The 57,671-nt window shown below is 42.3% G+C and carries 56 protein-coding genes, 1 pseudogene and 2 riboswitches (1 of these 59 running past the window's edge); of the genes and pseudogenes, 7 read left to right on the top strand and 50 right to left on the bottom strand.

The window, feature by feature from the left end:
- Positions 1–548, bottom strand: the start of a protein-coding gene (gyrA, locus tag BMI76_RS08330) for a DNA gyrase subunit A (protein ID WP_219335331.1). Its footprint begins 1,915 nt before the window's first position; only the first 548 of its 2,463 coding nucleotides appear in the window; the start codon lies at positions 546–548; its stop codon lies beyond the left edge, outside the window.
- Positions 549–733: 185 nt separating this feature from the next.
- Between gyrA and BMI76_RS08325 the strand changes: the two genes are divergently transcribed.
- Entirely contained in the window at positions 734–1,723 is a 990-nt protein-coding gene (locus BMI76_RS08325; protein ID WP_003088401.1) for an L-lactate dehydrogenase, read from the top strand.
- Positions 1,724–2,010: 287 nt separating this feature from the next.
- On the opposite strand, the gene BMI76_RS08320 is transcribed toward BMI76_RS08325, so the two are convergent.
- The 10 genes from BMI76_RS08320 to BMI76_RS08275 form a co-directional block, all read right to left on the bottom strand.
- Positions 2,011–3,147, bottom strand: a complete 1,137-nt coding sequence (locus BMI76_RS08320) for a hypothetical protein (RefSeq protein WP_075347116.1) — start codon at positions 3,145–3,147, stop codon at positions 2,011–2,013.
- A 342-nt stretch (positions 3,148–3,489) separates the two neighbouring features.
- Positions 3,490–4,863, bottom strand: a complete 1,374-nt coding sequence (nox, locus tag BMI76_RS08315) for a H2O-forming NADH oxidase (RefSeq protein ID WP_075347115.1) — start codon at positions 4,861–4,863, stop codon at positions 3,490–3,492.
- Positions 4,864–4,994: 131 nt separating this feature from the next.
- On the bottom strand, positions 4,995–5,951 hold the full coding sequence (locus BMI76_RS08310; RefSeq protein ID WP_075347114.1) for an ABC transporter permease: 957 nt from the start codon (positions 5,949–5,951) through the stop codon (positions 4,995–4,997).
- A 1-nt stretch (position 5,952) separates the two neighbouring features.
- A complete protein-coding gene (locus BMI76_RS08305; protein ID WP_075347113.1) occupies positions 5,953–7,029 on the bottom strand; it encodes an ABC transporter permease in 1,077 nt (358 codons plus the stop codon).
- The gene (locus BMI76_RS08300) at positions 7,022–8,554 is read right to left on the bottom strand and encodes an ABC transporter ATP-binding protein (RefSeq protein ID WP_075347112.1); all 1,533 of its coding nucleotides are present in this window, start codon (positions 8,552–8,554) and stop codon (positions 7,022–7,024) included. The genes BMI76_RS08305 and BMI76_RS08300 overlap by 8 nt, the downstream gene beginning before the upstream one ends.
- A 135-nt stretch (positions 8,555–8,689) precedes the next feature.
- The gene (locus tag BMI76_RS08295; RefSeq protein ID WP_075347111.1) at positions 8,690–9,739 is read right to left on the bottom strand and encodes a BMP family protein; all 1,050 of its coding nucleotides are present in this window, start codon (positions 9,737–9,739) and stop codon (positions 8,690–8,692) included.
- Between the two features lie 91 nt (positions 9,740–9,830).
- Positions 9,831–10,217, bottom strand: a complete 387-nt coding sequence (locus BMI76_RS08290) for a cytidine deaminase (RefSeq protein ID WP_075347110.1) — start codon at positions 10,215–10,217, stop codon at positions 9,831–9,833.
- Entirely contained in the window at positions 10,207–10,869 is a 663-nt protein-coding gene (gene deoC / locus BMI76_RS08285; protein ID WP_075347109.1) for a deoxyribose-phosphate aldolase, read from the bottom strand. The genes BMI76_RS08290 and deoC overlap by 11 nt, the downstream gene beginning before the upstream one ends.
- A gap of 18 nt (positions 10,870–10,887) precedes the next feature.
- Positions 10,888–12,165: a pyrimidine-nucleoside phosphorylase gene (locus tag BMI76_RS08280; protein WP_075347162.1), complete on the bottom strand. Its 1,278-nt coding sequence runs from the start codon at positions 12,163–12,165 to the stop codon at positions 10,888–10,890.
- Between the two features lie 70 nt (positions 12,166–12,235).
- Positions 12,236–12,832, bottom strand: a complete 597-nt coding sequence (locus BMI76_RS08275) for a class I SAM-dependent methyltransferase (RefSeq protein WP_075347108.1) — start codon at positions 12,830–12,832, stop codon at positions 12,236–12,238.
- A 95-nt stretch (positions 12,833–12,927) separates the two neighbouring features.
- On the opposite strand from BMI76_RS08275, the gene coaA reads away from it, so the two are divergent.
- Together coaA and rpsT are read left to right on the top strand one after the other, a co-directional pair.
- A complete protein-coding gene (gene coaA, locus BMI76_RS08270; RefSeq protein WP_075347107.1) occupies positions 12,928–13,848 on the top strand; it encodes a type I pantothenate kinase in 921 nt (306 codons plus the stop codon).
- Positions 13,849–13,901: 53 nt separating this feature from the next.
- The gene (gene rpsT, locus BMI76_RS08265; protein ID WP_075347106.1) at positions 13,902–14,153 is read left to right on the top strand and encodes a 30S ribosomal protein S20; all 252 of its coding nucleotides are present in this window, start codon (positions 13,902–13,904) and stop codon (positions 14,151–14,153) included.
- Between the two features lie 158 nt (positions 14,154–14,311).
- Here the strand turns inward: rpsT and BMI76_RS08260 are convergent, their stop codons facing one another.
- The 4 genes from BMI76_RS08260 to BMI76_RS10780 all read right to left on the bottom strand — a co-directional run bounded on the left by BMI76_RS08260 (position 14,312) and on the right by BMI76_RS10780 (position 17,070).
- Entirely contained in the window at positions 14,312–15,631 is a 1,320-nt protein-coding gene (locus BMI76_RS08260; RefSeq protein ID WP_075347105.1) for a cell wall metabolism sensor histidine kinase WalK, read from the bottom strand.
- Complete coding sequence (ciaR, locus tag BMI76_RS08255; protein WP_075347104.1) at positions 15,621–16,295, bottom strand: three-component system response regulator CiaR; 675 nt, start codon at positions 16,293–16,295, stop codon at positions 15,621–15,623. Before ciaR ends, BMI76_RS08260 begins: the two co-directional genes overlap by 11 nt.
- A gap of 381 nt (positions 16,296–16,676) precedes the next feature.
- Positions 16,677–16,916: a hypothetical protein gene (locus BMI76_RS08250; protein ID WP_075347103.1), complete on the bottom strand. Its 240-nt coding sequence runs from the start codon at positions 16,914–16,916 to the stop codon at positions 16,677–16,679.
- Positions 16,917–16,920: 4 nt separating this feature from the next.
- Positions 16,921–17,070: a hypothetical protein gene (locus BMI76_RS10780; RefSeq protein WP_180372836.1), complete on the bottom strand. Its 150-nt coding sequence runs from the start codon at positions 17,068–17,070 to the stop codon at positions 16,921–16,923.
- A 310-nt stretch (positions 17,071–17,380) separates the two neighbouring features.
- Here BMI76_RS10780 and BMI76_RS10895 point away from each other — a divergent pair.
- Positions 17,381–17,533 (top strand): annotated as a pseudogene (locus BMI76_RS10895) (ISL3 family transposase); the annotation flags it as partial.
- A gap of 95 nt (positions 17,534–17,628) precedes the next feature.
- On the opposite strand, the gene BMI76_RS08240 reads toward BMI76_RS10895, so the two are convergent.
- The 13 genes from BMI76_RS08240 to truB form a co-directional block, all read right to left on the bottom strand.
- Positions 17,629–20,175: a M1 family metallopeptidase gene (locus BMI76_RS08240; RefSeq protein WP_075347101.1), complete on the bottom strand. Its 2,547-nt coding sequence runs from the start codon at positions 20,173–20,175 to the stop codon at positions 17,629–17,631.
- Between the two features lie 42 nt (positions 20,176–20,217).
- Positions 20,218–20,871, bottom strand: a complete 654-nt coding sequence (phoU, locus tag BMI76_RS08235; RefSeq protein WP_057490864.1) for a phosphate signaling complex protein PhoU — start codon at positions 20,869–20,871, stop codon at positions 20,218–20,220.
- A 27-nt stretch (positions 20,872–20,898) separates the two neighbouring features.
- Positions 20,899–21,657, bottom strand: a complete 759-nt coding sequence (pstB, locus tag BMI76_RS08230; protein ID WP_075347100.1) for a phosphate ABC transporter ATP-binding protein PstB — start codon at positions 21,655–21,657, stop codon at positions 20,899–20,901.
- A gap of 11 nt (positions 21,658–21,668) precedes the next feature.
- Complete coding sequence (pstB, locus tag BMI76_RS08225) at positions 21,669–22,472, bottom strand: phosphate ABC transporter ATP-binding protein PstB (RefSeq protein WP_075347099.1); 804 nt, start codon at positions 22,470–22,472, stop codon at positions 21,669–21,671.
- A gap of 10 nt (positions 22,473–22,482) precedes the next feature.
- The gene (gene pstA / locus BMI76_RS08220) at positions 22,483–23,370 is read right to left on the bottom strand and encodes a phosphate ABC transporter permease PstA (protein WP_075347098.1); all 888 of its coding nucleotides are present in this window, start codon (positions 23,368–23,370) and stop codon (positions 22,483–22,485) included.
- Positions 23,360–24,295 carry a phosphate ABC transporter permease subunit PstC gene (pstC, locus tag BMI76_RS08215; protein ID WP_075347097.1) on the bottom strand — a complete coding sequence of 312 codons (936 nt, stop codon included), beginning with the start codon at positions 24,293–24,295 and terminating at the stop codon, positions 23,360–23,362. The genes pstA and pstC overlap by 11 nt, the downstream gene beginning before the upstream one ends.
- A 95-nt stretch (positions 24,296–24,390) precedes the next feature.
- A complete protein-coding gene (locus tag BMI76_RS08210; protein ID WP_075347096.1) occupies positions 24,391–25,254 on the bottom strand; it encodes a phosphate ABC transporter substrate-binding protein PstS family protein in 864 nt (287 codons plus the stop codon).
- Positions 25,255–25,346: 92 nt separating this feature from the next.
- A complete protein-coding gene (locus BMI76_RS08205; protein ID WP_075347095.1) occupies positions 25,347–26,660 on the bottom strand; it encodes an RsmF rRNA methyltransferase first C-terminal domain-containing protein in 1,314 nt (437 codons plus the stop codon).
- Positions 26,661–26,683: 23 nt separating this feature from the next.
- A complete protein-coding gene (locus BMI76_RS08200; RefSeq protein ID WP_075347094.1) occupies positions 26,684–27,442 on the bottom strand; it encodes an inositol monophosphatase family protein in 759 nt (252 codons plus the stop codon).
- Positions 27,432–27,710, bottom strand: coding sequence for a UPF0223 family protein (locus BMI76_RS08195; protein WP_075347093.1), 279 nt, complete (start codon positions 27,708–27,710; stop codon positions 27,432–27,434). The genes BMI76_RS08200 and BMI76_RS08195 overlap by 11 nt, the downstream gene beginning before the upstream one ends.
- On the bottom strand, positions 27,703–28,116 hold the full coding sequence (spx, locus tag BMI76_RS08190) for a transcriptional regulator Spx (RefSeq protein ID WP_075347092.1): 414 nt from the start codon (positions 28,114–28,116) through the stop codon (positions 27,703–27,705). Before spx ends, BMI76_RS08195 begins: the two co-directional genes overlap by 8 nt.
- Positions 28,117–28,172: 56 nt before the next feature.
- On the bottom strand, positions 28,173–29,093 hold the full coding sequence (locus BMI76_RS08185; protein WP_075347091.1) for a bifunctional riboflavin kinase/FAD synthetase: 921 nt from the start codon (positions 29,091–29,093) through the stop codon (positions 28,173–28,175).
- A 27-nt stretch (positions 29,094–29,120) separates the two neighbouring features.
- Positions 29,121–30,002, bottom strand: coding sequence for a tRNA pseudouridine(55) synthase TruB (truB, locus tag BMI76_RS08180; protein WP_075347090.1), 882 nt, complete (start codon positions 30,000–30,002; stop codon positions 29,121–29,123).
- Positions 30,003–30,183: 181 nt separating this feature from the next.
- Here truB and BMI76_RS08175 point away from each other — a divergent pair, with 181 nt between their 5' ends.
- Positions 30,184–30,690: an NAD(+) diphosphatase gene (locus tag BMI76_RS08175; RefSeq protein ID WP_075347089.1), complete on the top strand. Its 507-nt coding sequence runs from the start codon at positions 30,184–30,186 to the stop codon at positions 30,688–30,690.
- 128 nt (positions 30,691–30,818) lie between these two features.
- Here BMI76_RS08175 and BMI76_RS08170 read toward each other — a convergent pair whose 3' ends face one another.
- The 10 genes from BMI76_RS08170 to BMI76_RS08120 all read right to left on the bottom strand — a co-directional run bounded on the left by BMI76_RS08170 (position 30,819) and on the right by BMI76_RS08120 (position 42,039).
- A complete protein-coding gene (locus BMI76_RS08170) occupies positions 30,819–32,183 on the bottom strand; it encodes a DUF438 domain-containing protein (RefSeq protein WP_075347088.1) in 1,365 nt (454 codons plus the stop codon).
- Positions 32,183–32,416, bottom strand: coding sequence for a DUF1858 domain-containing protein (locus BMI76_RS08165; protein WP_075347087.1), 234 nt, complete (start codon positions 32,414–32,416; stop codon positions 32,183–32,185). Before BMI76_RS08165 ends, BMI76_RS08170 begins: the two co-directional genes overlap by 1 nt.
- An 81-nt stretch (positions 32,417–32,497) precedes the next feature.
- Positions 32,498–32,929, bottom strand: a complete 432-nt coding sequence (locus BMI76_RS08160; RefSeq protein WP_027975991.1) for a GNAT family N-acetyltransferase — start codon at positions 32,927–32,929, stop codon at positions 32,498–32,500.
- A gap of 51 nt (positions 32,930–32,980) precedes the next feature.
- Positions 32,981–34,234: a DUF2130 domain-containing protein gene (locus tag BMI76_RS08155; RefSeq protein WP_075347086.1), complete on the bottom strand. Its 1,254-nt coding sequence runs from the start codon at positions 34,232–34,234 to the stop codon at positions 32,981–32,983.
- Positions 34,235–34,371: 137 nt separating this feature from the next.
- Positions 34,372–34,935 carry a TlpA family protein disulfide reductase gene (locus tag BMI76_RS08150; RefSeq protein WP_075347085.1) on the bottom strand — a complete coding sequence of 188 codons (564 nt, stop codon included), beginning with the start codon at positions 34,933–34,935 and terminating at the stop codon, positions 34,372–34,374.
- A 12-nt stretch (positions 34,936–34,947) separates the two neighbouring features.
- A complete protein-coding gene (locus BMI76_RS08145) occupies positions 34,948–35,661 on the bottom strand; it encodes a cytochrome c biogenesis CcdA family protein (RefSeq protein WP_075347084.1) in 714 nt (237 codons plus the stop codon).
- Positions 35,662–35,771: 110 nt separating this feature from the next.
- The gene (locus BMI76_RS08140) at positions 35,772–36,548 is read right to left on the bottom strand and encodes an HAD-IIB family hydrolase (RefSeq protein ID WP_075347083.1); all 777 of its coding nucleotides are present in this window, start codon (positions 36,546–36,548) and stop codon (positions 35,772–35,774) included.
- Positions 36,549–36,692: 144 nt separating this feature from the next.
- A complete protein-coding gene (locus BMI76_RS08135; protein WP_075347082.1) occupies positions 36,693–37,973 on the bottom strand; it encodes an O-acetylhomoserine aminocarboxypropyltransferase/cysteine synthase family protein in 1,281 nt (426 codons plus the stop codon).
- Between the two features lie 284 nt (positions 37,974–38,257).
- On the bottom strand, positions 38,258–40,540 hold the full coding sequence (gene pcrA, locus BMI76_RS08130) for a DNA helicase PcrA (RefSeq protein ID WP_075347081.1): 2,283 nt from the start codon (positions 40,538–40,540) through the stop codon (positions 38,258–38,260).
- A 182-nt stretch (positions 40,541–40,722) separates the two neighbouring features.
- A complete protein-coding gene (locus BMI76_RS08120; protein ID WP_075347079.1) occupies positions 40,723–42,039 on the bottom strand; it encodes an FAD-containing oxidoreductase in 1,317 nt (438 codons plus the stop codon).
- 210 nt (positions 42,040–42,249) lie between these two features.
- Positions 42,250–42,335: riboswitch (glycine riboswitch) on the top strand.
- Positions 42,336–42,421: riboswitch (glycine riboswitch) on the top strand.
- Between the two features lie 107 nt (positions 42,422–42,528).
- On the opposite strand from BMI76_RS08120, the gene BMI76_RS08115 reads away from it, so the two are divergent.
- Both BMI76_RS08115 and BMI76_RS08110 read left to right on the top strand, forming a co-directional pair.
- Complete coding sequence (locus tag BMI76_RS08115) at positions 42,529–43,860, top strand: sodium:alanine symporter family protein (protein ID WP_075347078.1); 1,332 nt, start codon at positions 42,529–42,531, stop codon at positions 43,858–43,860.
- Between the two features lie 395 nt (positions 43,861–44,255).
- Positions 44,256–45,449, top strand: coding sequence for a cation diffusion facilitator family transporter (locus BMI76_RS08110; RefSeq protein WP_075347077.1), 1,194 nt, complete (start codon positions 44,256–44,258; stop codon positions 45,447–45,449).
- Between the two features lie 12 nt (positions 45,450–45,461).
- Here the strand turns inward: BMI76_RS08110 and BMI76_RS08105 are convergent, their stop codons facing one another.
- The 12 genes from BMI76_RS08105 to BMI76_RS10815 all read right to left on the bottom strand — a co-directional run.
- Positions 45,462–46,295 carry an amino acid ABC transporter substrate-binding protein gene (locus tag BMI76_RS08105; RefSeq protein WP_075347076.1) on the bottom strand — a complete coding sequence of 278 codons (834 nt, stop codon included), beginning with the start codon at positions 46,293–46,295 and terminating at the stop codon, positions 45,462–45,464.
- 21 nt (positions 46,296–46,316) lie between these two features.
- Positions 46,317–46,946 carry an amino acid ABC transporter ATP-binding protein gene (locus BMI76_RS08100; RefSeq protein ID WP_075347075.1) on the bottom strand — a complete coding sequence of 210 codons (630 nt, stop codon included), beginning with the start codon at positions 46,944–46,946 and terminating at the stop codon, positions 46,317–46,319.
- Positions 46,947–46,955: 9 nt separating this feature from the next.
- Entirely contained in the window at positions 46,956–47,597 is a 642-nt protein-coding gene (locus tag BMI76_RS08095) for an amino acid ABC transporter permease (protein ID WP_057490890.1), read from the bottom strand.
- 223 nt (positions 47,598–47,820) lie between these two features.
- The gene (locus tag BMI76_RS08090) at positions 47,821–48,153 is read right to left on the bottom strand and encodes a zinc ribbon domain-containing protein YjdM (protein WP_075347074.1); all 333 of its coding nucleotides are present in this window, start codon (positions 48,151–48,153) and stop codon (positions 47,821–47,823) included.
- A gap of 141 nt (positions 48,154–48,294) precedes the next feature.
- Positions 48,295–49,443: a mannitol-1-phosphate 5-dehydrogenase gene (locus tag BMI76_RS08085; RefSeq protein WP_075347073.1), complete on the bottom strand. Its 1,149-nt coding sequence runs from the start codon at positions 49,441–49,443 to the stop codon at positions 48,295–48,297.
- A 558-nt stretch (positions 49,444–50,001) separates the two neighbouring features.
- Positions 50,002–50,439 carry a PTS sugar transporter subunit IIA gene (locus tag BMI76_RS08080; protein ID WP_075347072.1) on the bottom strand — a complete coding sequence of 146 codons (438 nt, stop codon included), beginning with the start codon at positions 50,437–50,439 and terminating at the stop codon, positions 50,002–50,004.
- A gap of 1 nt (position 50,440) precedes the next feature.
- A complete protein-coding gene (locus tag BMI76_RS08075) occupies positions 50,441–52,393 on the bottom strand; it encodes a BglG family transcription antiterminator (RefSeq protein ID WP_075347071.1) in 1,953 nt (650 codons plus the stop codon).
- Between the two features lie 29 nt (positions 52,394–52,422).
- Positions 52,423–54,192 (bottom strand): PTS mannitol-specific transporter subunit IIBC, encoded by a 1,770-nt coding sequence (locus tag BMI76_RS08070; RefSeq protein WP_075347070.1) that lies wholly within the window; start codon positions 54,190–54,192, stop codon positions 52,423–52,425.
- Positions 54,193–54,346: 154 nt separating this feature from the next.
- Entirely contained in the window at positions 54,347–56,161 is a 1,815-nt protein-coding gene (gene glmS / locus BMI76_RS08065) for a glutamine--fructose-6-phosphate transaminase (isomerizing) (protein ID WP_075347069.1), read from the bottom strand.
- Positions 56,162–56,413: 252 nt separating this feature from the next.
- Complete coding sequence (lepB, locus tag BMI76_RS08060) at positions 56,414–56,968, bottom strand: signal peptidase I (RefSeq protein WP_075347068.1); 555 nt, start codon at positions 56,966–56,968, stop codon at positions 56,414–56,416.
- A gap of 137 nt (positions 56,969–57,105) precedes the next feature.
- Positions 57,106–57,348 (bottom strand): GlsB/YeaQ/YmgE family stress response membrane protein, encoded by a 243-nt coding sequence (locus BMI76_RS08055; protein WP_075347067.1) that lies wholly within the window; start codon positions 57,346–57,348, stop codon positions 57,106–57,108.
- 52 nt (positions 57,349–57,400) lie between these two features.
- Positions 57,401–57,671: hypothetical protein (locus tag BMI76_RS10815; protein ID WP_075347066.1), on the bottom strand; the 271-nt coding region annotated here is incomplete at its 5' end.

Genomic DNA, 57,671 nt, shown 5'->3' with positions numbered 1-57,671 from the left:
TGAGGTGGAATGTTGGTAGCCATACCAACCGCAATACCGGTCGCCCCATTTACCAAGAGATTTGGGAAACGCGACGGCAGAACCAAGGGTTCGCGCTCACTGCCATCATAGTTATCTGCAAAATCGACAGTATTTTTATTGATGTCACGCAGCATTTCAAGCGCAATTTTGCTCATCCGCGCTTCTGTATAACGCTGAGCTGCAGCACCATCTCCGTCCATAGAGCCAAAGTTTCCGTGACCGTCAACCAGCATGTGGCGGTAAGACCACCACTGAGCCATCCGAACCATGGCTTCATAAATCGATGAGTCCCCATGCGGGTGGTACTTACCCATGACATCACCAGTAATACGCGCTGATTTTTTATGCGGCTTGTCCGGCGTAACACCTAGTTCGTTCATTCCGTATAAAATGCGGCGGTGAACTGGTTTCAAACCGTCGCGGACATCAGGCAGAGCACGAGAAACAATAACACTCATAGCATAGTCAATAAAACTCGTTTTCATTTCACTTGTTAAATTAACATCTACTAAATTTCTATCTTGCATTAAAAAATGCTCCATTTCTAGTCTAAAACTCCTTTATATTATACCACAAAAAATGCTCTTTTTCAGCTATTCTACTATAGTTTTCCGTTAACAAAGGAAAATACTAGTGACTTTTTTAACAAAAAGTGTTAGAATAAATTCGTATAAAATATATACTTAATAAATTATAAGGAGATGTTTAGAACATGACTGCAACTAAACAACATAAAAAAGTCATCCTTGTCGGTGACGGTGCTGTAGGTTCATCTTACGCCTTCGCCCTTGTTAACCAAGGAATCGCTCAAGAACTCGGAATTATTGAAATTCCTCAGCTGTTTGAAAAAGCTGTCGGAGACGCTCTTGACCTTAGCCACGCACTTGCCTTCACTTCACCAAAGAAAATTTACGCGGCTAAATACGAAGACTGTGCGGATGCTGACCTTGTTGTCATTACTGCAGGTGCACCTCAAAAACCGGGTGAAACTCGTCTTGACCTCGTCGGTAAAAACCTTGCGATCAACAAATCGATCGTTACACAAGTGGTTGAATCAGGCTTTAAAGGAATCTTCTTGGTTGCTGCCAACCCAGTTGACATCTTGACGTATTCAACATGGAAATTCTCAGGTTTCCCTAAAGAACGCGTTATCGGTTCTGGTACATCTCTTGATACTGCTCGTTTCCGTCAGGCTCTTGCCGAAAAAATCGGGGTTGATGCTCGTTCAGTCCACGCCTACATTATGGGTGAACACGGCGACTCAGAATTTGCCGTTTGGTCTCATGCCAATGTAGCCGGTGTTAAATTGGAACAATGGCTGCAAGACAACCGTGATGTTGATGCTGAAGGTCTCGTAAAACTGTTTGTATCCGTTCGTGATGCTGCTTATTCAATCATCAACAAGAAAGGTGCTACTTTCTATGGTATCGCTGTAGCCCTGGCTCGTATCACTAAAGCAATCTTGGATGACGAAAACGCTGTTCTTCCGCTTTCAGTCTTCCAATCAGGCCAATACGAAGGTGTTGAAGATGTCTTCATCGGACAGCCTGCCATCGTTGGTGCACACGGTATCGTTCGTCCGGTAAACATTCCGTTAAATGATGCTGAATTGCAAAAAATGCAGGCCTCTGCTAAACAGCTGAAAGCAATCATTGATGAAGCCTTCTCAAACGAAGAATTTGCAGCTGCAGCCCGCAACTAAACATTCTGTTATAACTATAAAAAGGAAGCTGAACATCAGCTTCCTTTTTTATGGGACAGGCAGACATAGCTGCTCCGCTATCACCCGAAAAAGGATTATATTATGCATAAAATCAGTCTTGCTGTTCTTTCACGCCTTGGCTAAAGAAAAAACTTAGTGTTTCCAATTCTGTCAGCAGCATTATTGCTGCTGCGCTGTCAGCTGCAACAGTGATAAGCTCTGAAAAAGAAAACACTAAGCCTGCAGCCCTTTTACTTTAAACAGTATAAAGGCTTTTTTCCAATATACTATTGACTGTAGTAAGTTTTGCTGACAACCGTCCAGCCATTGCCGGCGCCGTCTGATGATTTTTCTAATTCGCCTTCTGCATTGATGCGATAACGGGCAACAGCCGGACTGACATTAGGATCTGCTCCTGCTTCTTTCATGGCATCCGTATCATGGTTTTCTCTGACAATCGCATAAACTAAGCCATCAGTCTCTGCTTTCCAGCTTTCGATGGTATAATCATCTTTTGTGAAACGATTATCATTGAGGCTGTCCAGATAATGGGCAATAACCCAGTTTTCAACTTGCTGTGTTGTCAGGTTTTTGGTATCTACTTGAGGATCTTCTTTCTTATGAGACTCAGACCTTTGCTGTGAAGAGGCTCCCTTTGTCAGCCGATAATCAGAATTAGTTTTTAAGGGTTTAGAATAATCAAATTCTGCATTTCTGTGCGTCTGCCAGACGAGAGGTACAATATAATCCTCTCCAATATAAATGCCATAAGCATATTTGACACCTGCTCCTCCAAGCTGAGCGCCTGGGACTAAGGCCGTTGCTTCTGAACCTTGAACCAGATGATAGAGATAGGTGTTGTTTCCGACCTTCTCAAGACTGCTAATCTGACTAGTATAAGTGTTTGAATCTATTAGTGTTTTAACAGTTCCATCCTCTGTAAAGATCATTGTCACGTCACTTTGCATGTAGCTGATGTAACCCGACCAAGTGTCAAGTAAAGACCGAGGAAAAACAGCCGTATCTTTTTCATTAAGGTCTTCTCTGCTGGATTTAGTTGTACTTGTTTTTGAACTTTTGTTTTTCTTGGCTTCTGAACTGGCAGCGGAATGATGGCTTCCTTGCGAAGAGATAGCAGTAGACGTCGAGCTGTCCTTCAAAAACATCAAGAATAAAACCATGATGATAACACCTATAGCAGCAGCTGCTGCCAAGAGATAATTTAAAAAGCGTTTTTTCTGAATCAAAGTTTTATAAGAAGTTTCATATTCCTGCAGCAAAAGAAGAATTTCCTTCCTCAGCTTTAGATCATTTTCCTGTTCTAAAGCAGTCTTAAGCCGAGCAATTTTAGTTTTGAGAGCTTCTTCCTGCGTCTGCTTATTTCTTGCTTGCGATTTGCCGTCTTTTCGTTGCTGTCCAGCCATATCAAAAGCCTCCTTTTGCACCTTTTATTATATACTATTCGCTCTTAGGCGACAATGTCTGCAATAGAAAAGTTTCCGGCAGATAAAAGGGACGCCTGCTATCATTTTGCCTTTCTTTATCAAAGCCAGCAAAAAAGAGCTTGGAACAAAGTGTTCCAGCTCTAAAATGAGTATTGCGATGCCAGTGTGAGTAAGATTAACTGTGGTCACACCTCACTCCTTCACAGATAGAAAATCTGTTTGTACTGGCAAATAAGGCCAAACAGCTGACAGCAACTCTAATCAGCTGCGCGAAGGCGAAACCGCAAAATTGATTGTTAGCAAATAGGATGAACCTTACGCTCATTTAGCATTGAGTGCTGCCTTTGTGATGTAGTTATAAGGCTGATTGAAATGAGGAAGGAAGAAGAAATCTAAGAGAGCCAACCGATCAATAGTAACCTTCTCCTGAATGGCCAGTGAAAACATGTGGATTCCCATTGACATATCCTCCTTAGATGCCATTTGTGCACCGAGAATAAGGCGGCTGTCCTTGTCATAGACAATCTTAAGAGTAACCGGATAGTTATCGCGCTCAATAAAGCTTGCTTTTTGAGAATCTGTAAATTCCGTTACTTCTGGATTGTAGCCAAACCGTTTAGCCTTTTCAGCTGTCAAACCAGTTGATACCATGTTAAGTCCAAAAATCGAAATACCATTTGAACCTTGTACGCCAAGAGATTCCAACTCATGACCGGCTGCATTATGACCAGCTACAATACCTGAACGCAGAGCATTTGATGCCAAAGCGATATAGTTGGTATCATTAATAGCATTATCGTAAACAGTGGCACAGTCCCCAACAGCGTAAACATCCGGCAGGCTTGTTTCTTGCTTTTTATTAACAAGGAAAGCCCCATTGCGGAAAGTTTCCAGCTTGCCAGCTCCAAGTGCAGTGTTCGGACGGAAGCCTACAGCTAAGATAACCATATCGACATCGCGGCTCGCCTTATCTGTCACAATACGTTCAACCTTGCCATCGCCTTCAATCGCTTTTACCGTTTCTCCAAAAGCCAATTGGATGCCGTGGTCTTCTAAGTTCTGACGCATCATATCTGAAAGGTCACGGTCATAATAACCAGCCAGACAGGTATCAACAACGTCAATTAAAGTCACTTCTTTACCAAGACGCTTGAAAGCTTCAGCCAGTTCTACACCAATATAGCCGGCACCGACAACAGCAACACGGTTGAGATTTTTACTCTTGTCCTGCAGTTTATTAATGACGTCTTCAGCATTTTGATAGAGTTTAACAAATTGCAGATTTTCAAGCGTAGCTTCAAATTCGCGGCTGCCTTCTTTAATCGCTGCTCCTTCAATAGGCGGTAAAATGGGGGTTGAGCCTGTTGCTAAGATGAGTTTATCATAGTTTTCCACATGCTCCTGACCATTGACCAAGGCAGTAACAGTCTTAGCATCGTAATCTATAGCTGTTACCGGTGATTCCATGTAGACTTTTGCACCTTTTGATTCCAGCATTTCTTTATCGGCATAGAAAAGCCCCTGAGGCCCTGAAATTTGCTTACCAATCCAAAGAGCCATTCCGCATCCTAAGAAGGAAATATTAGAATTTTGGTCGAAAACAACAACTTCGTTTTCACTGCCGTAATTATCCAAAATGGTATTAACACTGGATGTACCTGCATGGTTTGCACCAACAACAACGATTTTACTCATAAGTAAATCCTCTTTTCACTATAATCTAATTTAATTACCCTACCAGTATAACATGATATTGAAACGCTTACAAAGAATATGCTCACTTCTTCACTAAAAAATCACCCATCTGCATGAGTGATTTAAGCTTGTTATTTTGACTTAATGTAATTGACACCATCCGCCTTAGGAGCAACTGCCTGTCCAAAGAAAAGAGCCAATACCAAAATAGTTAATACATAAGGTGCAATTTGCAGATAGACCGTTGGAATCTTTGATAGGAAAGGCAATTGATTGCCAATAACTGCCAAACTTTGAGAGAGGCCGAAAAACAGACTTGACAGCATAGCTCCTATCGGATTCCACTTGCCAAAAATCATGGCTGCCAGCGCAATGAAACCTGGTCCTAAAATAGTTGTTCCTGCAAAGTTAACCGAAATAGACTGAGCGTAAATGGCTCCCCCTATTCCTCCTAAGAATCCTGAAATCATAACGCCCCAATAGCGCATCAGGTAAACATTGATTCCCAAAGTATCAGCAGCCTGAGGATGTTCACCCACTGAACGCAGGCGCAGGCCAAATCTTGTCTTGGTCAGGATAAACCAGGCAAAAACTGAAAAGAGAATGGCAATGTAGGCAACTAAGCTGGTTCCTTCAAAGAAAATCGGTCCGATAAAAGGAATATCCGATAAAATTGGAAAATCAAACTTGCCAAAAGATTGATGGATATTATCAGTCTGTCCCTTGTTATACATGGATTTAACAAAGAAAACCGCTAAAGAAGGTGCTAAAAGATTGAGAACGGTACCAGAAACAATATGATCTGCCCGAAAATTGATGGTAGCCGCAGCGTGAATCAAAGAAAACAGCAGACCGACCGCTCCGCCGACCAATGCTGCAAGCCAGGGCGTTGCTTTGCCGAAAGACTCAGCAAACTCTAAATTAAAGACGATTCCGGCGAAGGCACCCATAACCATAATGCCTTCAAGTCCTACATTAACAACACCGGATCTTTCAGAAAAGACACCGCCTATACTGGTAAAAATGAGAGGCGTCGCATAAACCAGCATGGATGATACTAAAAGAGCTAAAATACTTTCTAAACTCATTTTACTGACCGCCTTTCACTTGTTTTTTGGGTTTAATATAACGTTCGATAATATAGTGGGCACCAACAAAGAAAATAATCAAGGCAGTCACTACTTTAATCAATTCAGGCGGCGTTCCGACATGAGTTGCATCGCTGATACTCATACCCGGTGCTCCAACGCTGAGTGCCCCAAACAAGAAAGCAGACAGCAAGATGCCTATCGGTGAATTGGAGGCCAGAAGACTGACCGCCATTCCGTCAAATCCGATTGCCAGAGAGCTGGTTTGTACATAGACATTGCCGAAGGTTCCAAGTCCTTCAACAACACCGCCAAGCCCGGCCAGAGCTCCTGAGATAACCATGGATAAAACAATGGTTCTTCTGGCTGACATGCCTGCATATTCACTGGCGTGCGGGTTAAGACCGACTGAACGAATCTCAAAACCAAGCGTTGTCTTATTCAGCAAGTACCAAACAACTAAGATAGCAATAAGGGCTAAGAAAAAGCCAACATTCATCCGAGAATTATCTGTCAGTGCCCGCAGCCAGTCTGTCTGATAGCTGGCATTCTTGCCGACATAAATACTGGAGTCAGAATTGCGCATGATCTTTTTAGAAAAGCCATCCTGAATAATAGCATTGCCGATGTAGAGCACAATGTAGTTCATCATAATGGTGACGATAACTTCGCTGGTGCCGAGATAGGCTCGTAAAAATCCGGGAATAGCCCCGATAACACCGCCTGCTGCTGCCCCGATAAGGACTGTCATGATAAGCATAACAGGACGCGGTAAGCTGGGGTTAGCCAGAGCAAACCAGCCAGCCGCTATCCAGCCGGCATAGGCCTGACCTGACAAACCGATATTGAAGAAACCAGCACGGCTGGCAACGGCAAAACCAAGTGCAATCAAAATTAGCGGGCTCATTGCACGAAAGATTTCGCCGACATCTTTTAAACTGCCGAAAGCCTTTTGAAAGAGACCTTCATAAGCCCATACCGGATCATAGCCAAAAATAAGCATGATAATGGCACCCAGTATAATTCCTAAGACAACCGAAATCAGAGGAACGACAAGTTGTTGTGTTTTTTTAGACATTTGCTTCCTCCTTTTCAATACTTCCGCCGGCCATCAAAATTCCCAGTTCTTGTTTATTAGTGGTTTCCGGCCTTACAATGCCTTGAATTTTACCGTCGTGAATAACGGCAATACGATCAGATAGATTAAGTATTTCGTCCAATTCGAAACTAACCAGCAACACAGCTTTCCCTTTATCACGCTCTTCCATCAGGCGTTTATGAATATATTCAATAGCGCCGACGTCCAAGCCGCGTGTTGGCTGGCTGACAATCAGCAAATCCGGATCGCGGTCAACTTCACGGGCAATAATAGCTTTTTGCTGATTACCGCCTGACAGTCCCTTAGCCGGAACAAGTTCGCTGGCACCGCGGACATCAAATTCTTCCATCAGCTGACGCCCGTGTTCATTAATCTTATGATAATTCAAAACGCCGTTTTTACTCAGCGGCTGTTTGTAATAGGTCTGCAGAGCCATATTTTCAGCCAGCGTCAGCTCGAGGATCAAACCGTCACGGTGTCTGTCCTCAGGAACATGCCCTACGCTTAATTCTGTAATCTTGCGGGCTGAAAGTTTCGTCACATCCTGCCCTTTAATGGTAATGGTTCCTGATTTAATCTTACGCAGACCTGTAATGGCTTGAATTAATTCACTTTGACCATTGCCGTCAATGCCGGCAATACCGACAATCTCGCCGGCTCTGACATCCAAGGAAAGCCCCTTGACTGCAGGAATGCCGCGATTTTCATTGACTTCCAGATCTTTAATGGCTAAGGTTACTTCCTTAGGATTGGCAGCAGCTTTTTCAGTCGTAAAGGAGACCGAACGGCCAACCATCATTTCAGCCAAGTCTTGAGATGTCGCTCCTGCTACATCCACCGTTTCAATACTTTTACCGCGTCTGATAACAGTCACACGGTCAGCCACTGATCGAATCTCATCAAGCTTGTGCGTAATCAAAATAATGGATTTACCTTCTTTGACAAGACCTTTCATAATGCTCATCAATTCCTGAATTTCAGAAGGCGTCAAAACGGCAGTCGGCTCATCAAAGATCAGGATATCGGCACCGCGGTAAAGGGTTTTTAAAATTTCGACCCGTTGCTGAGCTCCGACAGAAATATCGGCAATCTTGGCATCAGGGTCAACAGCTAAGCCGTACTTTTCAGACAGTTCTTTAATTTCCTGACCGGCTTTTTTTAAATCTAAAATACCATTTTTAAGAATCTCATTTCCTAAAATAATATTTTCAGTCACTGTAAATGCCTCAACCAGCATAAAATGCTGGTGCACCATTCCGATGCCCAACTGGGCTGATTTAGACGGAGAATCAATCGTAACAGTCTTACCATTAATCGCAATCTCACCGCTGGTCGGCTCAAGCAAACCGGCAAGCATGTTCATCAAGGTTGATTTGCCAGCTCCGTTTTCACCAAGCAGAGCATGAATCTCACCTTTTCTAAGATTGAGATTGATATGATCATTAGCGACGAAATCGCCAAATTTTTTGGTAATTTCTCTCATTTCAATGACATGTTGCGTCATAGTACTTTCCTTTCAGAAATTTTATACTTCAGTAGAGAGCAGGATGTGATCGTGCGGTGACTCTATCCTGACCTCTACTGAGATACAAAGATCTCAGTGTTAAAAAGGCGACCGGCTGAGGTCGCCCTTAAACCCTTATTTTTCTGGAACTTTAATGTCGCCTGATACAATTTGTTTCTTAGCGTCATTTACAGCTTTTTTAGCATCATCAGATAAATTGGTTGGCGCAAGGTCAACACCTTTATCCTTAAGTCCGTAAGTTGTTACTTTACCGCCTGGGAACTTCTTATCCGCAGTGTTGTTTGAAATCAGCTGAACAGCTTTACCGACTTCCTTTAATGAAGATGCAAGGACAAAGTTAGATTTCTTACCGTCTTTAGAAGTGTATTTCCCTTCAGCAGCTTGGTCGCGGTCAACCCCGATAACCCAAACTTTTTTAGATTCATTTTTCTTTTCATTCAAAGCTTTGGCTTCGCTGAAGACACCTGCACCTGTACCGCCTGCTGCCTGGTAAACAACGTCAGCACCGCCGGCATACTGAGCAGCGGCGATTGTTTTACCTTTAGCCGCATCGCCAAATGATCCTGCATAGTCCACTTGAATTTGGATAGATTTATCGACAGATTTAACACCGGCTTCAAAACCTTTTTCAAAACGAGTGATAACTTCTGATTTAACACCGCCTACAAAACCAACTTTTTTGGTTTTTGTTGTTTTAGCAGCCGCAATTCCTGCAAGGTAGGCTGCTTCATTATCAGCAAACGTAACGCTGGCAACATTGTCTTTGTTTTCGATGACATCATCAATGATAACATAATTAACGTCTTCATTGTCAGCCGCTGTTTTTTCGATGGCATCATGCAGCGCATAGCCAATACCAAAGATTAATTTATAGCCGCTTGATGAAGCAGTATCAAGGTTGGTAGCGTAATCAGATTCATTAGCTGATTGGAAATAATCAAAACCATTTCCCTTGCTGAGACCCTTGTCTTTGCCCCAAGCCTGTAAACCTTCCCATGCTGATTGGTTAAATGACTTGTCATCAACACCACCAGTATCAGTTACAATAGCAACTTTTAAATCTGTTTTGGCCTTGCTATTGTTTTTAGCCGCGCGATTGCCGCAGGCTGCAAGTCCTAATACTGCTGCAGCAGTTAAACCTAAACCAACAATTTTCTTGTTCATAAAGATGAACCCTCCTAAGTTTTATATACAACAAATGTTGCCAAAAAATTAACATTAAACCTAAAGGCTTAACAGACCAATAAAAACAGCTTTACCTTAATTCTGTAAACGAATAAGGCAATAACTCATCGACCGTCATCACGACCGTCTTACCATCCTTAGCAATCAAGGTAACCTGAGCGGTTGGCTCAAAAAATTCAGCCATCACCTGCCGGCAGGCACCGCACGGAGAAATCGGCTCCTCAGTTTCGCCATAGACAGCTATCTCTTCGAAGTCACGGTGGCCTTCAGAAACAGCCTTAAAAATAGCTGTCCGCTCACCGCAGTTGGTAAGACCGAAACTGGCATTTTCAATATTACAGCCCAGATAAACATCACCGGACTTGGTTTTGACCGCGGCCCCAATAGGGAAATGAGAATAGGGCACATAGGCATTTTGGCTGGCTTTTTTAGCAAGAGATACTAAATCAGTAGCCACCTTTTGCTTCTCTCCCTTCAACAATGGCAATTCCGGCAGATGTCCCGATTCGGGTTGCCCCCGCTTCGATGAAGGCCTGAGCATCTTTTAAGGTACGTGCTCCGCCAGCCGCCTTAACACCGAATTCAGGTCCCACTGTCTGACGCATGAGCCGAACATCTTCAACTGTGGCGCCTCCCGTAGAAAAGCCGGTTGATGTCTTAACAAAATCTGCTCCTGCTGCCTTAGCCGCCTGACAGGCCCTAACCTTTTCCTCATCAGTCAAAAGACAGGCCTCAATAATAACTTTAACCAGCTTGTCTCCGCTGGCTTCAACAACTGCTCGGATATCTTCTTCGACAGCATCAAAGTTCCCGGATTTTGCCTGCCCGATATTGATGACCATATCAATTTCGTCGGCTCCGTTTTTAATGGCATCCTTTGTTTCAAAGGCTTTGACCGCACTGGTCGTCGCTCCCAGAGGAAAACCGATAACGGTACAAACCTTGACATCACTTTCTTTGAGAGAAGCAGCTGCATAAGAAACCCAGGCAGGATTGACACAGACACTGGCAAAATGATAGTGCTTAGCCTCTTGAATGAGCTGGTCAATTTGGGCCTGAGTGCTTTCTGGTTTTAATAAAGTATGGTCAATATAGCGATTGATTTCCATGTTACCCTTTCTTAACAATTAAGTAATGATTCTTAAAATCTCATTTACTCTCAATTCTTCCTTATCTATTTTAACATTTTTTTTGAATTCTGTAAGCATGTTTTCAGATAATTTTTCATTGGAGTAAACCCTGGCAATCAGATCTCCTTTTTGAACGGAATCCCCAACTTTTTTCTCAAAAACAATGCCTGTTTCATAGTCCAGTTTATCTGTTTTAACTGCTCGGCCGGCTCCCAGACGCATTGCAAAAAGCCCAAATGCCAAAGCCGGCAGCTCTTTGATATAGCCTTCTTTGTCTGCAGCAATTTCAGTGATAACAGGTGCTGATGACGGACGGTACAAATCTGCTAAGTCGCCTCCCTGACAGACAACCATCTCTTCCAGTTTTTTAAGAGCTTGACCGTTCGTTAAATGCTCGCGAATAGCTGTCAGACTCTTTTGCTTTCCGGCCAATTCTAACATCAGCTGGGCCAGCTCACAGATAAAATCGGTAAGATCTTGACGTCCCTGTCCCTGCATGATCTGCAGAGCCTCTAGAACTTCTAAGCGATTCCCAATTGCCTGACCCAGAGGCTGGCTCATATCCGTTATGACAGCGATTGTTTGCCGTCCCATTTCCTTGCCCAGAGCAACCATGGTCTTGGATAAGGTCTCTGCTTCTTCCAGCGTCTTCATAAAGGCACCGTCACCGACAGTGACATCAAGCAAAATGCGGTCGGCCCCCGCAGCAATTTTTTTGCTCATGATGGAGCTTGCAATCAATGGAATAATGTCAACAGTCGCTGTCACATCACGCAGGGCATAGAGCATCTTGTCTGCCTTGACCAGATTGTCGGACTGCCCGATGACCGCTAAGCCAATCTCCTGAACTTGCTTGATAAAGTCTGCCTGTGAAAGCTCAATGCGATAACCCTTAATTGACTCCAGCTTATCAAGAGTTCCGCCAGTGTGACCCAGACCGCGGCCGCTCATTTTAGCAACCGGCACGCCAAAGCTCGCAACCAGCGGCACCAGTATCAAAGTAACCTTATCACCGACACCGCCGGTTGAATGCTTATCCACTTTGACACCAGAAATAGCTGACAGGTCAATTTGCTCACCCGAATTAACCATGGCCATAGTCAAATCATGTGTTTCTCTGGTTGTCATTCCTTTAAAATAAACAGCCATCGCAAAGGCTGACATCTGATAATCAGGCACGCGGCCGTCAGTATAGGCTGCAATAAGCCAATTTATTTCCTGTGTCGTCAATTCATGACCGTCTCGTTTTTTCTGAATTAAATCAACTGCTCTTATCATCTAACCACCAAGAACGCAATGAAAAGAGACTGACTTTTATTACTACAGTCAACCTTTTTGTTCGTTCTTATTCTCCTTCTTTCTCACTTCTAAGGACGTAATAGCCCTTGTCTCTTTTTAAAACAGCAGCATTGCCAAAAACCTGCTCCATCTTCGCCTTAGCGCTGGGAGCTCCTTGTTTTTTCTGAATGACAATGGTTAAGCTGCCGCCTGTATTGAGATGCTCCATGCTGCCTTCAATAATAGCATGAACAACCTCTTTGCCGGCTCTGATAGGAGGGTTGCTGATGACAGCATCAAAACACCCTGAAACATTTTCGTAGGTATTTGACTGAAAAATAGTGGCATTGACCCCATTTTTTTCAGCATTTATTTCGGCTAAATCAAGCGCCCGCCTATTAATATCAACCATGGTCACTTCAAGGCCATAAACCTTAGCCAGAGAAATCCCTAGAGGGCCATAACCGCAGCCCACATCAAGCAAGGTTTTTTCCTTTTTAAAATCAAAATTGTTTAAGAGAACCTGACTGCCGTAATCAACCATTTTTTTGCTGAAGACACCTGAATCGGTTAAAAAGCGGAAGGTTTCTCCCAGCAAATGGACATCTATTTCTTTTAGTTCATGCTTGCTGTCAGGATTTTCTGTATAGTACATGTTGTTCATCGTGTTTTGACTCCTGTTTTACGCTAATCAATTTTAGCACACTTTGAAACGGTTTTCAATTCAATGTGGTATAATGTTCTTCAAAGGAGTATTTCATGGCAAACGAGTTTATTAATTTTGAAAAAATTTCCCGTCATACCTGGCAGCACCTGCATCAAAAATCACAGCCGCCTTTAAACGAGGCAGAATTAAATTCCATCAAGAGTCTCAATGACCAAATCAGTATTCAGGATGTCACCGACATTTACCTGCCCTTGGTCAGTCTGGTTAAGATTTACAAAAAAGCTCAGGAAAACCTCAGCTTTTCTAAAAGTATTTTTCTGCAAAAAGACCTCAACAACCGTCCCTTTATTATCGGAGTTTCAGGTTCTGTTGCCGTAGGCAAATCCACTACCAGCCGCCTTTTGCAGCTTTTGCTGGCAAGAACCTTTAAAAATTCCAGTGTTGAAATGGTTACCACCGATGGTTTTTTGTATCCCAATGCTGTTCTTTCTGCCAAAAACATGCTGAATCGCAAAGGCTTTCCTGAAAGTTACGATATGGAACTTCTGCTCAACTTTCTCGACAGCATGAAAAACGGACAGACTGCAGAGATACCGGTCTACTCACATGAAATTTACGATATTGTACCGGGTCAAAGACAGACTCTTGCAGCACCTGATTTTTTGATTGTGGAAGGTATCAACGTTTTTCAAAACCCCGTAAACAATCGGCTTTATATGAGTGATTACTTTGATTTTTCGATCTATATTGATGCTGACAGCAAACATATTGAAAATTGGTACCTTGAACGCTTTTCAACCCTGCTGGATCTGGCTGAGAATGATGAAGAAAACTACTACCATCGTTTCTTAAAGATGGGAAAAAAAGGAGCTTTAGATTTTGCCAGAGAAATCTGGAAAAACATCAACCTCGTCAATCTGGAAAAATATATTGAACCTACGCGAAATCGTGCTGAGCTGATCCTCCATAAGGCGGATGACCACAAAATAGATGAAATTTACCTGAAAAAGTGATAAAGGCTTGTCAAATGCTCAGAATTTCTATATAATGATATAGTTATCATTATTTGGAGGTAAAGACATTGGCAAATATTAAATCTGCGATTAAGCGTGCTGAACTCAACGTTAAACAAAATAACCGCAATTCAGCTCAAAAATCAGCTATGCGTTCTGCTATTAAAGCTTTTGAAGCAAACCCAACTGAAGAACTTTTCCGTGCTGCTTCTTCCAGCATCGATAAAGCTAAATCAAAAGGGCTGATTCATAAAAACAAAGCAAGCCGCGATAAAGCACGCCTTGCACGTCAATTAGCTAACTAAGAAAGCTGGAATATCTTCCGGCTCTTTTAGTTTCCGCCAAACCAGCTTGATTATATATCACAGCATTGTAAAAACACCTCTGGGGAGCTCCAATTTACTGGAATTCTTCAGAGGTGTTTTTTATCCTGTTTATTGGGGTTAGTGAAAACTCACGGGTTTTATTTACTGGCAGGCAGACGAACTTCAAAAATAGCTCCCTGCGGCTTCTTATCTTTAACGATGATACTGCCCTTTAAGCTATCAGTAATTTGTTTAGCCAGAGACAAGCCGAGACCAAAACCGCCTTTTTGCCGGGTCCTGGCCTTATCAACACGGTAAAAGCGATCAAAAATTCTCTTTTTGTCTGCATCTGAAATTCCCTGACCGCTGTCAGCTACCGAGAAAATCAAGCTGCGGTCGGTTGTTTTAACATCTATCCAAATTTCCCCCTCCTGATCCGTGTATTTGACCGCATTATCAAAAAGAATGGTCATTAATTGCTTGAGCAGGGTTTTGTCTGTTTTAATCTGACGGCCGACCTTATTTGTAATGTGCAGCCTTTTACCGTTTTCCTGTGCGATCATGGCATAATTTTTAAAGGTATCATCAAAAAAGCTAGGGTTAACCTCCGTTATTTCAGGTTCAATACCGTCATCACGGCGCGCCAGATTAAGGAGATTGGTTGTCAGCATCCTCATATTTCTGACTTCTTCCAAACTGGAGGCGATGGATTCTGAGGATTCTAAAATAGTAGCCTCAGGCTTTCTAAAAAGGCTTTCCAAGCGATTTTGCAAGACCGCCAGCGGTGTCCGCAGTTCGTGACTGGCATTTTCCACGAAAGATTTCTGCTTTTCGTAATTCTCTAAAATAGGCTTGCGGCTCCATTTAGCTAAATAGACACTGGCAATAACTGAAATCAGCCAAAAAACAATCATAACGCTGATAATAATCGTCACATAACGTCTGTTAGCTTCCTCTAGCTGAGTCGTGTTAATAACAATCGTTGCAAATTTTACCTGCGGGTAAAAATCATTAGTCACTTTAACCGTGACAGTCCTATATTTTTCTGTTTGGCCATAAATATTCTTGGCCTTTTGCTCGGTAATAGCACCTAGATTATTCAGCTTAGGATGAATGCGGTATAAGGGTGAAAAAGCATTGATATTATTGACGACCTGACGTTTTTTGTTATAAAGAATCGTATCCGTATTGGCAGCCATTTGTCCATCTGGTTTGATTTTAAAGGGAGATTCTGCGTTGTTGTCGCTAATAGCATCATCAATCATGGTATTTCTGACCATAGCCATATTGACATAATCGTCAATATTTTTAGTTGCTTTTTTGAGACTGGCATCAACCGAAGAATAGATACCAAAGCGCATGACTTGTATGATGATCACCGTCATCACAAAGAATATGCCCGTAAATACACCAAAGAAATGGGAGAAAAAGGAGGCATTTTCTCCGTACTTGTTTTTTTGTCTTAGTTTAATTAGCATCCTTCAAAATATATCCTACGCTGCGCAATGTCTGCAAGTTCTTTCCAAACTGAGTATCTTTGAGTTTTTTTCTGATTTTAGACACATAGACCTCGACGACAGAAATTGTTGTGTCACTGTCAAATCCCCAAATTCGGTCAAAAATCTGTGATTTAGGCAAAATAACATTCTGATTCTGCAGAAAATAAACCAGCAAATCGAACTCCTTGCCCAGCAGCTCAACTTCCTTACCGTTTACTTTGGTCGTATTGGTCGATGTATCTACCGTTAAATCACCGTAAACAAGACTTTTATCGGTATACTTCCCTGAGCGCTTAAGAAGAGCTTGAATACGCATTTTCAGCTCTTCTAAATAAAAAGGTTTTGTCAGATAATCATCGGCGCCCAGTTCAAAGCCGTGTCCCTTATCATCTAAGCCTTCTTTAGCGGTCATAATTAAGACAGGTGTTGTAATCCCCTTCTCGCGCAATTCCTTCAAAACCTGAAAACCGCTCTTCTCGGGCAGCATCAAGTCCAATAAAATCAAATCATAGACGCCGCTTTCAGCCTCATAAAGGCCCTCTTCTCCATCAAAAACCTGCATAACATCAGCAAAATCATCCAGAAAGTCAAAGATGGAATTTGACAGGCTTAAATCATCTTCTACTAATAATATCTTTATCATGTTCCGCTCCTTTTCTTACTTTCTATTATAGCATGACTTAGAAGTTTTCGACTAATTATTTACAGGAGAGGAAATTCCTTTAAGTCAGCCGTTAGCAAGAGCCGCAATCAAGGCAGTTAAGGCAGATTTTGCTGCCAGCGAGAGAAAAATGGGGTTGGTGAATACTTTTTTCATAGATAGACCTCTTCTTTCTTTCAGCATAAACTCAGTCTAACCTATCAGTCTTAAAAGAGGCTTAATGAAAAATAATAGTAAAAAATACGACTGTTTGAAAAAACTCAATGAGGATTTACGAATAGTTATATTGCAACAGCAGATATAGTGCATTACAGAGAAAGTAAAAAATATCTTAGCAGAAAGATTGACACTGAATATTGTCATTCAAAAAATAAAAAGACTTAGTCCTGAACGATGCAGAACCAAATCTTTTGACTCTATAATATCTAAATAAGCTGATAAACCTGTTTGACTATCAGTAACAGAAATAATGTTATTATTTTGTGATACTGTATAGCCATCAACATTATATGTATCCGCATATGTGGTATTTGCAATGATAAGGCAAATCATACTGTATAATAAGACGACAACAAAACCGAAGATATTTCGTTTCATTTTCATATCGCTACTCCTTCCTAAAATAAGAAATAAAAATCCCTAGACCTGCTATTCCAGCAATTACTAATATAGTATTCCTATTTTTTAATCCCCAAATTAATAAAAATATATCAATTAATAAAACAAATATAGATGTAAATAGCCTGATTTTACTCATATCCACCTCCTATAAAAGAATAATGTCACAGTAGTACAACCGGGGGGATACAATAAAGACTTTTTATGAGCGGTTTCTTTTAAAAGTCGTATCTGCCTTCCAAGACCTTAATAATGGTTTCATGTCTAATATCACTTTTTATATCTCCCCCTTTTGCCTCACTCTATCATAATGTCTATTTTTTATCAAACATATAATTTATTCCCAGTACGCTTTTTGAAAAGTTCCATTCTTTGATTTCACTGAAGGTAACCTTAAAGGCCTTCTCAGCTACCGAAAGTAAATTAGTTACTATTCGTAACAGTCTTGTTCTGAAGCTAAACTGGAGGCAATCAACAATTTCATCAAGAATGTCAAGAGTTAAGCCTTTTGCTTTCGTAATTTCAAGGATTCTAAAACTAAAATTTTCATCACCCTGATCATCAAAAAAGAGAAAACCAACTTGGTCTTCTCCATGTGTTAAGATCAATCACTCACTACAGTTGACAATGAGCTTTTACAGTTTAACATTTTTTATCTAACCTTACTTTTTAAACTCCGCAGTCTCTGGGACTGCCATTAAAAATGGCCTGTAACCGCCTGCCAAACAGCTGCTTTCTCTCTTTCAATCAGAGCCGTTCTGGCCGCTATGTCTTTGATTCCCATAGTAATATTGCGGCTGATAGCCAGATTATCCAGCTGCGGTTCAAAGAAAGCCTTGTATTCTCCTAGCCGCTGAGCGGTTTTAAAGATACTAGCCGGAATAATAACAAAGCTGTCAAAACTCATGTCACCGCCAAGCGTGTCTTTAATCCATTCCCAATTGTCACGTGCCCATCTCCAGAAGGCTTCCTGGGTGAAAGGTTCACTCAGGAAAAGCCTATACCAGAGCGATAGATCCTGAGGCTTAATAACGTCCTTGTTTTTCAGCTGACTCAAAATTCTCTCAAGCGTTGTTTGCGATTTGGTTTGCGCCAGAGCACCGGCCAGCTGCCTGCGGAAATTACCGTCATTGGTCAGCACATAAGTATCCAAGTAAAGTGTTACCAACTCATCCGTTTCAGCATGTTTGATTTGATTGGTCAAAACGGCGAGCCGAACAGCAGCTGGAATGGATTCGATATTGCCTTTGTGCCTTTCAAAAATTGCCTGCGCTTTTTCATTGGCATCAGGATCATCAGCGTAAATCATATTAGCCAAAACAATCTGACGAACCATCTCATCCTCGTCGCTTTCCTGATCCGATTTTTCAAAACCAAGACGCTGATAATTCGCCTGATAAACATCACGAACTAGGGATTTAAAATCTGATTCGATTTGGCTGCCTTCTTCTAAGAATCTCTCTATACCGGCCACCAACTGATGGCTTGCCGACATGACCATATAAGACGTTTCAGCTGACAGGTTTGACAAAAGCAGTACTAATTCAGCATAAGAAATCTGACCGCTTTCTGCCAACAAACGGCGCTCTTGAATGATTTGCAGTTTGGAAGTATTATCCAGACGGTCAAAGTCTGCTAAAACAGCCTCTAAAAGCTGACCATCATAATTGCTGATGTAGTGCGCAGTGTTGCCGGTATTTAAACGCAGCGGCCCCTTATCCTTATTGTCAGCCAGCAACTGACTAAAGTTAGGGATTTCAATGGACGCTTCTTCTAAGGTGTCAGGCAGACCAGACCAGTTGCTGTTGAGCGGAATTTGCCAGAGACGTCCAGCCTCTTCATAATCGCCAATAAAGAATTGTTTTTGCGAAATACGAAGTATGTCATCTTTGACAGCCAGCGTTACTAAAGGATAGCCCGGCTGTTCCAGCCAAGCGTCCATAAAGCTGGCAACATCTTTGCCGGAAGCAGCTGACAGAGCGTTCCAGAGGTCGCGTCCGACAGTGTTGGCATATTGATATTTTTCAAAATAGGTCTTCAAGCCAGCGGCAAAAGCCTCATCTCCCAGCCAGCGGCGAAGCATGTGCATCAAACGGCTGCCCTTAGCATAAACAATAGCCGCATCAAAAATGGTGTTAATCTCATCCGGATGATTAACAGTGACATGTACAGACTGAACACCATCTGTTGCATCGCGTTTGAGAGCATGCGGAACACCGCTTGTCTGGAAATCTTCAAAAATATTCCAGTCAGGTTCTATCGCATCAACAGCTACATATTCCATCATATTGGCAAAACTTTCATTGAGCCAGAGGTCATCCCACCATTTCATAGTGACTAAGTTGCCGAACCATTGGTGAGCCAGTTCATGTGCAATAACAAGTGCTACCTGCTGACGGCTGCTTGCTGTTGAATTTTCATCAACTAAGAGATAGACCTCCCGATAGGTAATCATTCCCCAGTTTTCCATGGCACCGGCAGAAAAATCCGGAAGAGCCAGATGGTAGGACTGCGGAATTGGATACTTAACACCAAAATATCCTTCATAAAAATCAATAACACGAACAGCGATATCCAGGGCAAAAGCAAGCGAATCACTGTTTTGGGCCTCAGTCGCAAAAACACCTACTTCTGTTCCATTCTTTGTGTAAGCTTTTTTCCCATGAAGACTGCCAAAGGCAAAGGCCAAAAGATACGAAGACATTCTAGGGGTTGTATCAAAGGTCCAGACACCAGTCTCCTCACGGCGGCTGATATTAATTTCGGGCATATTAGAGAGGGCGATATCGCCCTCTTCTTGGTCAAATTTCAGCGCTAAATCAAAGGTAGCTTTTGCTTCTGGTTCATCAATACTTGGAAATGCTTCACGGGCAAAGTGGCTTTCAAACTGCGTTGAAATAATCTCCTTTTTTACCCCGTTGACAGTGTAATAGGAAGGATAAATACCCGTCATATTATCTGTAATCTTACCTGCAAATTCCAATACCAGAGTCATGCTGCCGGTTTCAGGGAGTTCAATATGAACAGCCTCATGATCATTGTCCAGTTGGTAAACCAACTCAGTATTATCCAAAAGAACTGAGCTGATAGTCAAATTTTTCTGATGCAGCGAAATCACATTGTCAAGTGCTTCTCCGTTGATAGCTACATTGCCGGAGAAAGTTCTTTGCTGACGGTTAATGTCTAGAAAAATATTATAATTTTCAGGCACAAACTTTTCAATAAAGTGTTCTACAGATTCCATGTATCTCCCTTATTATTTCAAAATTTCTAAATCATTATTATATCACAATTCAATGATTTTTCCAGTTTTAAGATAGACAATCCATTCACAGATATTTCGAGCATAATCACCGATCCGTTCAAGATACATCAGTACCTGGAAGTATTCCTTGCCTGCAAAAGCAGCATCCGGAGTTTTCTTAATTTCTTCAACTGCCAGATTTTGAATATCCTTGAAATAGTTATCAATTATTTCATCGCTGGCTGCAATTTCATAAGCTTTTTTATCATCGCCATTGATGTAAGCATTCAAAGCATCTTCAACCATGCGCTTGACAGCCTTGCCCATCTCGCTAATCTTTTCTTCAACTACCAGAAGGCGCTCCTCACCCTTCATACGAATTGTCGCCTTAGCGATTGAGGAAGCATGGTCTCCCATTCGTTCAATATCACTTGAAGCTTTGAGGACTGTAATAACTGTTCTCAAATCATTAGAGACAGGCTGCTGCAGAGCGATAATTTCGAGAGATTTTTTTTCTAGTTTCGTTTCATACTCGTTTACCACATCATCATCAGCGATAACTTCTTTGGCCAAGTCGCGGTCGTGACTGACAAAAGCACGCACAGTCTTATTGATCTGTGCCAGCACTTCTGTACCCATCGCGTAAAATTGATTGTGTAATTTATCTAATTCTTCTTCAAATTGCGATCTTAACATGTTCTCATCTCTTTTCTATTATTATTTTTATCCAAACTTACCTGTAATATAATCTTCAGTTTCTTTTTTCTGCGGATTCAGGAACATTTCTTTAGTATTGCCGTACTCAATCAAATCCCCAGCAAGGAAGAAGCCCGTCCGGTCAGAAATACGCGAAGCCTGCTGCATGGAACGCGTAACGACAATCATCGTATATTTTTCTTTCAAATCATACAGCGTATCTTCGATTTTTCCCGCTGAAATAGGATCCAAGGCCGAAGTCGGTTCATCCAGCAGAATAATCTGCGGACTGGTTGCCAGAACTCTGGCGATGCAGACACGCTGCTGCTGGCCTCCGGATAGACCGATGGCCGAATCGTGCAGACGGTCTTTTACTTCATTCCAAATGGAAGCGCCATTTAGAGACTTTTCAACAGCCTCATCAAGAACCTTCTTATCCTTAATCCCCTTTAAACGCAAGCCATAAACAACATTTTCATAGATGGTCATCGGAAAAGGATTGGGCTGCTGGAAGACCATGCCGATTTCCTTGCGCAGCTCCACTGTGTCTGTCCGCGGACTGTAGATATTATGCCCATTGTACATGATAGAACCCGTGACCGTTACTTCCGGATTAATATCACCCATTCGGTTGATGGCGCGCAGCAAGGTCGATTTACCAGAGCCTGACGGCCCAATCAAAGCGGTGATTTCATTAGGATAGAAATCAATGGATACATTATTAAGTGCTTTCTTTTTACCATAATAAACAGACAAATCATTTACTTTTAAAATAGGTTCTGTCATTGCTTTCCTTTCTATCCAAAGTGTCCAGACACATAATCGCTGGTTGATTTCAACTTAGCATTTTGGAAAATATTATTGGTCGTATCATACTCAATCAAATCTCCCAAATAGAAAAAGGCTGTATAATCACTGGCACGGGCTGCCTGCTGCATGTTGTGCGTAACAATGATAATCGTATAATTTTTCTTTAACTCAAACATGGTTTCTTCCAACTGCATTGTTGCCACAGGATCAAGAGCCGATGCCGGTTCGTCCATTAAAAGAATATCAGGTTTCACCGCAATGGCCCGAGCGATGCACAGGCGCTGCTGCTGGCCTCCGGAAAGAGTAAAGGCAGACTTATGCAAATCATCCTTAACTTGCTCCCAAAGCGCTGCCTGTTTAAGAGAGGTCTCAACAATTTCATCTAAGACTTTCTTATCTTTGATGCCGGCACGCTCGTAAGCAAAGGTTATATTTTTATAGATTGATTTAGCAAAAGGATTCGGCCTTTGGAAAACCATGCCAATGTGCTTGCGCATTTCATAAACATTGATATTGGGAGCATTGACATCAATACCCTCATACATGATTTCTCCGGTTACCTTGGCAATATCGATAGTGTCATTCATGCGATTTAAACTGCGGAGGAAAGTTGATTTCCCACAGCCTGACGGACCGATTAAAGCGGTAATTTTGTTCTTTTCAAACTGCATATCAATCCCGTTGATAGCCTCGTTTTCACCGTAATAGACGTGTAAATCCTTGGTTGATAAAGCGAGGTTTCCTTCCGGAAAAGTAATAATATGCCTTTCGTTCCAATTATAATCTGCCATTTGTCCTCCTTTAGGCTGCTGATGTCAGCTTAGCATGCAGTTTCTTACCAATGTAGCGTGCTGACAAGTTAAAGATAAGGATAAAAACAAGTAAAACTGCTGCACTGCCCTGAGACACTTTAGTAGCATCCGGAATGGTTCCTTCACTGTTAACCTTCCAAATATGAACAGCCAAGGTTTCAGCCTGACGGAAAATGGAAATCGGACTCGTTGTACTAAGCGGATTCCAATTTCCCCAATCCAGAGCCGGTGCAGATTGACCTGCTGTATAAATCAGCGCTGCTGCTTCCCCGAAAATACGGCCGGAAGCAAGCACAATACCGGTTACAATTCCCGGAAGTGCTTCCGGAATAACCACATGAACCACGGTTTCCCAGCGTGAAATACCCAAAGCAAGCCCGGCTTCGCGCTGCGTATGATGGACATTTCGCAAGCTGTCTTCAATATTACGCGTCATCTGCGGCAAATTGAAAACAGTCAGCGCCAAGGCACCTGAAATAATAGAAAAGCCGTATTGAAACTGAACAACAAAGATGAGATAACCAAAAAGACCAACAACCACAGATGGCAGAGAAGACAGAATTTCAATACAGGTACGGATAAAATCTGTCAGGCGGCCCTTTCTAGCATACTCAGACAAATAAATGCCGGCTCCCATAGACAAAGGGATAGAGATAATCAGTGTTACGACTAAAAGAAAGAAGGAATTATAAAGCTGAATACCAATGCCGCCGCCAGCTTCATAGGAAGAGGAGACGCCTGTCAGGAAGTGCCAATCAATGCTGGGAATTCCCCGGACAAGAATAAAAAGTAAGAGAAATGCCAAAATGGCAATAATAATACCGGCAATGGTATACAAAATACCAGTAACTAATTTATCCAGTTTTTTAGCGTGCATAATTTTTCTTACCTTCCCTTGTAATAAATTTCATCAGCATATTAAAGGCCAAACTCATAATCAGAAGGACTAAGGCCAGTGACCAAAGAACATTATTTTGGACGGTTCCCATGACTGTATTTCCAATTCCCATTGTCAAGACAGAAGTCAGAGTTGCTGCAGGTGTTGTCAGAGAAGTCGGAATGACTGCTGAATTTCCGACAACCATCTGAATTGCCAGGGCTTCACCAAAAGCACGAGCCATACCGAAAACAACTGCAGTAAAGATACCTGGTTTTGCCGCATTTAAAATAACACGCCAAATGGTTTGCCAGCGGGTTGCCCCCATAGCAAGACTGGCTTCCTTATAGTGTCTGGGAACAGCTTTTAAACTGTCAACAGTCATAAAGGTTACAGTCGGCAAAATCATAACGAACAGGACAAAGACTCCGGATAAAATCCCGAATCCTGTACCGCCAAATAAGGTTCGGACAAAAGGCACAACAATCTGCAGACCAATAAATCCATAAACAACCGATGGAATCCCGACAAGCAGCTCGACAACAGGCTGAAGAATTTTAGCACCATACTTCGGTGAAATTTCAGTCATAAATACTGCTGCGCCAATGGCAAAAGGTGTCGCAATCAAAGCTGATAAAATAGTAACAATGAAAGACCCCATTATCATCGGCAGAGCTCCCAGCAAGGGTTTGCCGTCCGGTCCTTTAACATTAGGCTGCCACTCTTTTCCAAACAGAAATTTGAAAGGACTGATTTTATCCACAAAGAAGGTTGACAGACCCTTTTGAGCAACAAAAATAAGAATCATTGCAACGATAAGCACAATTAAAGCCAAACAGCAAAAGGTAATTGTCTTGCCAAATTTTTCTAAACGAGAATTTTTAGAAGGTGAGGTCAGCTTTTTAATCAGTTCTTGATTTTTCATGATTCCTCCATATATCAAGATAAGAACTTCGAAAAGCAATAAAAGCAGCTGAACCAGTCAGCTAAGTAGCTTTTATCCCTTTCACTTGTATATCATTATTTAGCCGTTACAGTGCCGTCTGCACCCTTAACAACTTTCATATCATTAACAGAAATATAACCCATTCGAGGAACGATGCTCTTTTGCACCTTGTCACTCATCATGAAGACCAAAAATTCTTTGGTTAAACCTTTGGCTTTCCCTTTGGTGTACATGTGCTCATAAGACCAAAGCGGCCAGTCGTTAGTGGTTACATTTTTTACGGTTGGTTTAAAACCATTCAATTTTAGAGATTTGACTGAGTTATCGACATAGGCAAAGGCCAGATAAGAAATCGCACCCGGCGTCTGTGAAACAATTGATTTCACCATACCGTTGGAATCCTGCTCCTGACTTTGTTTGGCATCTTTTCCATCCATGATGACACTGTCAAAGGTCGCCCGAGAGCCAGAGCTGGCAGCCCGGTTAATGATAGAGATTTCTAAATCCTGACCGCCCACCTGTTTCCAGTTGGTGTACTCACCGGTAAAAATTTTTTGCAGCTGTTCAACAGTTAAATTAGACACTTTCACCTTTTTGTTTGCGATAACAGCAAGTCCGGCAACCGCAACCTGATGGTCAACCAGTTCTTTGGCATTGATACCGTCTTTTTCTTCGGCAAAAAGGTCACTGTTGCCAATCTGAACAGCGCCTGACTGTACTTGCGAAAGCCCTGTACCAGAACCGCCGCCTTGAACATTGATAGTTTTACCTAAATGAGACTGAGCAAACTCGTCTGAAGAAGCCTCTACCAATGGCTGCAGGGCTGTTGAGCCGACACTGGTGATTGACTGCCCCTTATCAATCCAGCTGGAACAGGCCGTCAAACCTAAGCTGACAACAGCCAGCATTAAGGATAAAACTATTTTTTTCTTTCTCATTTACTTGCTTTCCTTTCCTAATCAATTATAACAATAAAATAAATGAAACGGTTTGCAATTGTAAAATTTTTTTAAAATGTATTCTATAACATTTACACTTGAAAACGAAGCCCCTTAGGGAAATAATTCTTTAACGTATTGCCTGTGACCTTGGCGAAACCTAAGCCATTCCCATTTATCAGAATTTGATACCAGCCGTTTTCATAATCTTTAGAGAGAGGCAGAACATTTCCAGAAACATAAGTTTTGAACTGTTCTACATCAATTTCAACAGACTGTACTACTTCACCCTTTTTTAAAGCCAGTCCCAGGGCAAAAGACGGTTCAAACCGGTTCTTCTTGAAGGTTCCTAAATGCAGGCCGTTTCTGGCGATTTTCAGCGTGGAGAGATTCGGCAGTCCCTGCGGAACTAAATAAAGCTGATTGCCAAAGGTTTGATAGAGACCTTCTAATTTAACCTTAAGATATTTATCAGCAAAAATCTGCCAAAGTTCTTCCTGATCTTTTTTCAAATAAGATTTAGCATTTTTGGATAGAAGAGACGGCTGAGCCCGCCGCTTATCCCGGAGTTTGGCTACAAACTGTCCTTCCCCTTTAAAACGATGGGGATACATCCGTGCAGCTTCGGGCATATCAATGCCTTCGGTCATCCCATTAATCTTGGGAACATCTTCCAGCTCCAAATAATCATAGTGTGAGAGGAGCCAGCGGATGATGTCTTCATTTTCTTCCGGAGCCCATGTGCAGGTTGAATAGACTAAACTGCCGCCAAAAGCCAGCATTTTTACAGCTTCTTGCAATATCTCTTTTTGAAGATCAGCACATTCTGCCGGATAATCTTCGTGCCAATATTGCATGGCAGCCGGATCTTTTCGGAACATTCCTTCGCCCGAACACGGCGCATCTAAAACAATAAGATCAAAATAATGTGCAAAGGTCTGAGCAAGATTTTTGGGACTCTCATTGGTAACAATGACATTTCTGGCACCAAAGCGCTCTACGTTTTCCACAAGAACCTTGCTGCGTTTTTTAGAAATCTCATTGCTTACCAAAATTCCTGTATTGTCCAAATAAGAAAGCAGGTGAGTGGTTTTCCCTCCCGGAGCGGCTGCTAAATCAAGCACCTTCATTCCCTTTGCAGGTGCTGCTGCCTGAGCAACCATCTGAGCAGCCGGCTCTTGAGAATAAACTAAACCCGAGACATGCTCAGCAGACCTGCCGGAAACCTTGCCATAATGCCCCCAGTCTGTGTTGGGAATCGGATTTTCAAATGAAATCTGGGTGCCTTTCAAAGGGTTTACTCGAAAAGCAGCCACGGCTTCTTCCTTGAAACTTGCGAAAAAGGCTTCAGCCTCGCTTCCCAAAATAGTGTGATATTTTTCTACAAATTTTTCAGGTAATGACATATTAACAATCTATCTTGTTCATATTACTTAATATATTTTTGAATTTCTTTTAATTTAGCCTGCGGGACAAACATGACCATCTGCCGGCTTTTATAGTCGGGTTTGTGACCGTAGAGATCAAGAACAGTATAGCCCAGCTTTTCTCCCATGATACTGCCTGCGGCATAGTCCCAAGGAGCAATATTAGAAAAGTAAGCAATAAAACGTCCTTCCAAGACGCGGCAAATACTGAGTCCGGCACTGCCAATCCCGCGAATTCCCAAGGTGCGGCGTCCTAAATCAGCTAGGCCCATAACATTTTGAGCACACATGGCACTGTTGCCGCCGATTAAAGAACGCTTAAAAGGTCTGTCTTGAAAAAAAGGCAGAGGTTTTCCGTTTGCAGTGACATCAAATTGGCCGCCGCCGCTGTAAAGAACATCGTTCATGACATCATAAATGAGGCCAAACTGACCGACACCGTTTTCATAATAAGCGATCATCACAGCAAAATCGCAGCCCTGAACAATAAAATTGACTGTTCCGTCAATTGGATCCAAAACCCAGACAGAGCCATCGTTGATATCTGATACAAGGCCATCCTCTTCTGCAAAGAAATGGTCTTCCGGATAAGCGCTGTGAATTTGTTTAACCATTAATTCCTGAACAGCCTTATCTAAATCGGTAACCAGATCATCAAAGCCTGACTTTTCTTCAATCACCAGATCATGTGCCATATTATCACGAATATAGCGCCCTGCTTCATAAATCAGTTCTTTTGCAAATTGAAATTTAGTTTCCAAGGGAGATAAATCCTTTCTCTTTAGCCTTTGCCGCCTGGACAGCACGGTAGACAGAATAGCCGCTGACTTTTTCAAACTCACGGTCGATTTGCTTTTCCTGTGATTTACTGCTGACAACATCCTTGTATTTTCTGTAGCCTTCCAGCAGGCGGGCTGCCTCAACCTTGCTTTCGTAAGCCTTTTCTACTAGGTTTAAAAAAGAAAGCACTGAGGCTATTTCTTCAGTGCTCCACGATAAATCTAAAGGATAAGAATAGTTTTTACTCATCTTCTTCCTCAGTTTCTGCTTTAATCGTTGCCTGACGCAGTTCTTGCTTGCGGTAATCTCGTGGTAAAAAAGCCCGAATCTCATCTTCATTAAAGCCAATCTGCATACGCTTATCATCCATAATAATCGGACGGCGAAGCAGGCTGGGATTTTTAGAAATAAGGTTAATCAGCTCAGAGACAGACAATTCATCCACATCAATATCTAATTTTTGAAAAACTTTTGAACGTGTTGAAATGATGTCTTCAGTTCCATTTTCGGTATAAGAGAGAATCTTCAGTAAATCATCGCGGCTCAGAGGACTCGTGATAATATTATGCTCTCGAAAGGCAACATCATGTTTATTTAACCAAGCTCTTGCCTTACGGCAGCTTGTACAGCTAGGCGATAAAAATAAGGTAATCATATCCTACCCCTTTATTCATACTTGCCTTTTATTATACAGGATTTTAAGTAACTTGGCTATGCTTTTCCCCAATTTAAGGCAAATTCTTTATCTGTTTCAAGCTGTTTAACTAAATCATCAATGCCATTAAATTTAATCATTTCGCGAATTTTATCCAGCCATAAAATTTCAATTGTTTCACCGTAAATGTCTCCGTCAAAGTCAAAAATATTGGCTTCTAAGCGCAGCTCCGTCCCGCCAAAGGTGACATTTTTGCCAATACTGGTCATCGAACGATAGCGTTTCTCACCCACCAAGACATCAGACACATAAACACCGTCTGCCGGCAAATAGGTCCGATCAATAGGCGCCAGATTAGCCGTTGGAAAGCCTATCGTCCGGCCTCTGGCATCACCGTGAACAACAATTCCCCTTGTTGAAAATTCGTAGCCTAAAAGCTGGTTGACTTGAGCAACATCACCCTGACCGATCAGCTGACGGACACGGGTTGAGCTGATTTTTTCCTGCTGATACTGTACCTCAGGCACCGTAACCACCTGCCCGGAAAAATTGCGTTTAAGGTAGTCAGAATCTGTTTTATTGTGGCCAAATTTATAGTCAAAGCCGACAACGACAGCTTTTGCTTTCAGAGCTTGAATATAGTCATTGATAAAATCATCAGAACTGGTTTTGGCAAAAGCTGAGGTGAAATCCGTCAGATAGAGATCGTCAACGCCATACTCTGCAAATTTGGCGTAACGTTTTTCAGGGTAATTGATATGATTAAGCAGCTCCGGACTGAAGCGTGAAAAAGCTAACTGAGGAGATTCAGGAAAAGTCAGCACAGCGATTTTCAAATTTTCCTTCTCCGCCAGTACTTTGGCTTCCTCAAAAAGCTTTCTGTGTCCCTTATGAAGAGCATCAAAATAGCCTAGAACCAGAACTGACGGTTCTTTTGGGCGGATGTCCTCATGGCTGCGAATTCTAAAAATATTCATCTTATATCATCTTTCTAAAGCACATTTTTACAGAAAAACTTTTTTGGGCTGATACAAAGCCCCTCGTTTTTCCAAAACAGCAACAAGCTGCCTTCCATCAAAAGCGGCCAGCAGCGCATCTTTTTGAGGCAGGGTAATTTGCCGGCCAAAGGAAATCTCGTTGACCTGTTCTTTAGTCAGTTCTGCCCGCGGCAGGGACAGAACCCCGTATTCAATCGGCAAGATAAAGGAAAAATCACCCGCTGCTGTCTTTTCTGCAATCTCATTTAAGCTCAAAGCGTCTTTCAATTGTAAACCGGCCGCAGCAGTCCTTTCGAGGAAAGACATGTGACTGGCATAGCCGAGCCTGGCACCTAAATCGACTGCTAAGGTTCTAACATAGGTTCCCTTGCTGCAAACAACTCTGAAAGCAAAAGAACACAGGCCGTCTTTAAAAATCAAATCTCCCGTACGTTTAAAATCATAGACCGTCACCTGACGCTGAGGACGTTCAACCGTTTCTCCGGCACGCGCGTATTCATAAAGTTTACGGCCGTTGACCTTAACCGCTGAATACATGGGAGGAATCTGATTGATCCGGCCGACAAAAGCTGCCATAGCAGCATCGACTGCTTCTGCCGTCAAATGCTTGTCAACCGGTGTTCTCTCAACAATATCGCCGCCGGCATCTTCTGTCACGGTCGAAAAACCAAGAGTCACCTGTCCTTCATAAACCTTGCCAGACTCTGTCATATATTCCAGCACACGGGTTGCCTTGCCCAGAGCAATAGGCAGCACTCCAACGACGTCAGGATCCAGTGTTCCCCCATGGCCAATCTTTTTTTCCCCTAAAATCTTTCGGAGCTTAAAAACGGCATCGTGTGAGGTCATTCCCGCTTCTTTTTTGAGATTAATAATTCCTGAAATCATAATTTATATTATAGCATAGATTGCTGGCAGCTGGTTAATTGAAAACTCTCCGCTGCCCAGATTTAGACCCAAAGCTGCTTTAACATGATTAATCTTAGCAGACTTTAGACTGGGAATATCACAACTGAGGACAATTTACGAGAGCTGTTTTTTCTGTTAAAATAAGGGCAAAGGAGCTTGTATGACTAATTCTATTCAGAAATTTTGTGCGGAATGCGGAAGACAGCTGCAGCCTAAATTTTTAGCGAACGAAGGTTTCATTCCATACTGTGACAGCTGTCAGGCTTTTCGTTTTCCTGTCTTTAATACGGCCTGCAGCATGATTGTTCAAAACGAGGCTCAAACTAAATTACTGCTCATCAAGCAGTACAGCAGGCCGGATTATATTTTAGTTGCCGGCTACATCTCTCAGGGTGAAAGCGCCGAAGCGGCGGTCAAACGTGAAATTAAAGAGGAGACTGGCCTTGATGTCACATCACTCTGCTTTAATCAGAGTCAATACTTTGAAAAATCCAATACACTCATGCTCAATTTTGCTGTCACTGTCTCAGGGAAGATGGCACCCAACAGCGAAATTGACGACTGGGCTTGGTTTGATGTTAAGAGCGCCAAAAAAGAAATTAAAGACGGCAGTTTAGCCGAAAAATTTTTGCTGGCCTATCTGAAAAAAGCACATCAATCATTGTGACACCCGAACAAGCCTCAAAAATATGTCAGCGGCTTTCACTTTGTCTTAACCAATAAAAAACGAATAACCGTTTGGAAATCCACAGTTGGTTATTCGTTTTTTTATATTGTTTCCTCAGTCTTTTTTAGCTATATATCACGATGGCTGTCGCTGTCCAACTCAAAGAAAGGTTTAATATCTTGGACGTATTCCAAAACACCTTGGAAACTGCCTTGTTTATCACGAACCGCGGCATAGGTGACGTAGACAAATTTGCCCAGACGCTCAGACTGAAACCACATGTCTACCTTATCACGCTGACCGCTGCGCAAAAGCTCAAAAATTTTCTTGACCTTGTCCAATACTTTGGGCGGATGGCAGAGATCAACATTGCGTCCCACTTGGCTGGGCGTACGTTTAAAGACCATCTCTTCAGCCGGAACACTGTCGTTGTAATATTGAAAAATGTCATCCTTATTGACAAAGGTGATTTCCAGCGGCAGATGATTGAGAATCAGATTGGCCTCTTCAACGGATAAATAACCATTTCCAAAAGGCTGCTGTACTGTGCGGTCTGCCACTTCTTTCTTTTCTTTTGGCGTAAAGGTAATGGTGAACTGGCCGTCTGGCGTATCAATGACTTTTGTATTGGTCATTTCAGCCGAACTGCCTGCCGAGATAGGGTTAAGAGCGTCAGCCAGCTTGTCATCAGAAGCTGCTGCGCCAGCAGATGGCCCAAAAGTCTCACGATGAGGCACCCATTTCTCCAGAGGCTTGATGATAGCGTAGCCGTAGGCGTCGCTCTCGCTGGCTATCTGCAGCCAATCATCCTGGGTGAAGCTCTCCAGCAGAATCATTAGCAAAATAGCCTCTTCTTTGAAAATCATCTCTTCAAATTCCGCGGCAAAACGCTCAAATTTTTCAGCCAGCTCCTCAGCAGAACCCTCCGGCAGACGGTTAAGAGCCGACTGGGCCTCTTTGAACAAATCACGGATCGTATCATCCACTCCCCACATGACTTTGGGCGGCGCATCGTGCCCGTAGCGCTCCATAATAGGGAAAAAGAGCTTTTCCTTGCGAGCATAGTGATTATGAAACTGTCCCAGCAAAGCAAACTGATGCCTAAGCCCTTTTAGAATCTCCTGACGAAAGGCCGCATTTTCGGGCTTGGCATAATTGTCAATAATTCGGCGGATACGCATAAGAGCTGCGCGCAGGGCCAGATTTTCATCCTTGAAAACCTTGACCGGATGGCCTTCCTGCTCACTGTCAGGTAGGTCAACATCCGAAATAGCTCCCTTAAAAAGGTTAGCATGGACATTGCACAAACTCATAACATCTTCAAAGGTAATACCTGTATCCGAATTCATGAGCTCGTGCTCCATCATGGATATTTCAATGGCAGAAACCCCTTTGAAATGCTGATTAAACTGCTCCTGGACAGACTCGGCACTGGCACCGTGATGGAGATCCAGCAAAATGTTTTTTAAAATGTCAATTCTTTCATCAGCCATTATTTATCTCCAATCACTTCATAACCATTAAATTCAAGTGTTCGTTGAACTTTTTCAAGTGAAATATTAGCTAACTTTGCACCAGCTTTTAGAGACGTTACTTTCCCAACTGTGTTTAGCATGGCAGGTTTTGACAATGGCTTAAACCCCAAATCCACCAAAATCTCCTTCACTTCTGGGTGTTCCTTAATCGTCTCAGCGACTGGTTTTGATAAATCTATAATATTGTTCATAATAATTACCTCAATATTTGATAGCTTTATTATAACACATCAGAAAAGTGACAATGATTTTGAAACTATTAACAATTAACATTATTTTAGATAGAGAGAATAACCACGACTAGCTTGCTTGAAACCATAATTTTCATAAAAACGATGAGCTATTTGTCGTTCTAAAGTATCCCCACTATTTAGCGCTAAAGCGTGAATATTTTCAGATAGTGCACGATTTTTGACAGCATCTACCAAGGCTGTCGCAACACCCTTACGGCGATAGTTTTGTAATACTGCCAGAATAAGAATACGATAGTAGGCACCTTCATTTTCAAAAAATAACATTTTAGCATAACCAATCATCCCAATAATTTCATTGTCATCAACTGCGACTAAAAGATGGTAATCAGGATGAGAAAGAACTGTTTTTAATCGTCTAACCAATTCAGCTTCCTTGACAGGATAGCCAAGTTCAGCATAAAGAGGGGATAACTTTTCAATATCTAATAGTTGAGCAGGTCTAATAATCATTTTCAGTCCTCACACATTTTAGGAAAAGAAACAACACCACATTGAAAGGTCCTATTCTTCTTTTAACGCTTCAAATTTGGCACGCATGGTTGGGTTTTTGCGAGTCAGTTTTTTGACGGAGACATCATCCAGTTTATTGTTGGCCAGACGCAGTTGATTTTCACTGGTCGTCAAAGCAGCCTTAACAGCTTCCATACGCTTAATGGCCTTATCGATTTCGTCAATGGCTTTTTGGAAATTCTTACTGGCTGAGTTATAATTCTTGGCAAAGGCATTTTTGAAGGTTTCCAAGTCATCTTCAAAATGCGTAATATCAATATTTTGCTCACGTACCAAGGCCAGCTCTTGTTTATACTGCAAGCTGTTGAGCGCAGCATTGCGCAAAAGACCAATCAGCTGAATAAAGAACTGCGGCCGCACCACATACATTTTCTCATATTCATGGCTGACATCAACGATACCTGTATTATAGTAGTCATTTTCAGCTTCCAGCATGGTGACTAAAACAGCATATTCACAGTTTTTCTCCCGGCGGTCTTTATCAAGCTCCTTAAAGAAATCAGCATTTTTATGCTTGGTTTTCGTGGTGTCAGCTTCATTTTTCATCTCAAACATGATAGACAAAAATTCAACACCGTTTTCATCGGCTTCGCGAAAAATAAAGTCACCTTTAGAGCCGCGGCTGGAAAGCTCATTATCCTTACCAAAATAAGCATTAGGGAAGGCATAGCTGCGCACCTTATTGAACTCTGTTTCAGCATAAATTTCCAAACTCTCACCAATAGCCTTGGTGGATTGCTGCGCCTTGAAATTTTTGTAAAATTCAACTTGCTCATTAGCAGCCTTAAGCTGACTTTCATAGTCGCTGCGCACCGAAGAAAGCTGCAGCTCGCTTTCCTTCTCCTGCAGCGTCAGCTGATTTTTAACCTCATCACGCTCTTTCTCGACAGCCGTCACTGCCTGAGCAAGCTCTGCCTCTTTTTCCAGAGCAGCCTTATCCAGCTGATTCTGCAGATCGGTCACTTCTTTTTCCTTTTCAGACAGAGCCTTGGCCATCTCAAGTGCATTGACAGAAGACAGCTTGTCAATCTCTGCTTTTAATTCAGCAATCTCAGCATCTTTCTTGCCCAACTCCTGCTGCAGATTATTTTTAGATTTTTCTTCTAAAAGCTGACTTTCACGCGCCAAACGTTCCTGCAGCTCCTTATCAAATTCACTGCTGCGCACCTGCGCCAAAAGCAGACTGTATTCCGTTTCATTAATGGTAAAACTAGTTCCGCAATGAGGACATTTAATAGTATTCATGAGTATACCCCTATAAAATTTCTAGCTATATTATAACAAAAAATAAAAAAAAGCCCCAGCATGGGAACAGCCGGCACCGAAAATAGTAATATTTCCTTCATATAAACATCCCCCGTCTGTCAGGCGGGGGATAGGTTTTATTTCAATTTATTGAGGTAGTATTTAAGGGAACTTTCATCAAGACCCCCTGCAATCTTTTGTGAAAGACTGCCATCACTGTTGATAAAAATATGGGTTGGAATAGAGCGGATGCTGTAAGCCTGTGCAAAATTATCTTTATAGTCGTAAAGAATCGGATAAGTAATCTTTTGTTCCTTGGCTTTTGCTAAGATGGTACTTCTCTCTTTGTCAATAGGATTATTGTTTTGATATTTCAGATCGCTGGGTGATGCGACGGATATAAAGACAAAATTTTTCTTGCCCTTATAAGCCTTATAAACTTTTTTCAGACCAGGAATTTCCCGCATGCACGGCTTGCACCAAGTGGCCCAGACATTGATATAAACTTTTTTCCCTTTATAGTCAGACAGACTGATCGTTTTGCCCTTTTTATTTTTTAATTTGAATGCAGGCGCTGGATTTTTAGCCGTTTGAACGACTTTAGGGGATGACTTGCCCTGAGCAGAAGATGTCGTCTGATTTGCTAATCCAATACCTAATAAGGTGACAGTGAGGGCTAGCGGGAGCATAAACTTTTTCATAACCTTCTCCTTTTAATTCAATAAATGTGCTATTTTAGCAAACGAACCTGTCAAAATAGAAATTCCAATAATAATGAGAAGAATTCCTGAAACAAGCTTGCTATATTTTAAAAATCGCTGCTGTTTTTTAAAGATAGTCATGACTTTCTGTGAAAAGACAGCAATCAAAACGAAAGGAATAATAAATCCTAAACAATAAACTGAAATCAGTAAAATGCTGTAAATCCCTTGATGAGTGCTGGCATACAAGAAAACACTGGCTAAAATCGGACCAATACAAGGCGTCCATGAAAAGCTAAAGGTAAAACCCATTAAGAATGCGATAATTGGTGTTACTTTCCGGCCTGCCTGATAGACTTGGTTTTTAGCTGAAAATTCTCTCGTCAAAAAACGAAATTTAATAAGTCCTATCTGGATCAACCCCATCATTAGGATTAAAATACCGCCCAAATTCTGAAGAAAGTCAATATGGCTCTGGAGAAACTGACTGATGAGACTGCTGGCAAAGGCTAAAATGAAAAAGGTCGCTGCTATGCCTGAAGTAAATAAGAGTGTATTGCTAAAAACTTTTCGCCTGTCCCAAATCAGTTCGCCTGTCTGTCCTTTTTCTCCCTGACCGGCCAAAAGACCAATATAAACCGGTAAAATAGGCAAGACACAGGGGGAGAAAAAGGATAGCAGCCCCTCGATAAAGAGCGTTAAAATAGTAATATGTTGAAGATTCATCTCATTCCTTTGTCAGCCATTTTAAATCTTTTTATTTATTATATCAAAAAAGGATTTTCCAATTTTAAGAGTATTTTAAGGAATCATTACAGTTTCAAAGCAGGAGCAAATCAAGCGTTAGATCTGAATTTCACAAAAGTCTCTGTTATCTTATCTGCCACTTGTCCATGATAATCTTTTTCCAGTTTTACTTGCGTATCTGCAAAAGGAGCCAAGGCTGCAAAATCGCCCACCTGTACACTGTAAGCTGCTGCCTGAAACATGGCAATGTCATTTTTATCATTGCCAAAGGCAACAAAATCGTGGTCAAACAGTTCCTGAATCGTTGAAGATTTGGTGACTTCTCTGGGATTGAGATAAAGACAGGCTTCATCCTCATGAAAAGAAATATCCAGCTGATTCAGTTTAGCTAAGGAATGGCTTATCTTGACCGCTTTATCCGGCTGACTGCCAAAGAAAATAACCATCTTGATCGGGTGTTTTAATTCTTGCGGGTCTACTCTTTTAGCCAGATTCAATGGATCCACGCTCTTAATAAAGGGCATGAATTTTCCTAAATGATGAGCATAGTTAAAGTCATCATCAACAAAATAGGGAAGCTGGTGCTGATGACAGTAATCAAGCGCTAAATCAAAGGCTTGACGGCTCATCGGCTTTTCCAAAATCAACTCGCCTTCCTTATAAGCAAGGCCGCCATTTAAACCAATAACAACCTTTTGACTCAGTTCATGGCCCAAAACGTCTATACAGTCACGGTAAGAACGGGCGGAAGCAAAAGCAATTTGGTGCCCGTAAGTTTCGGCATTTCTTAACACTGTCTTGATCCGATCATCTATGCGAAAACGATCAAAGCAAATCGTCCCATCTATATCAAATACAAACTGCATTAGCTTCTCCCTTTGTCTTTGTGTAAATATTTTTTCAGCTTTAATAAAAAAGACTGAGAACTATTGAACTTGTCCCCCACAAAATCCGTTTTATGCCTAATTCAGGGGGCAATACAAATCGTTCTCAATCCTATATCTTATTAATCAGCTATTGTCTAGCGCTGAGCGTAAATCTTCAATCAAATCATCAACATTCTCCAGTCCGATGGAGACACGGATCTGATTGGGTTCAATGCCGCAGGCAAGGAGATCCTCAGGACTCATCTGACCGTGGGTTGTTGTCGCCGGATGCACGACGAGAGACTTGGCATCTGCTACGTTGGCAAGGTCTGAAAAGATTTCCAAGCTGTCGATAACCTTGCGGGCAGCCTCTGCTCCTCCGGCTACATTGAAAGTAAAGATAGAGCTGGCTCCCTTAGGCAGGTATTTTTGTGCCAGTTCATAATAAGGACTCGATGGCAGACTGGCGTAGTTGACCTTGGTTACTTTGGGGTGATTTTCCAGATATTCTGCGATCTTTTTAGCATTTTCTACATGGCGCTCCACCCGCAGAGACAGCGTCTCCAATCCCTGTGTTAAAAGAAAGGCATTAAAAGGCGAGAGGCAGGCACCAGTATCGCGCAGCAACTGTGTCCGTACAGCGGTAATAAAGGCTGCTGCTCCAATATCACGGGTGTAGCTGAGATTGTGATAAGAAGGATCTTCATCTACAAACTGCGGGAACTTACCGGATTTTTCCCAGTCAAATTGACCCGAATCAACAATGACACCGCCAATAGACGTACCGTGACCGCCGATAAATTTGGTCGCCGAATGCACAGCAATATCAACGCCGTAAGAAAAGACATTGATCAGATAAGGGGTGCCAAAGGTATTGTCAACAACCAAAGGAATAGCATGGCGGTGGGCAATTTCAGCCAACTTTTCAAGGTCGGCAACATTCCCAAGGGGATTGCCCAAGGTTTCAGCAATGATGAATTTAGTATTGTCTTTGATAGCTGCTTCAATGGCTTCAAAATCGGCTACATCTACAAAGCTGGTTGTAATCCCATAGCGCGGCAGGGTTTCTTTGAGCAGGTTAAAGGTTCCGCCATAAACAGTTGTTGCTGACACAATATGATCTCCTGCATGGGCCAGTGCTAAAGCAGTATAAGTTATGGCTGCCATACCTGAAGCTGTTGCCAGCGCCCCAACACCGCCTTCAAGAGCAGCCATCCGCTCTTCAAAAACGGCAGTCGTTGGATTGGTAATCCGGGTATAAATATTGCCTTCTGTACGCAGAGCAAAAGAATCCTCAGCGTCCTGCGAATCGTTAAAGACATAAGATGTGGTTTGATAAATGGGCAGAGCCCGAGATTTAGTCGTTGGATCAACAGTCTGACCTGCATGCAGCTGCAAGGTTTCAAATGAATAGTCTTTCGTCATAATCTTTCCTCCAAAAACATAACTAGAGTTATTGTACACCTAAAATCCCTTACTGGCTAATAGTTATCTGACTAAAAGGGGTATAGCCGAAAGCTATATCTAATGCACTTATTCCTGCAGCATAGAAATACCCTCCCCCTGTCAAGCAGCTACTCAAAGACAATCACACATAGACGTCTTTGAACAGCCAACTACAGAAGCTGGGAAAGAAAGTGAAACAGACCCCGGCTAAAATGCAGGCTGCCGTAAAGCGGCAAGGAACTTTTTTTGACCTTCAAAGTGTCTTATTTCTTTTCGATAGGTGCAACGCTGGCCAGAACCTTTTTGAGGCCAACATCCGGAAACTTAATTTTAAGTTCTTGGGTCTTGCCGCTGCCGGTCACTTCAAGAACTGTACCGTCCCCCCATTTGCGGTGGCAGGCAATATCGCCAATCTTCCAATCAATAGCGGGTGTATCATCGGCCTGTGCGGCAGCATTTGCCAGAGGCAGCTTGGTCTTTGTTGGCTGCGCCGCAGTTTTTCGAGCCTGCAGAGCCTGAGCCAGACTCATACCTTGGCCAAATTTGACAGGCCTGTCATCAGCATAACTGGCTTTAAAGGAGCTTGCTGCAGGGCGTGCCAAACCTTGATAAGTCAATAAATCTTCTGAAATTTCCTTAATAAAACGGCTTTCACGGTTGTAATCAGTCCGGCCAAAAAGAGTACGAGCATTGGCATTGGTGATGAATAAGAGCTCTTCTGCCCGGGTAATCCCAACATAGGCCAGACGGCGCTCTTCTTCTAGTTCATCTGCTTCTTCAATGGAGCGCGACAGAGGAAAGACGCCTTCTTCAAGGCCGATAATAAAGACAACTGGAAATTCCAAGCCCTTGGCTGCATGCAGGGTCATCAAAGTTACCTCTGCTGCTTCAGCATCGCCTTCATCAGTATCAGCAATCAGGGCCAAATCGTTGAGGAAGCGGCTGAGTTTATCAAGACCTCTTTCATCTTCGGGAGCCTCTTCGCTATTTTCATCAAAGTTCTTCGTAACAGATAGGAATTCCTCAATATTTTCAATGCGCGCCTGACTCTCCAGCGTATTTTGCAGCTGCAGAGCTTCCATATAGCCGGTCTTTTCCAAGATATTTTCAACCAGTTCGCTGATGCTGTACTGATCCAAGTCAGCCCGCAGGCCAAGCAGCGTATTAGCCAGATCCCAGACGGCCTGAGCTGCTTTCCCTTTGATGGTTGAGAGCATAATTTGCTCAGACGCTTCCAGCAGACTCATATTTTGAGCAGCAGCAAAGGATCGGATTTTTTCCAAAGTACCAGGTCCGACGCCGCGCTTAGGTTCATTGACAATACGTTCAAAAGAGATATTATCAGCCGTGTTAGCAATGACATTAAGATAAGCAATGACATCGCGAATTTCCTTGCGGCTGTAGAACTTAGTGCCCCCAACCATGGTATATGGAATATTAGATTTGAGCAGAGCTTCTTCAATGGTACGGGACTGGGCATTGGTACGGTAAAGGACGGCAAAATCTTTGAAGCTCTTACCCCTTTCACGAACAATATTATCAATAGTTGAAGCGACAAAAACAGCCTCGTCACGTTCATCATCAGCCCGGTAATAGACAATTTTCTCACCATCAGCATTCTGCGTCCAGAGCTTTTTAGGACGGCGGTTGCGATTGTTTTTGATCACTTCGTTTGCAGCCTGCAGAATTTTTTTCGTTGAGCGGTAATTTTCTTCAAGAAGAACGACTTTAGCCTGAGGATAATCCTTCTCAAAATCAAGGATATTTTGCATATCAGCACCGCGCCAGCCATAGATAGACTGATCCGCATCACCGACCACGCAGATACTTTTAAAGCGTGACGCTAAGAGCTTGACCAGCTGATACTGAGCATGGTTGGTATCCTGATACTCATCCACATGAATGTACTGGTAGCGCTGCTGATAGTAGGCCAATACATCAGGATTTTTATCGAAGAGCCGCAGGGTCAGCATGATTAAATCATCAAAATCCATGGCTTCACTGCGGCGCAGCTCTTCCTGATAAGCTTTATAACACTTGGCCACAATTTGGGTGTACATATCGCCTGCTTGATTTTCATAAGCCACTTCATCAATCAGATCGTTCTTAGCATTGGAAATGGTTCCTAAAATTGCCCGCTCATTCCATTTTTTAGAATCCAGATTAAGATTCTTAATAATACGTTTCATGAGGGTGCGCTGCTCGCCTGGATCTACAATGGTGAAATTGCGGTTATAGCCGATATGATCTGCATCACGGCGCAAAATCCGCACACACATGGAGTGGAAGGTCGCAATCAAAGTGTCGCTGGTCGCCGGATTCAGCAGCATCGCCCGTTCTCTCATCTCACGCGCTGCTTTATTGGTAAAGGTAATAGCTAAAATATTCCAAGGATTAACAAATTTCTCATCAATCAAGTAGGCAATCCGGTGGGTCAAGACACGGGTCTTACCAGAACCGGCTCCTGCCATAATCAGCAGCGGTCCTTCTGTTGTTTTAACGGCCTCTGCCTGCTTATCATTCATTCCATCTAATAAAGGATTCATCACATTTAACCAAGAGTCAGTTTTTGAGCTTTCCCGCAGACACAGTACCCTGCAAGGTCATACGCCTTTTTTCACAAGCAGCAAGTTCTGACTTTTGTTGTCCATTCCTTTCTTTACTATAATTATGCCTGTCTATTGTACCATTTTTAAAGCTAAAAAGAAAAAGAGAGTTGCCCCTCTTTCTAAAAATTAAAGACATCATTTAGGTTTTCAGCCATTGTCGGATGAGTGAAAATTTGATTTTTAAGGTAGGTATATGGAATCTTATTGTCCATGGCCATCTTGATCAGATTAATATTTTCCTGAGAAGCTTGGCCAAAAAGAGTCGCTCCGAGAATTTCCTTAGTTTCTGAATGAACAACCACCTTATAGAGACCGCGCAGGTCATTGTTGACATGGGCGCGCGGCATATTGGCAACTGGCAGCTCCTTGCTCTGATAAGGCAGGCCTGCAGCCTGAGCTTCTTTTTCAGTCAAACCAACCTGAGACAAAGGCGGCTCAATAAAGATGGTGTTGGGAACATTGCGGCGCTCTTTTAAGCTGTAATGACCCTTGCCGGTCAGTTTGCCAAAAACAATCCGAAAATCATCCAGCGAGGTGTAGGTAAATTGAAGGCCCCCGTGAACATCGCCTACGGCATAAACATTTTCGACGCTCGTCTCACAGAAATCATCCACCTGCACAGCTCCGCGCTCAGTTAATTGGATGTCAGTATTTTCAAGTCCTAAATCTTCTATATTAGGTTTTCGTCCTGTCGCATAAAGGAGGGCATCAAATTCATAAGTTTCGCCATTTGCCTTAACAAGCACCGCATCACCTTGGTTGCTCACTTTTTTCACTTGAGCGGCTAAAACAAAACGGACCCCGTCTTCTTCCAAATAGGATTTCGCCAGCTGTGCCACTGCTTCATCAGCACGTCCCAGAATCATCGATGAATTTTCAAAGACAGTCACCTGACTGCCTAAATTGGCATAGAGACTGGCAAATTCTAAACCAATATTGCCGCCGCCAATAATTCCCAGGCGCTGAGGCCGGCTCTCTAACTGCTGAATGCCTGTGCTGTCATAGACATTGCGGCTTTGGGCCAAACCTTCAATAGGCAGCCGGTTGGAAACGGCTCCTGTATTGATGACAATGACGTCAGCGCTCAGCTGCTCACGATCATCACCGGCCGAGAGTTCCACCACCTTATTTGAAAGAAATTTAGCCTTGGCTGTATAGAGATCTACTCCCGAACCTGTCAGCGCAGCTTGATTTTTTTGGCGCAGGCGTGCTGTAACTGTATCTTTCAGCGCCATGGCCTGAGCGAAAGATAGGTTTTCCTCGGCCGCATGAATCAAGGTCTTTGTCGGAATGCAGGCAACATTGATACAGGTTCCGCCATACATCTGCGCATCCTTTTCTACCAGAGCAACCTTTTTGCCCAAGCTGCTCATCTTAGCGGCCAGGGTTTTTCCAGCCTTGCCAAAACCAATAACCAATAAATCATATGTTTTCATCTTTTTCTCCCTCTTTATCCGATAATGCCATTCTACCAGCTTGCAGAGCCTTTGTCAGAAATCCGCTACGGAATCAAACATTAAACAACAAGCTGGTAAAAATAAATCAGTATTTTTACTAATCGTTCGGTTTTTAACCAGAAAGGCCGGAAGACTGCCTTGACATCATTCGACTTTTGTTATATTATATTTTTACTATATAAAAACCGATTGACGTTTTCAGGAGAGAAAAGATGCTCAGCGTCTTTCACCGAAGGAGTGATACTTTCAGGTGTCTTATGACAGGACTGATAAACTGACGGACTTCTGGAGAGACCTTTTTAGGCGCCGAAGGGGCAAGGCAGATGCTCAATCTCTCAGGCAAAAGGACAGAAGATAGGCAGATTTTTAGTGTTTTTCTAATGCTGCTTATCACCCGCTCACGGAAGTTGTCGTCAGGCAGCTTCTTTTTTCTGTGAAAAACGCAATCGCCAAAGGAGATATTTTTTCATGTTGGACTTTTTTACAGCTCTGGACAATATCGTTTGGGGCGCACCCCTACTGATTCTCTTGGTAGGTACTGGTATCTATCTTAGTGTACGTCTGAGACTTTTGCAGATTTTAAAACTTCCCAAAGCCTTTAAACTCATCTTTACCGATGACAAGGGAGAAGGAGACATCTCCAGTTTTGCGGCACTGGCAACAGCTCTTGCGGCAACTGTCGGTACCGGAAATATCGTTGGGGTGGCTACAGCTATCAAGGCTGGCGGACCTGGCGCTCTTTTTTGGATGTGGGTCGCAGCTTTCTTCGGTATGGCAACCAAGTATTCAGAAGGTCTACTTGCTATCAAATACCGCTCAAAAGATGCTAACGGTGAAATCTCAGGCGGTCCTATGTACTATATCACTAATGGAATGGGCAAACAATGGAAGCCTTTAGCTGTTTTCTTTGCGGTCGCCGGCATCCTTGTTGCCTTCTTAGGAATCGGGACTTTTTCTCAAGTAAACTCTATTACGTCATCGCTCGAAAATAGTTTTCATTTCTCACCAAAAATTGTCAGTATTATCATCGCTCTTATCGTTGCTGTTATTATCTTCGGCGGTATTCAGTCTATTTCCAAAGTTTCTGAAAAAATTGTTCCTTTCATGGCCATTATCTACATCATTGCAACCTTGACCGTTATTTTTGTCAATGCCGATCAGATTATTCCGGCCTTTAAGGCAGTTTTCACCGGAGCCTTTACCGGCACTGCCGCTGTCGGCGGTTTTGCAGGAGCTGTTGTTAAAGAAGCCATCCAAAAAGGGATTGCCCGCGGTGTTTTCTCTAACGAATCAGGTCTCGGATCAGCACCGATTGCCGCTGCCGCTGCTAAGACTGAGCAGCCTGTCGAACAGGGCCTCATCTCAATGACAGGAACTTTTATTGATACCTTGATTATCTGTACTTTAACAGGAATTTCTATCCTAGTCACTGGCAAGTGGACGGTTGCAGGTTTGGAGGGAGCTCCCCTGACTCAGGCGGCGTTTTCATCTGTCTTTGGCACACCGGGAGCTACTGCTTTGACGCTTTGCTTGGTTCTCTTTGCCTTTACAACTATTCTTGGCTGGTCTTATTATGGTGAGCGCTGTTTCGAATTTCTCTTTGGAACAAAATACATTGCTGTCTATCGAACTATTTTTGTTGTCATGGTTAGTCTGGGCGGTTTTCTCAAACTAGAACTTATCTGGATTATCGCAGACATTGTCAACGGACTTATGGCCCTGCCAAATTTGATTGCCCTGCTGATGCTCTCACCAATTATTATTAAAGAGACAAAGACCTACTTCAACAGTAAACATTAAAGTGCAAAAACCATTTTTTAATGGTTTCAGGTTGTAGACAAACTCTATAGTTAGCATTTCACAAGCACACACATCTTAGGATAATATCAACTCACAATCTATAAGAAAAATAGGCGAATTGAACGAGCCTGGCCCAGATACTTTCCGCTGTAGCAAAAACGCCAGAAATCACTCATTTCTGGCGTTCGGAGATTTTGAGACTTGGGCTCAAAATCTAGGTATGAAATTCCAAAGGAAGTTGCTACCGTCCGCGCTACCTAAGGAAAGTATCATAACACAATAGTTCTTTTGATAAAAATTGACTTTTTCTTCAGTCTGAAACCATTTTTTAATGGTTTTTGTTTTGCCTTAAACGTGTTATAATAAGGACTATTAATACTTTTTGGGAGAACATCATGGCGACACCGGCAGATAATCTCAAACTGGCACAGCGCGGTCCTGTTGTCAGTATTATTGTTTATTTATTATTGACTGTCTTTAAACTTCTCGCCGGCCACTTTTTGCATTCGGCATCCCTGACGGCTGACGGTTTCAACAATGCATCTGACATTGTCGGAAATGCGACTATTTTGATTGGTCTGCACTTGGCAAGCAGGCCTGCAGACAGTGACCATAAATTTGGCCACTGGAAAATAGAAGATTTAGCCAGTCTGGTGACATCTTTCATCATGTTTACCGTCGGTTTTCAGGTACTTCTTGAGACCATCAATAAGTTGCTCCGCAATGATCAAGTCAGAGTTGATCCCGTGGCAGCTTTTGTCGGTCTCATATCGGCTGCTCTTATGCTTTTGGTTTACAGTTACAATATCCGTTTGGCTAAACGGCTTAAATCCGGAGCACTCAGAGCAGCAGCCAAGGATAATCTTTCTGATGCCTTGACTTCCCTGGGAACGACTATTGCTATTACAGCCAGCAGCTTTAGCCTGCCTATTATTGATAAGATTGCTGCAATTATTATTACCTTTTTAATCTTGAAAACGGCTTACGATATTTTTATGACCAGCGCCTTCAGCCTTTCAGACGGTTTTGATGACAAACAGCTGCAAGAGTACGAAAAAGCTATTTTAGAAATTCCTAAAATTTCAGCAGTAAAATCCCAGCGCGGACGTACCTACGGCAGCAATGTTTACCTCGACTTGGTCTTAGAAATGAACCCAGATTTATCGGTTTATGAGAGCCATGATATCACAGAAAGGGTAGAGAACCTGCTGCAGGAACGGTTCAATGTCTATGATATCGACATACATGTCGAACCGGCTGCTATTCCTGAAGATGAAATCTTTGAAAATGTTTATCATAAACTTCACAAATACGAAAAAATCATCTTATCTAAGATTCCCGATTATGAAAAATTAATAGCGGAACATTTTGCCCTGATCGACGAAAACGGCCATATTACTACCAAAAAGAAATTCCTTCAATCACAACAAAGCAGAGCCAGCAATTTCACTTACTTTAAAATGATTACCATCAGCCAGAAAACCAAGCTCATTACCTATGAACTTGACGGCTGCCGCCACAGCAGTCTTTGGCGCAGACATGAAAAATGGCTGCTCATTTACCATCAGATTACACCCATAAAAAAATAAGCCCGATCGGACTTATTTTTTTATAGTTTTGGTTGCGACGTCTTCGCCAAACCATTTTTGAGAAATTTCTTGGAATTTGCCGTCTTTATACAGTTTCTTGAAGGCTTGATTGATCTTTTTGACTAGCGTCTTATCAGATTTGCGGGCGCCGACTGAGAAATCTTCGCTGGCATATTTTCCTTTAATAATATTATAGTTATCCAGTTCTTGTTCCTGTTTGAGATAGTAGTTGGCATAGACGCGGTCAATCAGAAGGCCGTCGATGCGGTCATTTTTTAAATCGATAAAGGCTTGTGTAAATGTTTCATACTGGGTTGCATCATTATCCTTGACAATATCCTTTAAAACCTTTGGATTGGCTGTAAAAGCATCGTAGCCTGATGAACCTGACTGCGCTCCTAAAGCCTTGCCCTTCATGTCAGCAAAACTGGCAATGCCGGAAGATTTTTTAGCTACAAGAACCTGATCATTTTTCATGTAAGGTTCTGTAAAACTGACCTTGCGGGCACGTTCTTTGGTTTTTGAATAGCCGTTCCAAATGAGATCAATCTTACCGTTTTTTAACTCGGTTTCTTTTAAATCCCAGTTGATGGGCTGCCATTTGACCTTGATGCCATACTCAGCAAATACTGCATTGGCTAAATCAACATCAAAACCAACATTTTCACCGTTTTTATCCTTGAAGCCCATAGGAACAAAGGTATTGTCAAAACCAATGGTAATGGTCTTCTTCGATTCGAACTTCTTCCAGTTATCCTTAGCATTAGTATCTTTTTTCCCGCAGGCAATCAAGGTTACTGCTGCCAGAAAAGCTAGAAAAACTACTGCTGCTTTTTTAAATGTCATGTTACTACCTAAACTTTCTTTTTATTTTGGATTGATTTTGATAATCTCATCAGAGATGTTTTGAGCAAACTGCATATCATGCGTGACAACAATCTGCGTAATTCCCATATCCTGATTTTGTAAAATCAGCTTTTCTACTTCCTGACGCAGCTCCGGGTCAAGAGCACTGGTCGGTTCATCATAGCCGATAATTTTAGGATTAACCATCATGGCACGCGCCAAAGCTACCCGCTGCTTTTGTCCGCCTGATAAGGAATAAGGGTAGGCATTTTCATGCTCCTGCAGTCCCAGCCGTTTCAAAAGCTCTCTGGCTTTTTGCTTGGCTTCTTCTTTTGATTCATGCATCGTTTTTGTCGGCGATAAAATCAAATTGTCTAAAACTGTCAGATGCGGAAACAGCTGAAAATCCTGAAAGACAAAGCCCAGCAAGTTGCGATTTTCCAAATGATTTATAGGAACTTCTTCGCCATTATAGATGACCTGACCGGAATCAATTTTTTCAAGCCCTGCCAGCATTCTAAGAAGGGTTGTCTTCCCGCCGCCGGATGGACCCACCAAGGATAAAATCTTGCCTTCCGGAATACTTAAATTAAATTGATCAAAAATCACTTTCTGTCCGAATCGCTTGGATATATTTTTTAATTCTAACATGATTCACCCTTACTTGTAATAGCTAAATTTCTTCTCAACATACTTAGATAAGAGAGTAACGATACCAATTAAAATCAAATAGATACCGCCGGCAATAAACATCGGTGCTAAGGTTGCATCGCGGTTGGCTGCTGTTTTGCTGGCCAAAAGCAAGTCGCCCACACCCAGAACATAAACCAGCGAGGAATCCTTGACCAGGTTAATAATTTCATTAAAAACACTTGGCAGAACAATCTTAACCACCTGAGGCAAGATAATATAGCGGATAGTTTGCAGCTGACTCAGCTTTAAGACCTTGGCAGCTTCATATTGGCCCTTAGGAATGGCCTCGATACCGCCGCGGAAGATTTCTGCAAAATAGGCTGCATAATTCAGCGTAAAAGCTAAGATGGCTGCCGGCATTCGGTCAAAGGTAACCCCTGCACTGGGCAGTACATAATAAATGAAAATCAGCTGCAAAAGGAGCGGCGTCCCACGCATGACCCAGACATAAAGATTTAACAGCCAGCGCAAAGGCTTGAACTTAATCTGCATCAGAAAAGCCAGAACAGCCCCTAAAGGAATAGATAAGATAATAACAATAAAAAAGACCTGTAATGTAATAAGCGCCCCATCTAAAAGACTGGGTAAAACTTCCGATATATAAGACATAACCGCTCCTGTAAAGATAATCGTTATTATTATATCAAATTTTCAGAAAATTTGATAGATAGATTTAAATCTTTAAGCGTCTTTTATCAGCCAAGCTATTCTAAGAGCAGCTGGATATTTCATCAGTATAGGCAAGCAAATAAGAGCAAGGTCGCTTTCGATACTTTTTATCGAAAATTTCCCTGCTCTTTCCCCTTTAATTCAAAAGGCATTTAGCCTCAATCTACAGCTTTTTAACGAACTCCGATTTTAATTTCATGGCACCAAAGCCGTCTATCTTACAGTCAATGTTGTGATCGCCTTCAACGATGCGGATATTTTTCACACGCGTTCCTTGTTTGAGGTCTTTGGGTGCTCCTTTGACTTTGAGGTCTTTAATCAGACTGACAGTATCGCCGTCAGCTAGTTTGTTGCCATTGGCATCAACAGCAAGGACTCCTTCATCTTCTTCAGTATCTGCCGGATTCCATTCATAAGCGCATTCTGGGCAGACTAAGAGAATACCATCTTCATAAACGTACTCTGAGTGACACTTGGGACAATTGGGTAAAGACATATAAACTCCTTATTATTTTATTACTATCTAAGTTTACCTGAGTTTTCACTGCTTGGCAAGTCCTAAATTCTCAATTTGCAGACAAGCTAAACCGCTCCTAAAAAAGCAGCCGAACATCATTGTTTCAGCTGCTTCTGGCTATTATTTTAAGGATTGAATACTGACTACAATTTCTTGTACCAAGGTTTCGTCTGTTAATCCCGTTACTTCTTTGATGACCTCCTCCAAAGGTTTTTCCTGCAGGAGTTTTTGCAGCTGAACACTTTGTTCATCTGTCTCATCCTGATATTGGAAAACATAAGCAACGGTCTTTAAAAGATTGTCATAAGATAATTGACGTTCTCTCAATTCACGGATAGGGCGAATGAAGCGCTCATCATAGCCCAGCTTTCGAATTGGTGTACGGGCAACCCGCGCCACATCATCAACGATATAAGGATTTTCAAAACGGCTGATGATAATGTCGTGATAAGCTTTCAGCTCTTCTTCTTTGAATTCCCATTTAGCGATCAAGAGCTGACGAATTTCTCCCAGAACAGCTTTGACCTGCTCTTTGACTTGCTGATTTTGAAGCGCTTCTAAGACTGTTTTAGCTCCAAAATAAGCGCCTGTGTAGGCTGTTGTCGCATGGCCTGAATTAACTGAGAACAGCTTTCTTTCGATAAACGGTTCCAGATTGTCTTCATAGTGAACCGCTGACAGCTTCAAATCAGGATTTTTCATGGCTGCTGTTTCAACAACCCACTCCGAGAAAGGTTCAACCACAACAAAGAGCGGATCTTCGTGGGCCTGAGCAGGAACGATGCGGTCAACTGCTGCATTTGGAAAGCCGATATAGTCTTTGGCGAAAGCAAGGCCATCAGAACTGAGATACTTTTGCACTTCTTCCCAAAGGAAGGCAGAACCTCCAATCATATTTTCACAGGCAATAACATCAAGAGGCTGTTTATTGTCACTTTCACGGCGCTTTTCAATCCCCTGGGCAATCAATTCTGCAATAAAAGGCAAAATATTAGGGCCGATAGCTGTTGTGACCAGATCAGCATTTGCTACAGCTTCTACAACAGCCTGGGGATTCTCCTTATTGTTAATGCCTGAAACATTTGATACGGCAATATGGCGTTTGCCGTCCTCAGCAATTTCAATCTCATAAGCGTGCCGCTCATTAAGGGCACTGATAATCTTGTCATTGACATCGACAAAATCAATAGCAAAGCCGTTTTCAAATAAAATTTGCCCGATAAAACCGCGCCCGATATTGCCGGCACCAAAGTGTACTGCTTTTTTCATGTTTTCTCCTTTACTTAAGATACAAAGGCGTAAGCGACACACAGCAAAATAGGAAAGCTGACGAAGATGCCCAGCATCTAGGAAGTCTTTCTCTTTTTGCCCAGTGTCGTAGCCGTGTTCAGTTCATAAGATACGGTATAGGCTTGTTATCTAAGTGCTTCGCACTTGATAACAAACGCCAATCATCATAGTGCATTGGCTACCTCTCCCGCTAACTTTGTTTGCTTAGTAAAATCGACTAACCAAACAAAGTGTCGCAAAGGGCGTGAAGAAATCCGTATAAAAATAGGAAACTGACGCTGTGTCCTCAAGACACAAGGAAGTTTATCTTTTTTACTAGGATTTTAGCCCGTGTTCAATTACTAAGATACAAAGGCGTAAGCGACACACAGCAAAATAGGAAAGCTGACGAAGATGCCCAGCATCTAGGAAGTCTTTCTCTTTTTGCACAGTGTCGTAGCCGTGTTCAGTTCATAAGATACGGCAGAGGATTGTTATCTAAGTGCTTCGCACTTGATAACAAACGCCAATCATCATAGTGAACTCATGTTTAATTTATCATTTTACATTGCTTAACAGTTTAATAATTTCATCTTCTGTCTGTGCATCTGCCAGTTTAACAACATTGTCAACATCTGCGCAGAAAATTGAGATATTCTGAATAATTTGCAGGTGCTCATCACCAATACCGGCAATCCCAAAGAGAACTGTGGCAACCTGAGGATTATCCGGTGTTCCAAAATTAACGCCATCAGGTACCTGAACAACTGTGATACCGGACTTAAGGACATTTTTCTTGGCATCGTCCGTTCCATGCGGAATGGCGATAAAATTGCCCATGTAAACAGACAATTCTTTATCACGCTGCACCATGGCATCAACATAAGCAGGCTCTACATAGCCGCCGTCAAGCAGGAGCTGACCGCAAAAGCGGATGGCTGCTTCTTTATCTGCAAACTGCTGATTCAGTTTGATTAACTCTTTTTGAAATTCCATCTTAGGTCTCCAATTTCTTTATTTTTTCTGTAAATATTTGATTCAACAACTGATAAATAATATCTTTATTACCGGTTTTATAAATTTCTGTATAGAGGTGATTTTCAATAATTGACTGACTGATAGCTGTCATCAGATCTCTGATTTCGCTCGATTCGTCCATCCGGGTCAGCATGACCAAAATTCTGCTGACAGTTTCTTCCTGATAATTCATGGAAAGTGCTTTGACGGGTCTTTTTAAATCATAGATTTTAAAACAAGACCTCTCTACCTTGCTGGACTGTGTGTGCAGAAGGGCCAAATTGGTTTCGGGAATAGCCAGCGGACTGACTGCAAAACGTCTCAGCAATTTATCAGATAGGTATGTTTTGTCTGACACGATATCCAAGGTGTCAATAATCTTAGGAACACTGGTCTCAAATTGATCAGGGTTGTCAATCGTTTGATAGGAAAATTCCTGTAACAGCTGCTGGGCAGCTGCAAAATAAGTCTGCAAATCATAGCCGGCTGATTTTTTGGGCTCATCACGGATAATGATCTTTTGATGTGCCTGTGTATCCTGAAGATACTCCTGAAGCCGTAAAATTTCCTTAGCATCAGGGTAAATAGGGACATGCTTAACCTCTTCATCCGGCAAGGGTTTCGTAGCCAATACACAGTTATAATAATCCTGATCTGCTGCTTCGTACTGATTCAAAGCTTTAACATCAACCTTCTCAACAAAGGGGGCTATCGTCTTGATGCGAGTGATCAAAAGTTCTCTCGCCAGAGGCCGCTCATCTGTTAACAGTAAAATCTTAATCGGATAGATATCCGGGCTCCGCCTCAGGCTGGAAGCAAAATGCAGGGTAATCAGTTCGTATTCAGACGCTTTTTGCAGGTATTTGGGAAAAATATCCTGAACCAAGAGACTGACAACCCGGTGAAGGTAGTCATTGCCGGCTGCCGCATCATGCGCAATGCTGACCTTTGATTTATCCTCAAAAATCTGCGGAACAGCCAAATTCAGACGAATATGGTTAAAGAGAAAATGAAACAGTGTTTTATCTTTTGCAAAATTAATCTTAGTATACTGCGACACCTTATCAATAAGATTGGAAATATTATAGTAAAAGGCACTGTCAAACTTTTCATGAAAGAGGGGTGTTTCCTGCCTTTTGATGACCAATTCATCCAGCACACTGGCATAGTAAAGAATTTCCTGAATCGTGTAAAACTGATTGGTCTGCTGTGAAAAGTCTGCGTAGATCTTCTGTGAGAAATCGAGCGCTGCCTTACTGATATTCGGACCAACCGGCTCACTGTCCTGCCAGCCGGACAAGGCTAAGAGAATGATGAAAAACTCCGTCATCTTAGCATCCAAATCAGGCAGGTCTGTCTGTGAGGCCTGAAAAACTTGCTTGGCTATCTCCAGCTTATCGCTGCCAACATCTCTAAAACGTCCGTATTTCCCAGTCCAAAAATCAGAAACAGAAATATTATTTGTTAAGAGAACAGCCAGCAAGCGCCGCAGAACATTTCTGGCGCCCAGCAGCTGATAGCCTTTTTTGCGCTCCAGATATACATCAAAATCAGCCAAACGCTTTTCTATTTCTGCAATATCCTGAATAATGGTCACATTTGATACCTTAAAATCAGCCTGCAGCTCTTCGTTTGTAATGCTGTCAGAAGCCAGCAGGAGCTTGTAGGTAATCAAATTCAAACGCTCATACTGCTCATAATTATCCAAATAATGAAAATCAGCTAAATTTTCTAATTCTCCCACTAAAAAATAGTACTGGTCTTCTTTGATAATACTGATATTAATAGCATTAAGACTCTTTGTTAGGTCAGAAATAACCCGATAAACGGTTCGCTGAGATACCTTCAGCAAGTCTGCTATCTGCTTTATTGAAAGCTTCCCATAATCTTGGAAAGCTTTCAGCAGTTGTTCTTCTCTTTTTGTTAGTAGCATAAACTTATTATACAATATTCCAGTTTATTTTACTTATGCATTCTGGCAACAAGCTTATCATATTCCGGTGTTGTCACCAGACTGTCAACGACCAGCAGCTGAGCATGAGGAGCCGACTGCTGTACTTCTCCCTGATGTGCAATCGTTGTGACCACTAAAATATTTTTAGCATTGTAATCTTTTAAGTCTGGATAAGCTGCCGTTGAAACTGGAATTTTGACCTCGTTATTTTTAAAGATTGCGCGGAGTGTTTCCTGTCCCATAGTTGCTGAACCTTTAGCCTTGCCATGAGCAAAAACGACAGCGTCCACGTGATTTAAATCAATTTCTGTACCAGCTCCTTCTTCTGCCGAACCCTCACTGGCTTCAGGAGCAGCACTGCTGTTGGTCAAGGTTGCAACAATTTCATCATACTTTGGAGTAGCCAGGAAATTATCCACAGCAACATGCACCGCACGCGGTGTTTTTTGTCCTGCACGGTCAGCCAGCTCTTCCTGCGTTACAATCAATGTATTGGCTGTATCTTGCAGATTAGAAATGGCCTGATTGGTTACAGGAATATCAAGACCTGCTTTTTTCACCTTATCGCGAAGAATAGATGCTCCCATAGCTGAGCTGCCCATACCAGCGTCACAGGCAAAAATGATTTGATGAATATTGTCTGTTGTAATGTCTGTGCTAAGCGGTTCGCTTTGGACGGTCTGTCCTTTAGATTCAGCTTTTGCCGCCTGAGTAGCTTCCTGTGCAGCTTCGAGAGAATCATCATCAGACTTATCAGCTTTCAGGATTACCGAACCTACTAAGAAAGATACAATGGCTGCGGCAAAGACGCCGGCCAGAACGACCAAATGAGGTCCCCAGCCTTTAGGTGCCATTCCCATGATGGCAATGATTGATCCCGGCGAAGCAGGCGCTGTCAAACCAGCTCCCAGTGTTTGGAAAGTAAAGGTACCAGTCAGACCGCCGGCAATAACAGCTAAGAACATAGCTGGTTTCATCATAACGTATGGGAAGTAGATTTCATGAATACCGCCAAAGAAATGGATAATCATAGCTCCCCAAGAAGAGGACTTAGCAGAGCCCTTGCCAAACATAGCATAGGCAATCAGTACACCAAGACCTGGTCCTGGATTTGCTTCCAGCAAGAAGAGAACGGATTTACCAACCTTAGCCACTTGTTCAGTTCCAAGCGGAGTAAAGATACCGTGGTTAAGCGCATTGTTCAGGAAGAGAATTTTAGCCGGTTCAATAATCAAGTTAGCCAGAGGCAAGAGATGAACTTTGACAATAGCTTCAACTCCTATACCTACCCATTCTGTTAATTGGGCGACAACTGGTCCGATGATAAAGAAGGCAAGCACCATCAAGGCAAAGCCAATCAAACCGAGTGAAAAGTTATTGACCAGCATTTCAAAACCAGTCCTGATTTTTGGTTGAACTTTTTCATCGAATTTTTTCAGTAACCAGGCTGACAGCGGCCCCATAACCATAGCACCGATGAACATGGTTACGGTAGACCCTGCAATGGCACCGAACGAAGCAATGGCACCGATAACACCGCCGCGCTGCTTGTGAACATTATAGCCTCCAGTATAACCAATTAGGAGAGGCAGCACATACTTCAGCATTGGCCCGACAACATTGGCATCCAAATCCTTATTGGGCAGATAACCCGTTGCGATGAAGAGCGAAGCCGCAACCCCCCAAGCAATAAAGGCGCCAATATTAGGCATAACCATGTTTGATAATGAGGTTCCGAGTTTTTGTATCCGAACCTTTAATGACGATTTTTGTTCCATCAGAACGCCTCCTTTTTATTCTGATATTACTATATCACCATCCTTTTACCAATGAAACTCAAACTTTGGCAAAATTTTTTTGCCATTTACGACTTTTTCTGACATCTTAAAAAAGATTATAAAAAGCCCGAAACAACGTTTCGGACCTCCCATATTATTCAACTGTAACGGCCTTAGCCAAATTACGAGGTTTATCAACATCAAGACCGCGCTGAAGTGAAGCATAGTAAGCAATCAGCTGTGTTGGAATAACCATTGAAATACTTGCTAAATAAGGATGTACTTGGTTAACGACAATATCATCACCTTCCTTATCCAGTCCTTCTTCAACCACTGTCAGGACGTTAGCACCGCGTGCTGCAACTTCCTGAATATTGCCGCGGGTATGAGCCGCAACAGTCTCACTTGATGAAATCAAGGCAAGAACAGGTGTTCCGTCTTCAATAAGCGAAATCGTTCCATGTTTTAATTCCCCGGCAGCAAAGCCTTCACACTGAATATAAGAAATTTCTTTAAGTTTTAAAGAAGCTTCCATAGCCACGTAGTAATCGTTGCCGCGGCCGATATAAAAGGCATTGCGGGAGGTTGCTAATAAATTGGCAACTTTTTTCTCAATTACTTCTCGCTCTGACAGGCTGGCTTCAATAGACTGAGCAACGATTGACAGTTCGTGCACTAAGTCAAATTCCAAGGCTTCTTTCTTGCCGTTGGCTTCACCGACGGCTTTTGAGAGGAAGGCAAGGGCTGCTATCTGAGCCGTATAAGCCTTGGTAGACGCTACTGCAATTTCCGGACCGGCATGAAGCAGCATGGTATAGGTCGCCTCACGTGACAGAGTCGATCCAGGCACATTAGTAATGGTCAAGCTAGGGATTCCCATAGCATTGGCCTTGACCAAAACCTGACGGCTGTCGGCTGTTTCTCCAGACTGACTCAGCAAGATAAACATCGGCTTTTTGCTGAGCAGCGGCATATTGTAGCCCCATTCAGAAGCAATTCCCAATTCAACCGGGGTGTCAGTCAATGTTTCGATCATTGATTTTGAAGCAAAGCCAGCATTGTAGGATGTTCCGGCAGCCAGGATATAAATCCGGTCAGCCTCTTGAACAGATTTGACAATAGCAGAATCAACAGTTAATTTACCATTTTCATCCGCATAGGTTGAAATGAGTTTGCGCATAACGGTTGGTTGCTCGTCAATTTCTTTGAGCATGTAGTAAGGATAAGTTCCCTTACCAATATCGGATAAATCAAGCTCAGCTGTGTAGGCTTCGCGCTCAACAGGATTGCCGTCGTAATCTGTCACCTCAACATTATCCTTGGTTAAGACAACCAATTCTTTATCGTGAATTTCCATGAATTGATTGGTTTCGCGAATCATGGCCATGGCATCAGAGCAGACCATATTGTAACCTTCGCCAAGACCGATTAAAAGCGGTGATTTGTTTTTAGCAACATAAATGGTATCTGGATTTTGCGAATCAACCAAAGCAAAGGCATAAGAACCTTCAATGATATGCAGAGCTTTTTTGAAGGCTTCGAGCACAGACAGACCGTCTTCAACAAACTGGCCGATTAAATGAACGGCAATTTCGGTATCAGTTTCACCTTTTAAGCTATGACCAGCCAGATACTCTTCTTTAATTTGCAAGTAATTTTCAATAACACCGTTGTGAACCAAAACAAAACGGCCAGTCGCTGACGTATGCGGGTGAGCATTGGCTTCTGTTGCCTGACCGTGAGTGGCCCAGCGTGTATGACCGATACCTGTCGATCCAGTCACATCAATACCGATTTTAGCCCGCAAATCGGCAATACGGCCCACAGACTTAATCAAGCGTCCGCTTTCAGGCTTATCGATGACATAAATTCCGGCAGAATCATATCCGCGATACTCTAATTTTTCTAATCCTTGCATCAAAATATCTGTTGCATTACGATTTCCTACAACACCTACAATACCACACATAGTTTTCTTACAGCAGCCTTTCCTTGCTGCTTCCTCCTTAAATTATTATAATTGGTATAGCCTAATAAGGCCTCCAAAAATCAACAAAACCAGTATATAACTTTATTTCTCTAAAGTCAACAACAAAATTGGTCTAGTCTTATTTGATGCACAAAGCTCAAAAAGGAGAGAGCCAATCGGGTTCTCTCTAAGGTATAGCTTTCCATCACCCACTGCAGTTGACAAGGAGCCGCAAAAAAAGAGCAGCTTATGCTACTCCTTTTTGACAAATCCAAACGTTTTTAAAGGCAAAATTCTAAAGGTCACAACACCCTTGATCTGTGATTTTTTGATGAGGCCAAAGGTTCGGCTGTCTTTTGTATTTGTGCGGTTATCATTTAAAATCAGATATCTCCCTTTAGGAATTTCCTGATATTTTCCTTTAGTAACAGTGGCGATGGTAAAATCAGCTGTAAAAGGATTGTCTCCGTTTTTGGCATGATAGCTGCTTTTCAGCTTCTCAATATAGGACTGCCCCTCTACTTTATTATTGAGATAAAAGATATCATCCATGTATGTTATACGATCCTCAGGTTCGCCAATGATGCGTCCGATATAGGACTTACCGTCAGCCTGATAAACAACAAAATCTTTATAATCCGGCTTTTCTTTTTTTGAAATGGTAATGAGATCACCCGCCTTCAAATAACTGTTAACATCATCTTGTCTTACCCGATAGGTTGAAAAAACAAAAATCCGCAATAAAAGCAGGATACAAACTGCCAGTACGGCCAGAAGAATATTTCTGATAAAGTCACGTTTAACCATTGAACTCTCCTTAAGTTATTGCTCTTTATTATAGCATGTTTCAGACAATAAAAAAAGAGAGCAATTTAAAAATCGTGATTTGCAGTCAAACGCCTTTTTATCACTCTCTGATTATCGTTACAATAGGCCTTATGCGCTTAATTTTCACCAAAAAAGAAGGACACTACAGCCACGACAATAACGGCTCCTAAGATAGAGGGCACCAAAGCCATACCGGCCAGACTGGGACCCCAGCTGCCAAACAGAGCCTGCCCCGCCCAAGAGCCAACCAGACCAGCAAAAATATTAGCAAAACAGCCCATCGTTTTTCCTCTGTTTGTCAGAGCACCGGCAATAGCTCCAATAATAGCCCCAACAATCAACGACCAAATCAATCCCATAAGTTCTCTGCCTTTCTGTCTACGAATTATAACTAGTTTAACAGGAAAATCCTCAAATGCCAAGAAAAATGTTTTTTGCCTGTGCTGTCAGCACTCTATAAGCAGTATTCCAATAAGCAGTGTTCATTGGTACGGAAGCACCTGATGAACGGTGCAGGAGTAAGACTGAGTTGGCTAAGCCAACAAGTCTTATTTTGGCTCTATAATTTCTGTAGTGGGTAAAACCACTCTGGAGATTATAGGGCTTTTTGACTACCAAAAAAGTCCCATAAGACTTATAATGAAAAGCGCTAACCATCTCATTAGAAAGTATCTTATGGAAC

The organism is Streptococcus sp. 'caviae' (assembly GCF_001937065.1).
Classification (GTDB): domain Bacteria; phylum Bacillota; class Bacilli; order Lactobacillales; family Streptococcaceae; genus Streptococcus.
The sequence above is the reverse complement of the archived record's forward strand: the minus strand, read 5'-3'. Positions and strand labels throughout refer to the sequence as shown.

Coding starts and splice junctions, on each gene's coding strand:
- BMI76_RS08320 (WP_075347116.1), bottom strand. CDS start 3,147: ATGGCTGGACAGCAACGAAAAGACGGCAAATCGCAAGCAAGAAATAAG.
- BMI76_RS08100 (WP_075347075.1), bottom strand. CDS start 46,946: ATGTTAGAATTAAAAAATATATCCAAGCGATTCGGACAGAAAGTGATT.
- BMI76_RS08095 (WP_057490890.1), bottom strand. CDS start 47,597: ATGTCTTATATATCGGAAGTTTTACCCAGTCTTTTAGATGGGGCGCTT.
- BMI76_RS08305 (WP_075347113.1), bottom strand. CDS start 7,029: ATGTCTAAAAAAACACAACAACTTGTCGTTCCTCTGATTTCGGTTGTC.
- BMI76_RS10780 (WP_180372836.1), bottom strand. CDS start 17,070: ATGAGTAAAATCAGGCTATTTACATCTATATTTGTTTTATTAATTGAT.
- BMI76_RS08105 (WP_075347076.1), bottom strand. CDS start 46,295: ATGACATTTAAAAAAGCAGCAGTAGTTTTTCTAGCTTTTCTGGCAGCA.
- BMI76_RS08080 (WP_075347072.1), bottom strand. CDS start 50,439: ATGGAATTTCAAAAAGAGTTAATCAAACTGAATCAGCAGTTTGCAGAT.
- BMI76_RS08175 (WP_075347089.1), top strand. CDS start 30,184: ATGACTAATTCTATTCAGAAATTTTGTGCGGAATGCGGAAGACAGCTG.
- BMI76_RS08140 (WP_075347083.1), bottom strand. CDS start 36,548: ATGCAGTTTGTATTTGATATAGATGGGACGATTTGCTTTGATCGTTTT.
- BMI76_RS08240 (WP_075347101.1), bottom strand. CDS start 20,175: ATGGAATCTGTAGAACACTTTATTGAAAAGTTTGTGCCTGAAAATTAT.
- BMI76_RS08090 (WP_075347074.1), bottom strand. CDS start 48,153: ATGTCTTTACCCAATTGTCCCAAGTGTCACTCAGAGTACGTTTATGAA.
- BMI76_RS08085 (WP_075347073.1), bottom strand. CDS start 49,443: ATGAAAAAAGCAGTACACTTTGGTGCCGGCAATATCGGGCGCGGTTTT.
- BMI76_RS08170 (WP_075347088.1), bottom strand. CDS start 32,183: ATGGCTGATGAAAGAATTGACATTTTAAAAAACATTTTGCTGGATCTC.
- lepB (WP_075347068.1), bottom strand. CDS start 56,968: ATGGTTAAACGTGACTTTATCAGAAATATTCTTCTGGCCGTACTGGCA.
- ciaR (WP_075347104.1), bottom strand. CDS start 16,295: ATGATAAAGATATTATTAGTAGAAGATGATTTAAGCCTGTCAAATTCC.
- BMI76_RS08205 (WP_075347095.1), bottom strand. CDS start 26,660: ATGTCATTACCTGAAAAATTTGTAGAAAAATATCACACTATTTTGGGA.
- nox (WP_075347115.1), bottom strand. CDS start 4,863: ATGAGTAAAATCGTTGTTGTTGGTGCAAACCATGCAGGTACATCCAGT.
- BMI76_RS08310 (WP_075347114.1), bottom strand. CDS start 5,951: ATGAGTTTAGAAAGTATTTTAGCTCTTTTAGTATCATCCATGCTGGTT.
- BMI76_RS08250 (WP_075347103.1), bottom strand. CDS start 16,916: ATGAAAATGAAACGAAATATCTTCGGTTTTGTTGTCGTCTTATTATAC.
- BMI76_RS08155 (WP_075347086.1), bottom strand. CDS start 34,234: ATGAATACTATTAAATGTCCTCATTGCGGAACTAGTTTTACCATTAAT.
- BMI76_RS08165 (WP_075347087.1), bottom strand. CDS start 32,416: ATGAACAATATTATAGATTTATCAAAACCAGTCGCTGAGACGATTAAG.
- BMI76_RS08145 (WP_075347084.1), bottom strand. CDS start 35,661: ATGAATCTTCAACATATTACTATTTTAACGCTCTTTATCGAGGGGCTG.
- glmS (WP_075347069.1), bottom strand. CDS start 56,161: ATGTGTGGTATTGTAGGTGTTGTAGGAAATCGTAATGCAACAGATATT.
- BMI76_RS08325 (WP_003088401.1), top strand. CDS start 734: ATGACTGCAACTAAACAACATAAAAAAGTCATCCTTGTCGGTGACGGT.
- truB (WP_075347090.1), bottom strand. CDS start 30,002: ATGATTTCAGGAATTATTAATCTCAAAAAAGAAGCGGGAATGACCTCA.
- pcrA (WP_075347081.1), bottom strand. CDS start 40,540: ATGAATCCTTTATTAGATGGAATGAATGATAAGCAGGCAGAGGCCGTT.
- BMI76_RS08075 (WP_075347071.1), bottom strand. CDS start 52,393: ATGCTACTAACAAAAAGAGAAGAACAACTGCTGAAAGCTTTCCAAGAT.
- pstC (WP_075347097.1), bottom strand. CDS start 24,295: ATGAAAAATCAAGAACTGATTAAAAAGCTGACCTCACCTTCTAAAAAT.
- BMI76_RS08055 (WP_075347067.1), bottom strand. CDS start 57,348: ATGGGATTGATTTGGTCGTTGATTGTTGGGGCTATTATTGGAGCTATT.
- phoU (WP_057490864.1), bottom strand. CDS start 20,871: ATGTTAAGATCGCAATTTGAAGAAGAATTAGATAAATTACACAATCAA.
- BMI76_RS08185 (WP_075347091.1), bottom strand. CDS start 29,093: ATGAATATTTTTAGAATTCGCAGCCATGAGGACATCCGCCCAAAAGAA.
- deoC (WP_075347109.1), bottom strand. CDS start 10,869: ATGGAAATCAATCGCTATATTGACCATACTTTATTAAAACCAGAAAGC.
- BMI76_RS08300 (WP_075347112.1), bottom strand. CDS start 8,554: ATGACGCAACATGTCATTGAAATGAGAGAAATTACCAAAAAATTTGGC.
- BMI76_RS08260 (WP_075347105.1), bottom strand. CDS start 15,631: ATGCTAATTAAACTAAGACAAAAAAACAAGTACGGAGAAAATGCCTCC.
- BMI76_RS08195 (WP_075347093.1), bottom strand. CDS start 27,710: ATGAGTAAAAACTATTCTTATCCTTTAGATTTATCGTGGAGCACTGAA.
- pstB (WP_075347100.1), bottom strand. CDS start 21,657: ATGACAGAACCTATTTTAAAAGTAAATGATTTGTCTGTTTATTATGGT.
- BMI76_RS08070 (WP_075347070.1), bottom strand. CDS start 54,192: ATGGAACAAAAATCGTCATTAAAGGTTCGGATACAAAAACTCGGAACC.
- coaA (WP_075347107.1), top strand. CDS start 12,928: ATGGCAAACGAGTTTATTAATTTTGAAAAAATTTCCCGTCATACCTGG.
- pstB (WP_075347099.1), bottom strand. CDS start 22,472: ATGGCAGATTATAATTGGAACGAAAGGCATATTATTACTTTTCCGGAA.
- BMI76_RS08210 (WP_075347096.1), bottom strand. CDS start 25,254: ATGAGAAAGAAAAAAATAGTTTTATCCTTAATGCTGGCTGTTGTCAGC.
- spx (WP_075347092.1), bottom strand. CDS start 28,116: ATGATTACCTTATTTTTATCGCCTAGCTGTACAAGCTGCCGTAAGGCA.
- BMI76_RS08275 (WP_075347108.1), bottom strand. CDS start 12,832: ATGAACAACATGTACTATACAGAAAATCCTGACAGCAAGCATGAACTA.
- BMI76_RS08160 (WP_027975991.1), bottom strand. CDS start 32,929: ATGATTATTAGACCTGCTCAACTATTAGATATTGAAAAGTTATCCCCT.
- BMI76_RS08295 (WP_075347111.1), bottom strand. CDS start 9,739: ATGAACAAGAAAATTGTTGGTTTAGGTTTAACTGCTGCAGCAGTATTA.
- BMI76_RS08120 (WP_075347079.1), bottom strand. CDS start 42,039: ATGAAAACATATGATTTATTGGTTATTGGTTTTGGCAAGGCTGGAAAA.
- pstA (WP_075347098.1), bottom strand. CDS start 23,370: ATGCACGCTAAAAAACTGGATAAATTAGTTACTGGTATTTTGTATACC.
- BMI76_RS08110 (WP_075347077.1), top strand. CDS start 44,256: ATGGCGACACCGGCAGATAATCTCAAACTGGCACAGCGCGGTCCTGTT.
- BMI76_RS08135 (WP_075347082.1), bottom strand. CDS start 37,973: ATGACGAAAGACTATTCATTTGAAACCTTGCAGCTGCATGCAGGTCAG.
- BMI76_RS08150 (WP_075347085.1), bottom strand. CDS start 34,935: ATGAAAAAGTTTATGCTCCCGCTAGCCCTCACTGTCACCTTATTAGGT.
- BMI76_RS08115 (WP_075347078.1), top strand. CDS start 42,529: ATGTTGGACTTTTTTACAGCTCTGGACAATATCGTTTGGGGCGCACCC.